Origin of the sequence: Marinobacter sediminicola, assembly GCF_031157525.1 — a bacterium.
Taxonomy (GTDB): domain Bacteria; phylum Pseudomonadota; class Gammaproteobacteria; order Pseudomonadales; family Oleiphilaceae; genus Marinobacter; species Marinobacter sediminicola.
In genome coordinates this window covers 230,686-287,321 of the sequence record NZ_JAVIXR010000004.1, presented here as the reverse complement: position 1 = coordinate 287,321, position 56,636 = coordinate 230,686, and the positions used below count along the sequence as shown (strand labels likewise).

Sequence of the window (56,636 nt, the reverse complement as noted above, 5' to 3'; positions counted from 1 at the left end):
TGCAATCATTGTGCGAGGAGGTTCGCAAGCGCTGGCCAGAACTGGAGCTTACACTGCACTTTCATAACACCCGCGGCCTTGGGCTTGCGAACGTGTATGCAGCTCTGGCTGCCGGGGTTGACCAGTTCGATGCGTCGCTCGGCGGGCTCGGCGGCTGCCCGTTCGCCCCTGGAGCGACTGGCAACATTTGCACCGAAGATCTGGTACACATGCTCAGTGAAATGGGGCTGGATACCGGCGTAGATCTCGATGGTTTGTTGCTACAATCGCAACGCCTGGAAGAAATCGTTAACCATGATCTTCCCGGTCAGGTTCGCAAAGCCGGAAAGCGTAGCGACACTCGACCGCTCCCACAGTCCGTAAAAGAATTGATGCAAAACGGCCGCAGCTGATCAGGCCACCCTAAAAAAACCAAAAAACAGCCAACAATAAGGATCTAACCAACATGAAACTAAAGCACCTCCTCTACTCAGGCGTATTGGCCTGCACCCTCGGCGCAGCCATGCCTGCACTTGCAGCAACCACCCTGAAAGTAACGCTGCAACTGCCCCTCAAGCACCACCTGGGTCAAAACCTGGTCGACTTCAAAAACGAAGTTGAAAGCACCAGTAATGGCGATATCAAGATTCAGATTTTCCCGGCCGCACAGCTCTATAAAGACAAAGAAGTTCACAACGCCGTGAGTTCTGGCGCCATTGAAATGGGCGTAATCAGCGTTACCCAGATGGCGGGCACCATCCCTGCAGTCGATGTGTTCTACGTACCCTTCATGTTCCCTACAAACGAGAAAGTCGTTAAAGCTACGGAACCCGGCAGCCCCGTGCGCACCTTGCTAGACGACGAAATCATCAAAACCGGCGCTCGCCCTCTGTGGTGGCAGGCTTATGGTGGCGTTGCACTGCTGTCCAAGAAAAAGCCGATTCAGCAGCCAGACGACATGAAGGGCATGAAAGTACGCGTATTCGGTAAAACTCTTGGTGAATTCGCCAAATCTGTTGGTGCCGCACCTACCGTAATGGCCGGCTCCGAGCAGTTCCTGGCGTACCAGCGCGGTACCGTTGATGCAGGCATGACCGGCGTTACCGCGGTTGGCCCTCGCAAGCTGTATCAGGTTATGGATCACCTCACCCTGACCAACCACGCCAACATTGAGTTCATGACGCTTATTAACGAGGAAACCTGGCAGGGTTTGACGGAGAAAGAACAGACCATTCTGCAAAACGCGGCGACAAAGGTGGAGAAGCAACTGCGCGACAAGATTCAATCACTTGAAGCCGATGCCATTGCAGATGCCCGCAAAGAAATGAACGTGATTGATCTCACTCCGGAAGATATCGCCAAATGGCAGGAGGCAACCCGCCCTGTGCTGAAGAGCTTCATCGAAAACGCAGGCCCATTGGGTGAGCAAGTGATCGAAGCCGCAAACGCGCTCTGATCTAAACACTACCTCCCGTATACGGGCGCTTGCTGTGCAGGCGTCCGTTATTGTTTGTTTTTTCTGTTGTCGGGATTATCCATGTCAACTAACAACGCCACATCAAAAGACCCACAGGCCTGGCGCGCAAGCCATCCCTCGGCCTGGGTGCGTATTAATCATGCAGTGGTTACCCTTTGCGGACGACTCGCTGCCGCTTTATTTGCCGTGATCGCGGCCATGATCACCTATGAGGTCATAGCCCGTTACGTATTCTTGTCCCCAACTATCTGGGTAGAAGATCTCTCGCTACTTTGCCAAATCTGGGCTTCCTGTCTCGGCGCAAGCTGGCTGCTCCAGCACCAGGCGTTGATCCGTATCGACATGTTAATCAGCCGCTTTGGCCCTCGCATGCGAGCAGCCGCAGAACTGTGGTCGTTGCTTATCGTTGCGTTGTTTTCAGGCTGGGTCACCTGGTACGGCGTGTATATCGTCAAAGACGCTGTTGCAATAAATGCCGCATCCGCATCCATGCTCGGCATGCCTATGTGGATCACCAAAAGCGCTATCCCAGTGGGTTTTGGTCTGCTGTTTATTCAATGCCTCACAGAGGCCGCGCTTGTACTAACAGGGCACATTCAGCCTTCTGAAGAGGTTCACGTCTGATGACTGTTGCTCTGATTATATTTGCCCTATTGATGTTGTTGCTGTCTGGCGTGCCGGTTGGATTCGTACTGGGTGGGCTTGGCCTTGGCATGCTGTTGCTGGCCGATATGTCACCTTTGATGGTGCCCATGGCCATGTACTCCTCGTTCGACAGTTTTATTCTGCTGTCTGTTCCTCTCTTCCTCTTGATGTCTAACATTCTGCTGCAAGGCGGTGTAGGTAAAGACTTGTTCAACGCGGTTCAAACCTGGGTTGGGCATTGGCCCGGCGGCTTGGGCATCGCCACCATCGCTTCTTGCACCATCTTTTCGGCAATTTCCGGATCGTCTGTTGCCACTGCTGCAACCATTGGCAGTGTTGCCATCAAAGAGATGACCGATCGCGGATATCATCGCCCCTTTGTGTTGGGCTTGATCGCCGCGGGCGGCACGCTCGGCATTCTTATTCCACCGTCGATCCCAATGATCGTATACGGCGTTATAACTGAGGAATCCATTGTCGACCTGTTCCTGGCGGGCATTATTCCGGGCCTGATTATGGCCGGCAGCTTTATCATCTTCAGCTTTCTGTACGCAACAATTGGCAAAGCCTGCACACCGGTACCCAAGGCGACGAAAAGCGAACGTCGCGCTGCCACCTGGCGAGCACTCCCCATCATCATCCTGGCGGTCATTATCATTGGCGGCATTTACGCTGGCGTTTTCACACCAACAGAATCCGCAGCCATCGGTGTAACACTTTCGCTGATTATTGTTCTCGCACTGAAAACAATGAACTGGGAGCGTTTCAAGCTGGCCTGCATCGCCACAATGAAAACCACGATAACCATATTCATTATCATGGCTGGCGCCAAAGTGTTCGGTAAGGCCATCACCCTGTATCAGATCCCGCAAGACATCTCGATGTTCGTCACCATGCACATTGGCAGTGCTGGCCTGTTCATCCTGGCGGTGTGCCTGGTATTACTGGTGATGGGATTCTTCCTGGAATCCATCTCTATGCTGTTGATCATGATGCCGGTGCTCTACCCTTCATTGGCACCACTTGGCATAGACCCCATCTGGTTCGGCATCATTTTCGTGATCATGATCGAATGCGCTTTGATAACCCCACCCGTAGGGCTAAACCTGTTCGTGATACAGGCCGTCGCCGGGGGCAAAGTGATGGACGTGGTACGGGGCGTGTGGCCATTCATCATTATGATGTTCGGTTGCCTGCTGATTGTTTACTTCTTCCCTATCGTGGCGCTTTACTTGCCTTTCTACCTATAACGAAGGCGGAGCAGGTGACAGGCTGAATTTGAAACCACGTGCGACAGAAGGTCGTACTGCAGGCACAAACATCGTCATCGAGGTATATCATGAAGACAATCAAGTACGCTGTCGCACTCCTTCTGGTGATGGCTTTCGCCCAAGCCCAAGCCGCTGGCCTGATTTCGGTTAAGAGCCCCTACAGCGCTGAAGAAACCATGAACAAGTTCGAAGACGTTGTGAAAGGCAAAGGCTTGAACGTTTTCGCGCGCATAGATCATGCAGCAGGAGCTGAAAAAGCAGGTATGGCGCTCAGGCCTACTGAGTTGCTGATTTTTGGCAATGCACAGGGCGGAACCCCGTTCATGAAGTGCGCACAAACTGTCGGCATAGACCTGCCACTCAAGGCCTTGGTTTGGGAAGACGAATCAGGACAAGTATGGCTGGGTTACAACGACCCGACGTATTTGGCCAAGCGCCATGAGGTTCCCGAATGCGCGGTAGCTGAGAAGCTTGGCGGTGCACTGGCAAGTTTTGTAAAGGCGGCATTGGCGCCATAGTAAGGCCTAACCCGTAAGTGGCTGGGAGTGAACTTTAACTTCCAGCCACTCGAATATCTCAGCCCGAACCTCCGGGAAATATGCCCCACCCACCGTCCAGTGGCAGCAATTTTCTATTTCGATCAAGGAAGCTTGCTTCCCGAAGCGCTTAGCGATGCTGCGCTGAATAGTTATGGGTGTAATTCTATCGGCGGTGCCACCCACTATCAGAACCGGACACTCGATGCCCTGAGTGTTCACGTATGTGGCAGACCTGCGCCCCAGCAAAGAACCAATGCTAATCTGAAAAGTGGCCATACCAGATTCATAAGTGCAGCTTTCGTATATGTCTCTCTGTACAGCCGCACTTTGGGCATTCGCAATGCCGTACTCCACATTGGCCAGCCCGACTTCAGTCACCTTCGTCCACAAGGGGAATCGCAACAGGTTGCGCCCCAAGGTTCGAATTGCCGACCAGCTCAGGCCGTTTATGCCTGCGGGTGGCGCGGAGGATAAGAGAACCAACCGATCACAGGGTACTTGGGCGGCCACCAACTGGGCCAAGAGCGCGCCCATTGAATGCCCTACCAGAATGGGCGGAGCATCCAGGCGTTCCACCTGCTCAACAATATATGCCACATAATCCTGTACACGGGTTTTGGCCAGTTTCGCCCGGCTGGCCTCCGTATGCTCGGCTTTGGGGACATGGTATGGGAGGCACAAAGAATCCGCAGTATACCCTTGAGCAACAAAAGCCTCTTTCACATCGCTCAGAGTGTTCTGATCGCTCCACATCCCGTGAATCAGTAAGACCGTCGGCTTACCGCTGTGCACCTTATCCATACCCTTCCCTCTTTTTATCGTAGGTTGGCCTCAGGCCGTAGCGGCTTGCTGAAGATCTGACTCCCGGGAGGATGCGGAAGCTGCAGCTTCAAACTGCACGTTCCCATCATCCACAGAGTCGTTAACCAGCATTTTTTTATCCTTACCGTAATGCATGGTTATCCTCCAAGGATCGGCCTTACCCTGCCGGGGCATTTTGTCGATTGCTCGCATGATATAGCCAGGTGCAAACCCTTCCAGCACACTCGCATCGGTCGCGTTATTCCCTTTGTCTACTGCTGTGGCGACTCGCATTCCCGCTTTGTCCATGTGAGCGAGCAGTCGACACAAATAGCGCCCACCAATATCGCACTTGAGGGTCCAGGGCGCGTTGGTATAGCCAAAAATCCACCCGTAATTGGGTACGTCCTGAATCAAAATGCCCTTGTAGGCCATTTTTCCGGGCAGGTTCACTTCTTCGTTGTCGATACTGAGCGTGGATCCACCCATCAACTGAATATTCAACCCAGTGGCCGCAACCACAATATCTGCTTCGATATGCTGGCCGGATTTCAACACAATGCCCGTTTCATCAAATTGGTCGATGTGGTCGGTTACCATCTCCGCCTTACCGGAGTTCAAACTTTCGAAAAAGTCGCCATCGGGCGCCGCACACAAGCGCTGGTCCCAGGGCATGTACTCAGGTGTAAGGTGGCGTTTATCTACGTTTGGCGCATGTTTGTACATGTGCGACAAAAACATCTTGCGCATCGCATTGGGCCAACGCTGGCAAGCCAGGTAGATAGCACGTTGAAATAGGATGTTGCGTCGACGGGCCAGTTTGAACACCCAGGCCTTTGGCAAAATCTTGTTCAACACCATGGAGATTTTATCGGTGTTCGGCAAAGACATAATGTAGCTGGGTGAGCGCTGCAGCATGGTAACTTTTGCCGCTTTATCCGCCATGGACGGCACCAGTGTTATTGCCGTAGCTCCACTGCCGATGACCACCACTTTTTTACCACTGTAATCGAAATCCTCAGGCAAGCTCTGGGGATGAACGATGTCCCCGCTAAAGAGTTCTTCCTTGGGGAAGCTTGGGCGGTAGCCCTGATCGAAGTTGTAATACCCGGCACAGTTAACGAGGAAGTTGCAGCTCAACACCTTCTCTTCGCCGGTGGCTTCCTGCACAGAGGTGAGGACCCACTTTTGATCTTTGGTGGACCAATCAGAGTTTTTGAGTTTCAGGCCAAAGTGGATTTTCTCGTACAGCCCAAACTCTTGTGCTGTTTCACGCACATACTCACGAATACCATCACCCTGGGCCAGCACCTTGTCGGAATACCAAGGTTTGAAGTTAAACCCGAAACTCGCCATGTCGGAGTCGGAACGTATGCCGGGATAACGGAACAGATCCCAGGTGCCACCTACATTTTCTCGACGTTCCAATATCGCCATAGATTTTCCGGGGTGTTCCCGGGCTATGTGGCTTGCCGTTCCAATGCCGGAGAGCCCGGCACCGATAATAATGATGTCGTAGTGTTTGGTAGTCATTCGAGTGTCCTTCTTGTTATTAGTCAACCAACGTTAATTTTGATTCTCGCAAACGCCACCTTGACAATATTGACAAAACGAGACAAATTTTTAATAAATCACGACACCTGATCCGCTGGAGCGGTACCCGCATGGCTAACTTGATCAGAGCAACTAACCTGAGGGGCTTCGAAAAGCTTATAGCGCAAAGAGGTGAAAACCCACTGCCCCTGCTGGAAAAATACAACATCCCTTCAGATGAACACCGGGATGACAGCAGCTTTTTGCCGTTCCGAAACCTCGCCGACCTTCTTGAAGACACAGCTAAAACGCTGGACTACCCAGAGCTTGGCTTAAAGCTTGCGGAGTCCCAAGGGCTGGATATTCTCGGGCCAATCAGCGTTATTGCCCGCAATTCGGGCACCGTAGGTGAGGCAATCAACAATATTAGCCGCTACCTTCACCTTCACAGCCCCGCCTTGAGCATAAGAGCAACACACAGCAACTCATCAGGCTCTGAGAACATAAAGTTTGAATTTAACATTGATGATGAGAATGCTGGAGGATATCACCGTCAAAGCTATGAGCTGAGTCTCTCTAACTCAATGCAAGTAATGAAATTGTTGTGTGGCAACCTTTTCAAACCCTCTAGCGTCCATTTTCTCCACGGCCAGGCCGCTGAAACTCACATCTATCGGGAAGTGTTTGGCTGCGAGGTGCACTTTAATCAGAGCTGGTGTGGCATGCGGTGGCCGACGCAAACGTTTCAGCACCCTCTATCAAGTGCAGACCACCAGACGTTTGGACTCGCGGAACAGTACTTATCTTCCCAGCGGCCTCCGAACGCACAGAGCCTCTTTGAGGACGTAACCCGCCTCATCGTTACTCTGCTACCTACAGGGCAATGCAAAAGTGACGTGGTTGCTGACCACTTCCACATAGACAAACGCACACTGCAGCGCCGTTTGGCCAAGGAAGGAACCTCTTTTGCGCAGCTGCTCAATGCCGAAAAAATTAAACTCGCGAAACTGTATTTGACGGAACCAAACCTGAAGCTAACGCAGATTTCCGGATTACTTGGCTATTCTGAGCAATCTGCTTTTAACCGAGCTTGCCGTGACTGGTTTGGCGTGTCGCCGCTGCAGTATCGCAAACAGCTAATTGGTCGCAAATGAACTCAGCACTCTCCCGAACCACCGCCTAACTGCCTTAGTTCAGAGGCTGATCCGGTAATCCCCCCTAATAAATGGGGGGATTACCCCAGCGCCAAGACATGGGGTTTCCCGTGTCAGGGGGCAATCTTATTCTTCAGGGTACGAGTGACCGACACAGGCAAACTCGGTAATGAGCGCAATACCCAAGGCAGGATTTTCCGTTTCAAACCGCTGAGGGACTCCGGAACCATGGCCTCGATCAAGTGAGGGCCTGGCTGTGACAGCGCATATTGAAGGGCGTGATTGAAAGCCTCGGCAGTGTCTACCCGAACGCCATGAACCCCCATGCCCTGGGCCAGCTGGGCGAAGTTCAGCACAGGGCCATTCAGATCCAACTGGGATTTCGCTTTCTCTCCCACCTCTTCCGCGCCTACACGTTCCAGCTCAATATTGAGCACCGAGTAAGACGCGTTATTGAAAATGATGGTAGTCACATTTAACTGCTCACGTGCCATGGTCCAGAGTGCTTGGATGGTGTACATAGCCGTGCCGTCGCCAATGAGCGCAATCACGGGCCGTTCGGGACAAGCAATCGCGGCGCCCACAGCGTTGGGCAAGCCCTGGCCAATGGCACCTCCGGTGAGGGCAATCATGTCGTGGCGAGGTGAGCCAGCGGTCAGGGCGTTCAGCATGAGGCCTGAGGTGATGGCCTCGTCGATAATAATGGCGTTCTCTGGCAGGTAATGGCCAACGGCTTTACAGACTTTGGGTGCGGAGAGGCGGCCACGGGGTGCCGACGGGCGCTGCAGCTGCTGAATCTCGGGCTGGGCATTGTTGGCTCCCAGTGCCTCAGCCAGTTTTTCAAGACTGGCCCGGGCATCCTGCTCCGGGCTGGACAAGGTGTGAACAGCGCAACTGTCTGGCACCAGATAACTCTTTTTTCCGGGGTAGCCAAAGAAGGAAACGGGAGCCTTGCTGTCTACCAGAATAAGGTGCTCAATGTCGACCAATTGAACGCCCGCCAGTTCTGCTAAATAAGCCACGCGTTCAACCGGGGGCAAGCCTTCGCCGCGTTCAATACGTGTCGGGAAGGTTTCTGCCAGCAATTTCACACCGTTGGCGGCGGCAATTTTAGCGGCGGCCATCAATGCCGGTTCCCGCAGAGCTCTGCCACCCAGCAACAGTGCTGTTTTCTTCCCGGAGCGAATGGCGTCAACCGCACCTTGAATGGCACCGGCATCGGCCACTGGAGACTCTTCCTGGTTCGGCAAGGCACAGGGGCTACCACCCTCTCCCCACGAGACATCAGCGGGCAGAATCAGGGTAGCTACCTGGCCGGGCAGGCCGCGTGCGGTGGTGATGGCGTCCACGGCATCCTTGCACAGTTCGGCCGTGGTTTGAGATGTTCGGACAAAACCCGGTGACACATTACGGGCGACGGTTTCGATATCGGACTGCAGCTGGGCATCGTATTTCACGTGGTCAATGGCGTGATCACCAACGATGTTTACAACCGGCACTTTACCCTTGCGGGCATTGTGCAAATTGGCCAGGCCATTGCCGAGGCCGCAGCCCAGGTGCAGCAACGTTGCGGCGGGTTTGTCGGCCATCCTGGCGTAGCCATCGGCCGCACCCGTTGCCACGCCTTCAAACAGTGCCAGCACAGCGCGCATATTTGGTTCATCATCGAGCGCCGCTACAAAGTGCATTTCGCTGGTACCCGGGTTGCTGAAACAGACTTCAATACCAGCGTCCACCAGGGTTTTCATCAGGGCTTGGGCACCGTTCATCGCTATTCTCCTTGTTATTTTTTATCAACATCCAGCTAGCTGCTTTGGCTGAATCATGAGCCCGACAAGATCGACCGTGCTGCTGCACGTGCAGTCAAAATACAACCGGGCAAAAACGTGCCTTCCAGTGACCGTTTGCCGTTACACCCGCCACCACCGAAACCGGCTGCTTCACCCACACAGTAGAGCCCTGGTATCGGCTGGTTATCGCCCCCAAGCGCGCGAGACATAAGATCAGTGCGCAACCCACCAAGGCTTTTACGGGTAATCAATTGCATGCGCACGGCAATGAAAGGACCGGCGCCTTTCTTTTGAAGTGGCGCAGGCTTGCAGGTGCGTAGTTTATCCGGCCCCCACTCTCGGGCCTGCAAAATTCGACGAATCTGCTCATCATTTTCAATCTTGTTGCCCGCGGCGAAGTTTGCATCGAACGCATCAGCGGTAGCCTGCAGAGTGGCCGGATCAACATCGTGGGACTGGGTAAGCGTATTCATTTTATCGGCCAGTTCAGCGAGTGTGTCTGCAACGAGAAATTCATCGCTCTCACGGGCCATTTGTTTGACGAGATTGTGATTGCCGGTGAGCGTCTCGAACACAAAGCGAACCAACTGTTTGTCGCGTATACGCTGGTTGTGCTCGGCTCCGGATATGGCGAATTCCTTTGCCGCGATGCGCCAGTTCAACAAATGCCAGGTCCAGGGCTGTTCCTGTTCGGCAACACGCTGGCAAAGCCAATGGGTGTCGAAACCGGTGACCAGTGGCTCCGGGCCAATCCGCTTGCCGGTGTGATCAAGCCACAGGGCAGATTTGCACGGGATGGTCGACAAACCGTGGCCTTTAAAATGAGGATAGGGATGATGAAAGCCGGCGGCGTAGTTCCACATTTCGCCTGGGTTGACGATTACACCGCCCAGCTTGTTAGCCACTTCGTGATGCAGTTTTCCATCGGCGTGAGGGTGCGCCCCATTCAGCATTGTTTTCGGCATGGGGCGATCTTGCGGCCAGTTGGCGCGGGCCTCTTGATGACTGCCGTTGATTCCACCGGTGGCCACCACCACTCGGTTTGCAGTAAAGCTGACGCGCTCACCGGTTTCATCATTCGTGGCGCTGGCACCTGTAACACGGCCACTACTGTAGTCCAGGGCGTCAACGCTGTGCCGATGGAGAATGGTGAGTCGATTCTCCTTGCCAGCATCGCGCATGGCGGAAATTAACGTGCAAGTGAGCTCACGGGAGGTGCCGTACACTATGTGATAGCGCGGCACACTGTTTCCCTCACCTGACCGGCCTCGTTCAACCCAGTTCACCGCAGGCAAAAACTTGATTCCCTCCGCTTTCAGCCAATCGTGCACTTCGCTGCAGGAGTTCTGCGCATAATAACGAGCCCAAGCCAGGGAATGCTCATCGCCGGTATCCAACTCACCGAAGCTGATCCAGTCTTTCAGAGCCCGCTCGGGATTATCCGAAATACCCCGTTTGCGTTGCAACGGTGTGCCAACCAGAGCCATCCCGCCAAACGCCCAAAGTGCCAGCCCGCCCAAACGCTCCGGCGTATCCTTGTCTACCAGCGTAACGGTTTTACCCGCCCGAAGGAGTTCCAGTGCGGTGACGATACCGGCAATTCCGCCGCCAATAACAAGAGTGTCTGAGGCAATTTGGTTGCCCATTAAGGAACCCCTTCAGGCTAAATGTGTGAACCCCGAATTCAACGGGCGGGAATAAACGAACCGTAGCCCGACTCGCGACCAAACTCCGGCAAGAACTGCTCTTTATCCACCGCCAGTTTTCCATTAATCATAACGGTTTTCACTATGCCCGGGTTGCGGTTGACCAGTCTTTGAAGGTCAAAGTTTTCCATTTCGCCCCAGGAAACCTCTTCGAGGTTCTGTGCAAACCCTGCTGGGTCCAATACCACCAGATCGGCTCGATCACCCACCCGGATCTTGCCGGCTTCGATGCCAAACCAATCGGCTTGATCGCCCGTCAAGCGGTGAACGGCCTGCTCCATGGTCATCACCGCATCACCCTCGTCGATGGATTCCTGAACCAGTTTCAACATGCGAAGCGGCAAGTTGTAGAAGGCCATATTGCGGATGTGGGCGCCAGCATCGCTGAAGGTAATGAGTGTGGTGGGGTCTTTTACCAGCCGCTTGAGAACCTGTTTTCGGTGGTTTCCGACCGTGGTGTACCAGCGTATTTTTTTACCGAACTCCACAACCAGATCGAGAAACAAGTCCACAACATGGATACCCCTTGCGCTGGCCACTTCTTCAAAGTTCTTACCGATCAGTGATTCATCGGGGCAGTCGATGATCATGGCGTCACCGAAATCCCTTTGCCAAACCCGAGGGCTCAGTTTCTCACCATAGAATTTGCGGAAGTTACGGCGGTATTCTTCACTTTGCAGGAGGTCGTTTCGCTCCACCGCGTCTTTCAAGTCCAGAGCCATTTCCCCTGCCCCAAACTCTTCAAAGAACACAACATCAATCCCGTCTGCGTATACCGTGAAAGGTGTCGGCAGCACCTGCCAGCGAAAGTCTCCCCGCAGGGCATTGGTAAACATTGAAGTTAGTCTGGTGAGGGTTGTGAGCGCGGCGCTGCCTTTCAAGTCCATTTGGCTGATCAAGGTGGTTTTTAACGGCCGCCGCAACAAGCCCACACACTCCCGCACGTATTGCAGAATCTGCAAGGGCGTAGCGGCATTCGGCGCGCCTTGGTGTACCCGGTTATACTGGCGCACCAACTTGTTCAAACGTGCGACCTCGCCCCACTTGGCGTAAGTGCTGGGCAAGCTCTTGGACCACTCCCGATCACCATCCACCTTGTCCCACTTCAGGCACATCGTCGACAGGCCGAGAAACCCTTCATCAAGCGCCTCTTTCAGCAAACCTTCCATGATCTGCATTTCTTCTTCGGTGGGCTGGACGGCCAAATCTGTGGCTCGGCTTAATCCCATCACCCCAACTCGCATGTCGCTGTGGCCCAGCAAGCTGACAACATTCGGGCCAAGGGGCATCTGCTTGATGTGCTCTACCCACTGTTTTGGGGTCGACCAGGTTTTGTGCTCCTTCAAGATGGGCAGTACCCGCTCCCTCGGTACAGTTTCAACGCGGGTGAAAATGTCTGAGGCATCCTCATAGTCACTGCAGATCATGCTTAGCGAGCAACTACCCACCAGCACCGTCGTTACGCCATGACGAACCGATTCGGAAAGGCTCGGGCTCACCAGCAATTCGGCATCGTAATGGGTGTGAGTATCCAGAAATCCCGGTGTAACCCATTTGCCAGCGGCGTCGATTACTCGGTCGGCCTGATCATGGGGAATGGTGTCTGCAGTAACTGTCGCAATGCGGCCGTCTTTGACCGCCAGATTGCGAATGGAAGATGGTGCGCCAGAGCCGTCGAAGTACCGGCCGCCTTCGATGATGAAATCGTACGGGGTCATCGCGTTATCTCTTTTTGGATCTTGTTATTGTAGGTATTCGATCTTATCAGGATAACTGAGAGTTTTACTCGGTAACTCCTTCAAACATTCTCCGTCGAGCATTCTCCAAGTGTTGGCGCATGCTCTCCCCTGCCTTATGTTCATCCTTTTCGGCAATGGCATTTACTATAGCCAGATGTTCGTCCTGGACTATTCTCAAACGCTTCTCTGGCGCAAGCAACGACAGGCCTCGCGTTATATTCATGCCTTCCTTGATACTTTCGTGGAGGGACTTGAGAACAGTAGCGTAATAGTGATTGCTTGATGCCTCAGTAATCGCCAGATGAAGCTCGAAGTCTTCGTTCGTTGCCAGGTCATGCTTGCTATTTGCCTGATTGATCGCTTCGTACTTTTCCCATATGCGCTTTAGCTGCTCATCCGTTCTTCTAATTGCAGCCAGGGAGGCCGCGCTGGACTCTACATTGGTACGAAATTCAAAACACCGCTGGATATCTGCAATGCTGGCTATGCGCGCAAACTCTAACACTGCACTATCTGGACGATTAATTACAAAGCTGCCTGACCCACGACGGGAGATAACCAGGTTATCCTCACGCAAGCGTGCAAGCGCCTCTCTCAGTATGGGGCGAGAAACGTTATAGGCTTCACACAAATCGGCTTCTGTCGGTAACTTCTGATTAACCGGATACTCACCGTCGATAATGGAAGACAAGATCCTCTCATACACAACCGATGATAAAGAATGCTTTTCAGTTTTTACTCTCATTCGCTATGAGCCTTAATTGCGCACTCTCTAATCCATGAGTGCACTTATGAAAATACGCTAAAAATAACGGTGCTCTAAATGACGGTACTCTAATGGCTACGAATATTGGCCTCAAACCTAGGAGTCTGCCATACACGTTTCTCCACACTTAACGGTTTTAGATTCACGAAGAGGCCGTGACAACTGCCTGTCAGGTATTTTGGTATAGGCGAGCATAACGATTCCGCTAACCACAATAAAGCTGCCTACAACCTGAATCCCGCCTAAAACCTGATCAAGAATCAGCCAACCAAATATCAGCCCGGCCACAGGCTCGACGTTCATTACCGGTGCGTTGCGAGCAATGTCCAGCCGCGTAACGAGGGTGAATAATACTGAGAAAGCCGCTCCATACAAAATGGCCAGGCTGCCTAATGCAACCCAGCCCATGGAAGCACTAGGCAGGCTCATCCCATCTGGAACCAGCCCAGCAGCGCCTGCGATAGCGGTCGACGCAAACACCACCATAATAGTAAGCATACTGCGCACCAACCCCGGCATACTCCCCAGCCGATGATCTGTAATCCATAGAGCACAAGCAAAGACTGCCGCGGCCGTGATGCCGAACAGCAAACCTTCCACAAACCTGATATCTATTTCGCCGGAATCCGAAAAACGAGAGGGCAAATCCAGCGCCAGTGCCAGCCCAAACAAAATGAAAAGCATCAGCAGGCTAGCCGTGCGTGATGGGCGTGCACCACCCAACGCCCAAGTGAGCAATGCAAGCATGATCGGCGCAAGATTAACCACCAGGAGCGCCAGCGCAATCGGGATTCGCGCCACGGCGGAATAAATGCTGAAGCTTTGAATGGCGATAAGCAGCCCCATCACCAGCTGCCAACCCCAGGCTTGTGGCTTGAATCGCAGCGATTCACGGCGCCAAACTACCAATAATATAAGGCCGACCATGGCCACCCCTGAGCGGAAGAGTATCGCTACCAACAACCCGGCGTCGTGATCGAATGCAATACGGGCGGCAACATGGTTGCCAGCGAATGAACAAGCCAGTATTACAAGAATCAAAACCGCAAATTGGCGGGGTAATTGAGCAGTCGACGTCATGGCAGCAGCTTCCACTTCAGATAGGTTTACTCGTCAACAACAGAATGGCCTATGTCCGGAATTACTGTGCGGTAGGCCACCCGATGCAGGTGACCTACCGTTCAGATCAGCACATACCCAGGCCTTGTTAACGACTTTCCATGTAACGCTTGTATTCAGCCTGAGCGTCTTCGCTGGGAGGGTATAGTCCGATGACGGGGGTTCCCGTACGGACTTTCTCAAGTACGTAGTCTTCAAATGCCTCCATTTTTACAGCTTCTTCAGCCACCTCATCTGCCAGCTCCAACGGAATGACGATGATTCCGTCGTCATCACCTACCAATACGTCGCCCGGGAAAACAGCTACCCCGCCGCAACCAATGGGTACCTGAATATCAACCCCGTGATGCTTGGTCAGGTTCGTTGGTGCGCTGGCCTTGGCGCAGAAGATCGGCATATTCATGGCTGCCGCATCTTTAGAATCACGAATACCTGCGTCGGATACAAATCCCGCGCAATTACGGTATTCCAGGCGATTCAGCAAAATGCTTCCTGCGCTTGCGGCGGAGGCATCCTGACGACAATCGGAAACCAGCACCATACCTTCCGGAACAGATTCTACGGCAACCCGCTGCGGGTGCTTTGGATCCCTGAATGCGGCAACTGTATCTATATCTTCCCGTGCGGGAATGTAGCGCAGAGTGAAGGCTTGGCCGACCATTTTCACCGAACCACTATTTATTTTGCCGACGCCTTGAATGTACGTATTACGGAGGCCTCGCTTAAACAGAATCGTGTGTAGCGATGCGGTAGAGGCCCGCATCAGCCCTGCTTTAGCCGTGCTGGATAGGGTTTGCTTTGGAGCGCCTTCAGAAATGCCCATGTCATATTCTCTTTTTGGTATGTAGTGGATAGAGCGCCCGCTGGTTTTGAATCGCGGTGCGCCTTGCTTACAAATTGACGGCCTTACTCCCGCGCGCCATCGACCAAACGTGAAACCGCCAAGGGGTTTCCGTCTCTAAGCGCATCAGGTAGTAGTGCTTGCGGTATCCCTTGATAACAAACCGGGCGCAGGAAGCGCTGAATGGCCGCGGTGCCAACAGACGTGCTCCGGCTATCAGAAGTGGCCGGCCATGGGCCACCGTGAACCATTGCCTCACACACTTCGACACCGGTGGGCCAAGCATTTGCGAGAATTCTTCCGGCTTTACGCTCCAGGGTCGGCAGCAGCGCCTCAACCATGGAGTAATCGGCCTCGGCCAAGTGAACCGTGGCCGTCAACTGGCCTTCCAAATGCTCCAGTACCTCTTGAAGTTGAGCCATATCGGAGCATTCGATAATCAACGAGCAGGAGCCAAACACTTCGGCGTGCAAACGCTCATCCTTGATGAAGTCAGCCGCACTCGCTGCGAACAAAGTGCTGTGGCATGGACTGTGTGAATCACTATCAAGCTTGCTTGTGGCGACCTCTTTAGCCTTGCCAGTCTCCCGCAACTGCATCAGCCCGGCGCTATAGGCTGAATGTATACCCGGTGTCAGCATGGTCTGCGGCGCACTTTTAATCACTTCCTCTGCCGCAGCGTGCTTGAAGCGATCCAGCCCCGCACCCTTCACAGCGAGGATCAACCCAGGGTTAGTGCAAAACTGCCCTGCCCCCATGTTGAGTGACGCTACAAAAGCTTGCCCCAGGGTTTCGGGCGCTTCTTCCAGAGCGGCCGGCATGAGTACCACAGGGTTAATACTGCTCATTTCAGCATATACGGGTATCGGCTGCGGGCGGTTGTTTGCAGCTTTCATCAGTGCCGTTCCGCCACTCCGTGAGCCAGTGAAACCAACTGCCTGAATACGGGGGTCGGTAACCAGTGCCTGGCCCAACTCTTTGCCAGCACCATAAAGCAATGAAAACACACCGGATGGAAGCTCACAGATAGCCACTGCTTTTTGCACGGCACGCCCGACCAGCTCAGATGTCCCTGGGTGAGCAGAGTGCGCTTTGACGATAACCGGGCAGCCCGCCGCCAATGCAGATGCGGTATCACCGCCGGCAACCGAAAAAGCCAAAGGAAAGTTACTGGCACCGAATACCGCTACCGGGCCAATGCCGATACGCCGCTGCCGCAAATCGGTGCGCGGCAGAGGGCTGCGATCAGGCAATGCAGGATCGACCCGCACATCGAGCCACTCGCCTGCACGAATGACTTTCGAAAAAAGCCGCAACTGGCCGCAAGTTCGACCGCGCTCACCTTCCAGCCTGGCACGAGGCAAGCCGGTTTCCTGCATGGCACGCTCAATCAACACATCCCCAACTGCTTCAATTTGATCAGCAATTGTTTCGAGAAATTCCGCTCTGCGTGTCAACGATGTCTCGCGATACAGGTCAAATACTGACCATGCCAACCGGGTTGCTTGCTCGACCTCTTCCTGGCCGCAACTGCCGTAGCCGGGTTCAATACGTTGGCCGCTAGCCGGATTGATTGCGTAGATCGGCTTGCCCGTCGCTGCAATGGATTCTTGCCCGATGAGCTGGTGTCCTTTGAGGTGCATAAAAGAATACCCTGAGATAGATATGAAGTGGGCGCCCCGCTGAGTTAACTGGGCGCTATAACATGCACAGCTGTTACCGGATGAGCGCCATTACGGGCACATCTGGCCTCCGTTAACGTCAATTACCTGCCCGGTGATGTAGCCACTTGCCTGGTGTGAGGCCAGGAACAAATAGGCGGGAGCGCACTCCTCCGATGTACCGAAGCGGCCCATGGGGATTGAATTGCGGATTTTCTCTTTCAGTTCAGGGCTTTTGTCATCGTGAAAAGCGGTATCGATTGTGCCCGGCGCCACAACGTTGAACCGAATATTGCTGGCAGTCAGTTCCTTTACCCAGGTTCTGTGTAAGTTGTGAATAACTGATTTGGAACCGCCATAAAGGCTCGCGCCAGGACCGCCACCCTCACGCCCAGCTATGGAGCCTGTGCTGATAACAGCTGCTGTGGTGCCAGTTTTGGCCGCAGACTCTTTAAGGTGGGGCACTGCGTATTTTGTTGTCATGACAACAGAACGAATATTCAGATCAAAAACCAGGTCATAAGCCGCGTCATCCAGGTTTTCAAGGCGCTCTCTTACACCCAGGCCGCCCGCATTGTTAACCAATACATCCAACCCACCGAATTTTTCGACAAACTCATTAATAAGTGCCGCGCACTCTTCGCTACGGCTCAGGTCGTGCTGAAAATAGGCAAAGTTGGCACCGATAGCTTCAAATTGTGCAATTGCCTCCTCTGCTGCAGCGTCCACAACGTGGCTGTTAATTCCCACAGCTGCGCCTTGCTTGGCAAATTCCAATGCCGCCGCAAGCCCAATTCCTTTGGTTGAACCAGTAACCAGAACTTTTTTATTTTTCAGATCATTAAACATGTCAGTTCCTTGAGTCTCTTGAATAAGCTTTAGGTGGTGCGAACGGGATTAGCGATACCCCATCGCAACTGCCAGACGTTCTCAATATAGCCGAGACTCTAACGCCAATCAAACAAATTTTTACAACTTTCTCGTTATTACATTATCCAGTCAGCTGATAGCCTTGGGGCGCTCCTCTAGATCAACCCATGGCAATACCCAATTCACGAAAATACAATATTTCACTATAAAACAATGATCTACGCATATCTTTCGGATATTATATAGGCCACCAACCTACCCGAAGAGGTACCCGCTCGCCCACAGATGTGGGCTAAAGCACCCGAAAAACCGTAAAATATCTCTACTAAGAAATAATTGTTGTAAATACTTGCAAATTTTTTACCCCACAATGATACTCCCTCAAGCAAACGGACTCCTGGGAGCTCCTGTCTGCCATTGGCTTCAAATGGGCACAGCAGCACACATACTCTTTTTGTCGTGCACGCACCCCGCCAATCATTAAACCATCTAAAAATAATGAGGTTTGTAATGAGCACGCTACCCAAAATTCTATACGCCACCGCACTCACTCTCGCAGCAAGCACCGCGTTCGCTGCCACCCCGTATCCCGTAAAGCCGATTACGCTGATTGTTCCCTGGTCTGCTGGAGGCGGATCAGACGCTGTTGGTCGCCAATTGGCAATGGGGCTACAAGAAGAGCTTGGACAACCGGTAAACGTTGTAAACAAAACAGGTGGAGCGGGCGTGATTGGGCACATGACCATGAAAATGGCAAGGCCAGACGGTTACACCTTGGGGCTCGGCACGGCTGAAATTGCAACGTACAAGCACATTGGCACGGCAGACATTTCGTACACAGACTTCACACCCATCTCACTACTCAACGTTGATTACGCGACATTTACCGTTAATGCCGATTCGCCCTGGAAAAACCTGGGTGACGCATTGAGCGACCTAAAAAACAATCCGAACACATTCACTGTTTCAGGCTCAGCTCCAGGTGCCGCTTACCACTTGTCATTTGCGGGCTTTATCGACCAGCAGGGCATTGACCCCCAGACGATCAACCTGGTTCCAAGCGAAGGCGCTGCTCCGGGGTTACAGGAACTGGCAGCTAACGGCGTGCATATTGTTTTCAATTCACTCCCGGAAACCGAGCCGATGAACAAGTCTGGCCGCACTCGCACACTGGCCGTGCTGTCGAACGACCGCCTGGAGAGATTTCCCGATGTGCCCTCTGCCAAAGAGGTGACTGGCGACGAGTGGACTCAAGGTTCATGGCGCGGCTTGGTTGGCCCGGCAAACCTGCCTGAAGATGTCACGAAGCGCTTGGCTGTAGCAGCAAAGAAGGTGTTCAACTCTGAGTCATTTCAGACATTTATGGCGGGGCGTGGATTTGGCGCGGTATGGGCTGACGCTGCAGGGTTCAAAGCCTACATGAAGGAACAAGACGAAAAGAATGCCGTAACAATTGAAAAGCTTGGCCTGGCCAACTAAGCCGACACCACCCAGAGGACAGCCATATGCGCAGTAATGACAAGATCACAGGGCTGGTGACAGTAACATTCGGGGTTTTGGTAATAACCAACTCCAGAGGGCTGGCAAACCTACCGCAGCAGGATTATGGGGCGGGAACCTTCCCCATCGTTATTGGAGGGCTTTTGATCGCGTTTGGAGGACTTTTGACCCTGAGGGGATTGAGCAGCAGCGCTCCCCTGATGGTCTGGGTTAACGACGTCCCGATCAAACGCTTCTACCTGACCTTGCTGGCAATTATCGCAGCAATAGTCGCGTACATATTGCTGGTACCGGTTGTTGGATTTCCTATTGTCTCTACTGTTCTGTTGAGCCTTCTACTGTATGGCTTTTATCGTCAAAACTGGATGCTAGCGGCCGGTACAGCAGTAGCTTCAACGGCTGTCATCTGGGTTGTTTTCGGCCGCCTTCTCCAGGTGCCGCTCGAACTGGGTATTCTGGAAAAGGTGGTCTACTAATGGATAGCTTTCTGGCAGCGACTACGCTCGTGTTCACCTGGGATGTGATGCTTATCGTTATTTCGGCATCCGTTTTCGGATTATTTATGGGTGCGATTCCTGGGCTTACGGCGACAATGGCAACAGCGCTATTAGTGCCGGTCACTTTTTTTATGGAACCGCTACCTGCCATTGCAGCAATTGTTTCAGCGACAGCCATGGCTATCGTCGCTGGCGATCTGCCCGGCGCCCTGCTGCGCATGCCCGGCACACCGGCATCTGCGGTATACACCGATGAAGCCTACCTCATGGGCAAGCAAGGCAAGATTGGTGTCGCGCTTGGCCTCAACATTGTTTGCTCAATGCTTGGCGGCATCATTGGCGTAGTATGCTTGGCGATGCTTGCACCACTTATTGCTGATTTTGCAATCAAGTTTACAAGCGATGAGTACTTCTGGCTCGCACTGCTGGGGTTATCCTGCGCTATTTTGGTTTCAGGCGGGGACCGGCTCAAAGGCGTGATCTCGATGCTTGCCGGCTTGGCTATCTCAATGGTTGGCATGGACAGCGTCTCTGGCCAAGCTCGCTTCACTATGGGTAGCTATGACCTGCTTGCCGGCATCTCCATTTTGCCAGTGCTGATCGGCTTGTTCGCGATCTCAGAGCTCATTCGCCGCATGCCCGAAAGTCATAACCTGCAACAAGAGGTGCAAACACGGGTCAAAAAACCCTTTGCAGGTGTCGGCGGACTACTTTGGAAATATAAGTTCGGCGTAGCTCGAGGCGGCGTGCTGGGAACCTTGATAGGCGCTCTTCCTGGAGCAGGTGCAGATATCGCCTCGTGGATTAGCTATGCCATCGCCCGCAAATTTTCGCGTTCGCCCGAGAAATTCGGCACGGGCCACCCGGAAGGGCTGATCTCTGCGAGCTCGGCCAACAACGCATCACTATCCGGGGCGTATATCCCTGCGCTGGTATTCGGCATCCCCGGCGACGCTATCACCGCGATCATCATCGGCGTTTTAATGACGAAAGGCATTACACCAGGGCCAGATGTTTTTGTTAGCGAAGCCCCGCTGGTGAACGCGATTCTGCTGGTTTTTATTATCGCCAACTTGCTCTTGCTTCCCCTTGGATTCCTGGCCATCAAAGGGGCACGACACATACTCTCAATACCCTCCGGGGTGCTCTTTCCCCTAATTCTCATATTCTGCATGGTGGGCGCTTTCGCTGCGAACAACACGATGTTCGACGTTTGGATTATGCTGGCCTTCGGACTACTTGGTTATGTAATGGCCGAAAATGATTTCCCGGTCGGGCCCTTAATACTGGCCGTGATCCTTGGCCCCATCATTGAGAGTAACTTCATGCGCTCAATCATTAAGGCCAACGGGGACCTAACAGCTTTCGTTGATCGGCCGATTGCAATAACGCTAGCGGTTGCTGCTGCATTGATCTGGGGAATGATTGTGGCTAACGGTATTGCCTCTAGCCGAACGAAAAGCAGGTTGTCCTTCAATTAATAAGCAGGCCCACTCTGAACCACGCGGGGTTTGTGTAGGTGTACCCCCCCATTTTTAGTGGGGGGGGGTTACCGGGCAACCTAAAGAGCTGGTCGCCTCAAAAGTATTTATCAAGATTAGAGCGCACACGCTCCCCCCGATCGGTGATTGCCCCTTCGGGGAACACAGAAAACGAAGGACGGATGTTCGCTTCCTCAAGCGGCTCGCCACTGAGCAGCCTGTCAACTTCCTTCTTGCAGATTTCTCTACTGCGGTTATTTATATCGCTGTTCTCGTAGTATTTCGTTTGCAAACGCTGATCGTTGTGAAATATATAGCAAAGCACATTATGCTCAAACACTACATAGTCTTTCTTCTGAATCGCGTAATCGGAATAACTAACAAGCTCAGAAACGATACTAACCTTAAGGCCATCATCGGAGAAAAAGCTCTTTAACTGCTCGGCTTCATTCGGTGGAAATTTATAGGCAACCCCGGAGGCATTTACTGATAGCTTTGAAAGAAACCTGTCAGAAGACCGATAGGTCGTATGGTTCAAGAGAACCATATCCCTTACCGGTTCAATTATGGGTGGCGTCGACGCGCCCTGGAAAAACGTTCTATACCGACGCAGGGACCCATCATTATCACGGTAGGTTGAATAAGTAAGCGCATCGGTGTTTGGCACTCGAACTTCTTCAAGGCTATAACTCTCGCTTTCGAAATCGTAATCACTGAACTCTGCGAATCCCTCGATAACGAATACGGCATTATCTAACAATGACTCCCGGGATTTACGTTTTTCTTTAAGATCTTCAATTATAGCGCTTCTTACTGCTATTCCTTCAAATTCATTGATATTTACCCATCGCTTTTCATCAACTGATACGTCAATAAAAACATCGGCCAAAATATCGGGCCGAAATTCTGAGTCGCCGTCTTTAATCAAATAAAGCTGATGCCAAAAAGAATCGCTGTGAGCCAGGAAAGCGATATTCTCCAAGTCATATATTTTTGTTGCTCCATCCTCATTTTCAACAACGCCCGGGTGAACCCCCAAAATTGATTTTGTGCTCGCGCAACCAGCCAGCAACAAACACATTGAAAGTAAAAAAAACGTTCTCACTCATCCACTCCTCTTTGCTTGTGTTTTCACTTGAAGGTTATATTTCAGCCAGGATGCTAACTGTGGCCTCCGGGATCCGATGCCGCATGATTCATATGGCTAATTATGAGCACGATCATGCGCCAGATTAACTCGAGGAAAAAGGGAGACTCTGTAAAAGTTTGTTATTTAACTGGTTGTTTTTTATAAACTTGCTTCTTTCAACCTGCCTTAACTGACCTCGAACGGGATGGCGGGGACATGCACTATATAGATCGGTTTTAAGGTTTTCGATCATTACGCCCACTCTCTCTGAAATTTACAGGAATTTTCATTTTCAGAATTGACCCAACGGAGAAATCAAAGCAGACCACTGTATATAAAAACAGTAATTAGGTGTAATATGCCCGTCACAGTTCTTGGCGACCATAAGTCGCTCGCTCAAGCGTGGAGGAAACCTATGACGATGTCCCACCCCATCTCTTTTGTTACGGTTCGACGCCAGTTCGATTTCCGAAGCATAGAGGTCGGTCGCTGGGTGACGCCTTCAGAGCGGGATCGAGCTGCTGATCGGTTTTACCGGGCTCTGTGTGATCTTATGGCAATTCTGCAGGGGCCCGAGAGCCTGATATCCCTTCGTGGATCTCTTGGCATGCAATACGGCATTGGTGGTCGGCCCGGGGTATCCGCTCACTACATTCCAGCAACCCGTCAAATGGCACTCGCAAAGAACGCCGGCGCCGGCAGCCTTGCGCATGAGTGGTTCCATGCGTTTGATCATTACATGGGGAATAGAGCCTTTCACGGTTTAGGTAAGCTTGCGTTTGCCTCCAGCGGCTGGCTCGGTAGCGCCAAGCAGAAAAAACACCCTCTAAACAGCCTGCTCAGCACCTGCTTTAAAACAATTCTGCTGACTGAAGACGGAACAGCACCTAGCTCCCTGTTTCAGGCATCCAAGGAAGCCGACAAACAACTAAGGGTGCTGTACTACGCAAAACCAGAAGAGCTTTGCGCCCGGGCGTTTGAGGCGTTCATCGAAGACAGCACACCCAACAACTCTTTCCTGGTGCGGGGTACTGTGTACTCCGATGAAGCTAGTGCAGGCCTTTATCCAAATGACGTGCATCGCCAGCGTATCAACGACGCATTTCAAGACTATTTTTCTGCCCTGGGTGCGGCCTTGTATCGGGAACGGGCGAAAGCGGGATAGTCCTTACGCGCCTCGGAGCGTCGGAAACTGTCAAAAGACTCAATCTCCCATGGGCGCATGGCCATCAACAGGCTCACCCCGAAACGATGCTCCAAGGGCAGCGCAAGATCTTCCTCATGGCAGTGCCTAAACTCCAGAGCCAAACGCTTGAGTTTCTGCTGAACCAGCTCGTTGGACTGAGCAGACAGCATGCCACTCACAAACAGTCGCAATTCACCAGGCTGATTAAACCGGCATTTCAGAAAATCCTGCTGCACTTCAGCCTCGAAAAAGCGCTGTATAGGCCCGCCCGGCTGCCAGGCGAAATCATGACTGAGCAACAACTTGAATCGGTTACCGGGTAGCAACTCCAGTACCCCCATACGATCCAGCTTGGCGAGATAGCCAATCAAATCGGTTTCAGATACATCGTAAACCTGATGGATCTCCTGGAACTGCCACCGGTTCATGGCGCAGACTGCCACCAGTAACAGTCGCACATCCGACACCAGTTCCTGCTCTTGTTCCAGACTCAGTTGCTCGACTTCAAGCTCTGGCGACAGCTTGCGCACAACATCACTGATCTCCATCCCCATCAGCGCGCAAATCTGGTCGAGACGCTTGAGCGAAAACTGCTTCTCGGAAAACAAGCGCTTAACACTCGCCTCTGAGAGATCCAGAGTATCAGCAACGTCCTGATAGGTCAGGCCATGAGACCGTAGCTGTCGTTTAAGCTCACCGACAATGGCACTGGTTTGCGCCATGGTTTCTCCTCCAATTGAGTTCCTATCCCTAAAAGTATCATCATTCAATACTTGAGTTATACACCACCAATACCTTTGGGGAATCACTCGCGGCGTATTCAGCGATAGCGCACAGTTCGGCTGTCCCAACAACAAAGCCAATGAGGAAAACATCATGGATAGCGAACTGAAGAGCAACTCAAACTCCTGGGTATTTTTTGTGAAGGTTTCATTCGCGATTGCGCTGTTTGCCGCCGCCGCGGGCGTGGTGCTTGCACCCGTTGATATCGTGATAAAAGGCTACATGGCGATCAGCGCTCTGTTTCTCGTCAGCACCACCATCACATTGTCTAAAACGCTGCGTGATGAACATGAGCAACACCGAATTGCGAACCGCATTTCCGAGGCTCGAACCCATCAACTGCTGAAAGAATACGGGGAGTAACACCATGAGCATCTGGCGCAAACTGAACACGCTATTCAGAGCATCGGCCCACGAACCGGTTGCAAAGCTGGTGGACGCTAACGACATTCGAATCTTTGAGCAGGAACTGCGGGACGCGGAGCAAGCCATCGCGCGATCAAAGCGCGAGCTGGCGCACCTGATGGCTGAGAAAACTCGACTGGAGCGCGACAACACCGGCCTGCAAGCTGCTATTCACAAACGGGAGCTACAAGCCGGCCAGGCATTAGAGCAAAACGAAGATACCCTGGCTCTGGAGTTGGCCAACCTGATTGCAGAGGATGAAACTGTACTCCAGCGTCAGCAGCAACAGCACGCAAAGCTGCAGCAACAGGAAAGCGAGCTGCGCCGCCAGCTAAGGGATTCCGGCCGTGCGCTGAAACGCTTCTACAGTGAAATGCGTCTGGCGAAAGCCAACCGACACGCCGAACAGGTCACCCGCCAGCTTCGGGGCCACGCAACGGGATTACACAGCCACATGGAAGACCTGAACGTATCAGCCGATCGGATTCGTGCCCGGCAAACCGAAGCCGAAGACGTCGAAGCTGCTTTGACCGAGCTGGATGAGGAACAACAGAACGGTGACCTGGATGCCCGTTTGAAGGCCGCCGGCATCGACAACGGCGCGAGCGACGGTGCGAAAGTACTTGCGCGTATAAAAGCTGCGCAAACTCAGAGTGAGCCGGCTGACAACAGCCAGCCTCAACCATAAGTGAATCGAGTCAGGCTGCCGGGTGGTGGCCTGAGTCTGAGATTAACTCAACGTCTATCTCGGCAGTCAGGAATTTATCTCCATACTTTTTGAATAGAGTACTTGTCTACCTATGTGCAGAGAGTTCACGGCAATATTCGTCAATATTCGGCACCAGGATGGGAAGCCCCTGCGCCAGGTTCAACGCAATCCGTTTCCTTATGGCAACTTCAATCATGTCGTGAGCCATTGAAGACCCGTCACCAATGTGAAACCGCTTCCGAATCAGTGTGATTTGAGCAAGGGCACCCTGAACTTCCTCATCCTCCGGATATTTGGCTTTTAGTTCGTCCAGCGAAAGTCGTAAAAAATCTTTCGCAAGCAAGTGATGATCGGTGCTCTCAAGGCCCATGGCTTAACCTCCTCTCGGAACGTCAATAACCGCATTGTTTAATACACCGTCCTTTCTTTTCCTCGGGCGAACACTAAAGTTGAGCCCCAGGTTTGTTAAACATAGTTAAACCTACGTCGAAGTCAAAGTCTTCATAGTCTCGGCGGGGCCCAGCAACAGTTTAGTCAGCGCATTTTATCGTCTAGCGCCCTACCTTCAACATCATTCCAATTCCACCTCTCACTATGTACCAATTGAAGCAAATGCATACGCCGATTGCGCATGCACTTGAAATTCTCTTCCAATTCTTTGGTGTTCAAAAGTGGCAACTGACAGCCATCACAGTACTTAGGAGAAGGCTCCACCGGAGGCGTCTCCGAGTCCAATTTGCATACCCTACTCTCCACTCGGTAGAGATACTGTTTGATCACCTCTTGCAAGTCGGAAATAGCGTTTAATTGCAACCGCGCGCCTGGCTTCAACCCGAATGCTAGGAGACTCAAAGCCTCATCAAGCTTAGCAACCTGGAGACCCAGTGAGTAACGGCGATGTCTGCAATAAAACAGATCCAGAACCGGATAGGCGAGCCGCTGTTCCGATGACTGAATCAGGTCATTTGCCACAGTCTGGAGGGTACTTTCAAAACTCTGCCTGTTATCTGCATCGGTGGCTCTTTTTACAATATCCAGAGGGGTTTTGCCCAACAGTGAAATTGTGAAAGCAAGCTTGCGGCGATGCACAGCGCCCTGGACGAGTGGGAGCGCATAGGTTATGGCAAGGGTCACTATGACCAAGCCATTAAACGATGCGAATACGGTAAATAAACGGGTAATATCAGACGTGGGTTTATAGTCGCCAACCCCGAGAGTAGACAGCGTAAACCCTACATAGTAAATACGTTCGACGGTGTCAGCAGCGCGCCCCGTTTGCCCCGACACCAATTCACTCGGGAACGCGCTGAACAGAAGAAACCAGCCAAGCCACAGGGCGGCGAGCCATAGAACACCGACGGTAACAATTGTTAGGGGGCCCATGGGCAGCATAACTGCCCTTCCGCCGGAGAGCCGATGTAATCCGTTGGATAACCTTCTTGATCCATCGGTTATCCACGTCGTCAACGGACCACTGCCTTGTGTCGTCAATGTCGTCCACACCACATCAACCATCACAAAACTGAGAACGAGCGCTCCGGATAACATCCATCCCATATAGTCCCCGTAGGTCCCATTCGTTATTTCACGTTGAATAGCGTCAGCTATCTTGCGTTTCTTCGGTCTGCTAGAGGTGGCACGCCTTGTTGGGCGAGTTCCGGAAAATCGTCATGCATCGACAGAGGGGCGCAGTTTTTTCTGGCAGCGAGAAATTCCGGTCGTGCTTGCTTTGCTGCATAGGGCTCACGGAGTGTGTTCTCAACGCTGTTGTAAACGAAAAAAAGATTTGAACGTGGCCAAGGTGACATATTTTTATTGGATGCGTGCAGCGTATTGCACTCGAACAAAAGTAGCGATCCGGCCGGCCCTTTCGGTGCCTCGATACCACCTCGCTCCGCCAGCCAAGCCAGACTATCGCGATCCGGAGTGCCTAACCGTTGTGCTTTGAGCGAGTCCTTCCAATTAAGGTCGGGCGTTTCGCCAACACAGGGCACAAAATAATGATGCGAGCCGGGAACCAGCATCAGCGGGCCGTTGAACTCATTATTATCGGTGAGCATAAGGGAGGCACTTACCGCTCGCATGCGCGGCATACCATCCTCCGCATGCCAGGTTTCAAAATCGGAGTGCCAGTCAAATCCACTACCTTCGAACCCATACTTGTCATTGATTCGAGATTGGTGAATATACACCTCACTTCCTAATAGCTGACGCACCATCCCTAATATCCGCGGGTCGCGGGTCAGGCGGCTAAAATGATCTGACAGTTCATGCATTGCAAAAACGGAGCGAATATCGTCCGTGTTAGGATCATGGATAATCTGATCCGAATTTTTGAGCTTTTTATCGTTTGCCATCTCCGTGAGCTCATCGAAGAAGGGCATCATACGCTCCTGGTTGAAAAACCCTTCGAACCAGAGATACCCATCTCGCTCATAGCGGGACAGCGATACTTCATCGAGAGGTCCTTCCCAGCGATGTTGATTGCGCGAATGAACGACAGGATCACATCGTAAGAAAGGTTTCTTTGCGTGTGTTAATCGGGACGGGAAAGGATCTGCATTCTTCACCATGTTGATACCTCCTGTCTATAGTTTTAACATTCACCTAACAGTAGTACCTGCGCCTCTCAACTCATTCAATAAATCCACGCTTTAATAACTGAAACTTAATCGACACGAATTATATATGTAATATTTAATTTTTAACCCACTTATCCGCTTCTTTATGATAACTCTGCTTAACAGCAGCCCACGCTACTTTGTGCGCTGTTTCTTCGCGCCCTGCGTTCCCGCGTCTATCGTCAGGATCTTTATACTCCTCCCAAGCTGAATTAAAGGCACTCCGATAGATCTCCTGGGCATGAATTGGCAAACTGTTTATAACATTTTCTGGTAGCTCTGAATTTCTTGAATAAGGCATAACGCCCTCCCTTTAGAGTTGATTCCAAATCGGTATCACGCCTGTAAGTGTTTATTAGTAACCCGCACAGGGTAAGTCAAGCTCCAAGGGAAACATGTCCACCGCCTTAAATATTGTTCACATGATCTACCAAACCTTCAACTAGGAACTAAACTCCTCTGAGTAACCCGCAATTGATTGCTGACGTAAAGTCTTAATTGAAAGCACTGCACAATATATAGAGGAGCCTGCGAATGTCTGCCCCTAAGAAACCATCATCGCACGCCAAAGGCAAAGGCGGCGAGCTACATCAGCACGCAGATACCACACATGCAACAATGACCACCCAGCAAGGCGCTCCCGTCGCCGATGATCAAAACTCACTGCGTGCAGGAGCGCGAGGGCCAGGACTATTGGAAGATCACGTAATGCGCGAAAAGATCTTCCATTTCGACCACGAGCGAATTCCGGAGCGCGTTGTCCATGCTCGGGGGCTGGGCTTCCACGGCTACTTCGAGAACTACAACAATCAGTCAGAATTGACTGCTGCCGATCTATTCCAGCGACCCGGAGAACAGACACCCGTTTTTGTACGCTTCTCAACGGTCGCTGGTAACAAAGGGTCAGCAGATCTACCCCGCGATGTGCGAGGGTTCGCCACTAAATTTTACACCCGGCAGGGCAACTGGGACTTGGTGGGAAATAATATGCCGGTGTTCTTTATTCAGGACGCCATAAAGTTTCCTGACCTGGTGCACGCTGTAAAAGAAGCACCCGATCGAGGCTTCCCTCAGGCACAGTCTGCACACGATAATTTTTGGGATTTTGTCGGACTAATGCCTGAAAGTATCCACACGGTGATGTGGGCGATGTCCGACCGCGCTATCCCTCGCTCGCCCCGTTTTATGGAAGGTTTTGGTGTGCACAGCTTCCGCTTTGTGAATACCAAAGGAGAGTCACAATTTGTGAAATTCCATTGGAAGCCCAAACACGGCATGCAATCGGTTGTTTGGAACGAAGCCTTGAAAATAAACGGCGCAGACCCGGACTTTCACCGTCGAGATATGTGGGACGCCATCCAGCGCGGCGACTACCCGGAATGGGAATTGGGCGTGCAAGTGTTTGATGAGGCTTTTGCCGAACAATTCGAATTCGACATTCTGGACGCCACCAAACTGATTCCCGAGGAGCAGGTGCCCATTACGCCGTTAGGCAAAATGGTGCTGAACCGCGTGGTCGATAACTTTTTTGCTGAGACCGAACAGGTCGCATTTTGCACTCAAAACATCGTCCGCGGTATCGATCATTCAAACGACCCGCTGCTCCAAGGCCGAAACTTTTCTTATCTGGATACGCAAACCAAACGTCTGGGCGGGCCCAATTTCACCCACATACCCATCAACGCGCCAAAGTGTCCCATGCATCATTTCCAGCAAGACGGTCACATGGCAATGACCAACCCCAGCGGGCGCGCCAATTACGAACCCAACAGCTGGGAAGACAACCCGGGGCCGCGGGAAAACCCAAGCGAAGGATTCCACAGCTATGCCGAAACTGAAGAGGGCACGAAAGTTCGCGAACGCTCACCCAGCTTTGCAGACCATTACAGCCAGGCCTGGCAGTTTTACATCAGCCAGACGGAAACAGAGCAAGGTCATATAGCCGATGCCTTCGTGTTTGAACTTAGCAAGGTCGAGCGCGAGGATATCCGGCTGCGCATGGTCGCGCACCTGAGGAATGTCGACGATAATCTGGCGAAAACTGTGGCGGACGGGCTTGGCATCGATCCGCTGCCAGAAGCGCCAACGCCGGCCTCAAAACCCAGAAAAGACTTACCACCTTCAGACGCACTGAGCATTTTAAAGAACGGCCCGGACAGCTTCTGCGGTCGCAAGCTGGGCGTTTTTGTCAGCGAAGGCACCGACGCAAAAACCTTCGATGCCCTTAAAGCTGCAGCGGAGAGAGAAGGCGCTGTTGTCGCTGTGATTGCGCCTCACATTAGCGGTGTAGTTGATAGCGGTGGTCGCAAGATTCCGGCAAATGAAAAGATTGATGGCGGTCCATCTGTGCTATTCGATGCAGTTGCACTGCTGCCAGGAACGCAGGAACTAGAGCGGTTGGCTAAACACAGTCCGGTACGGGACTTTATCAATGACGCCTTCGCTCACTGTAAATTTATTGGCTTTAATGAAGCGGCCAAAGAGCTTCTGGACTCTGCGGGCATCGAGCAGCCGCTTGACGAAGGTTTCCTACTATTGAGTGCCAATGATCTGGACGATTCCACAACTCAATTTGTCATGAAGTGTCGAAACCTACGTTATTGGCCCCGGGAAGGTGCCGTCAACAAGTTGTAGCTTCCCAAACACAGCCATCATTCTGATTGACGCCACCAGTCAGAATGATGGGACATTATCGATTTGAAAACATGCCCGCCAACGTTGCCCTCATTTCTCATCAGTGCGTTGAGCAACGCCCTACTCTGATTTGCCTACGCGTTGGCGGCTTCTAACAACGAATACTAAGATGTTATAAAAATTTATTTCATTCAGCATTAAAGGAGCACCCGACTATGGACGCACCACTGAATGGTAAGATAGTGGCCTTTCTCGCTACTCACGGTGTTGAGCAAAGCGAACTGACCCGCCCCTGGAAAGACCTGCAAGGTGCCGGAGCCTCTCTACACTTGGTATCTTTAAAACAGGGGGAGATCGATGCGTTTCACCACCTCGACAGAGCTCACAGTTTTTCCGTAGATAAAGTAGTAAGTGAAGTGACCGCCAATGACTACGATGCACTGGTGTTACCTGGTGGTGTTGCCAATCCAGACGCTCTGCGACTGGACAATGACGCTATTTCTTTCGTAAAGCACTTTTTCAACAGCCACAAACCGGTTGCCGCAATTTGCCATGCGCCTTGGCTGCTCATCGAAGCAGATGTAATCAAAGGAAGGACTCTAACCTCATTCCCGAGTTTGAAAACCGACATCCAAAATGCCGGCGCGGCGTGGGTCGATGAAAAAGTGTGCAATGATAACGGGCTGATTACCAGCCGCAACCCACAGGATCTGGACGCATTCTGCGCACGCCTCCTTGAAGTACTTTCCAAAGAATAGTGATAGAAAGCTTGCTCGACTTTGCGCCCGTGAATTCGTGAATGCCGGATTATTCATTGGTAACACCAGTAGCTCAAACCTACACTTAGACTTGGCAAAAACGATAACATGGATTTTAGATTCTTTCGGGAGACTCAAATCGGATGAGATCAGACCAAGAATGCAAAACGGCAACGCCGTCGCGGGATTTTCTCGCAGGCGGGGGCGAGATGGGTCGTTTAATACGCGATCATAATTGGACGGAGAGCGTGTGCGGCTGGCCCCATGAGTGGTCACAATCCTTGCGTACTGTTGTGAGCCTGGTGCTCAGTTCAACACAGCCGATGGCGGTGTTGTGGGGTGAGCATGGCATCTGCATCTACAACGATGCTTTCAGTCAGTCCCTTGGCCCTCGCCAGCACCCGGGCTCTCTGGCACAACCTGCCAGGGAAGTATGGAGGGACATCTGGCACATGATCGGCTCGGAGTTTGAGCAAGTCCTCACCGGCAAAGGCTCAATCAGACAAATCAACCGTGCGATTCCTACTACCCGCCATGGTCAGCAAGAGAGTATCCAGTGGATCTATGATTTCACCCCGGTAGACGACCTGAGTGCTCCCTACGGTTTGGGCGGGGTACTGGTAACCTGTAATGAAGTGTCGGACCTCGCCAACGCCAATCAAATGCTCGACGTAAAGTGTGAGCAATTGACCCAGATGTTCAACAAAGCTTCAACGTTTATGGCGTTAATGAGCGGTCCAAATCACCGGTTTGAACTTTCCAACCCGAGTCACGACCAGGTAGTGGGCCATCGGCCAATTTTGGGCCGATTTGTATCTGAAGCACTGCCTGATGCGAAGGAGCAAGGCTTTGTGCGTATTCTGGATCGCGTCTTTGCTACAGGAGAGCCTTACACCGCAGACCGAGCCAGGTACAGAATACAAGCAGATCCGGATAGGCCAGCTAAAGAACGCATTCTTAACTTTGTGTATCGGCCGGTATTTGGTGCAGATGACCAAGTCAGCGCGATCTTTGCTGAAGGTATCGATGTAACCGAGCAGGTGCAGACTCAGGAGGAACTCGAGCGAGTCAACAACGAGCTGGCAGACACCTTGCGTAGGCTCAAGGCGATCGAACAACGTAAAAGTTTCCGGTTGAAACTGACCGACCGGTTACGCACCCTCGTGGATCCGAATGAGATCGCGGCTGCGGCAACGGAACTACTTGGCCGGTTTCTGGGCGTTACTCGCGTGTTTTACGGCGATTTCACAAAGGCGGGCGACGCCGTAATTATACGGCCCGGCTGGACAACGGAAGGCGCAGATTCAATGGCTGGTGCAGAAATCCGGCTGGAGGATTTTGGACCCGAGGTTGCGTCTCAGGTTAAGAGTGGAAACCCTTTTGTTCTTGGTGACGCAACCACGGACAACCGATCTGCCGGCTACGCCCAGGCATATCTGGACAGGGACATTAAGGCCGTACTCGCAGTGCCGGTCTTGAAAGCCGGTTCGTTGCAAGTATTGCTGGGGCTCCACGACTCCAAAGTCCATCACTGGTCAGCACAAGAGATTGCGTTGGCCGAAGACGTAGTGGACCGCACCTGGGCCGCTATCGAATCTGCTCGTGCCCAGGCGGAGCTTCGACGCGAGCGCGATTACAGCGAATACATTCTGAACAGCATGACGGAAGGTTTCGCTTCAATATCTGCCGACTGGATCACGACCCATTTTAACGCAGAAGCGTCGCGCATCTCTCAACTCAGTAGTTTTGATGTCGTTGGAAGGAACCATTGGGAGGTCTGGCCAGAACTCAAAGGCACTGCAGTGGAAGAATTGTATCTTCGAGTCATGCAAACCCGAAAGTCGAGTACAGCCGAGGTGCCCCATTTAACTCCTAATGGCACTCAAGTCTGGCTGGAAATAAGAGCCTACCCTGCTATTAATGGCGGGCTTGCGGTATTTTTCCGGGACATCACCGAGCGTAAACGGGTCGACGAGGAAATACGTCATGCATCATTGCACGATCCCTTAACGGGCTTGCCGAATCGCGCGATGCTGTTCGAATACGCTGCGCACTTGCTGCCCCATAACCAGCGAGCCGCTCGTGGTACACAGGCCCAAGGCTTCCTATTTTGCAAACCCATTTCCGGCGAGGAGTTTGAGCGTTGGTATCGAGCCAAAGCAAACTCGCAACAGAACGTTGGCACATAACAAGCCTGCGCCATACAAAGAGTGAAAGGCGACGCAATGAACGACGCGAGCTCAGATACTTACCGGGGACGGGACCGCTTTAAAAGTCTGACTAAACGCCTGGTATACTCACGCCACGCGTTCTGGGGGCTAGGAATTGCGTCCTTTCTCGAATCCATCATCATTCCCATCCCGCTGGAAGCCATCCTCATTCCCCTGATGCAGGCTCGCCGCAGCCAGATATTTATTCTCAGCACGATTGCCCTGCTCGGCTGCCTGGCCGGCGCGACGGTAGGCTATTTCGTTGGTTACTTCGTGTTTGATGCCGTTGGACAGCAACTCGTAGAGCTGGTCTCCACACCCGAGCAATTCGAGCACGTGCGTATGCGAATGGAGGAGGACGGGTTCTGGTTTATCCTGAGCGTAGGCGTTATTCCGATTCCGTTTCAGATCGCCATGCTGGCAGCTGGCGCAACGAGCTACTCTTTCTTCTTGTTTATTTTAGCGTCTGCCTTGTCACGGGCACTGAGATACTATGGTTTGGGGCTGCTGGTTTTCATTGCGGGCAACAAAGCCCAGGCTATTTTCGAACGCCACAAAGTATCGGCAGCCATCGCCGTTACCGTAGTGGTACTTGTGATCTGGGGCGGGACTTTATTGAACGGGTGAATAAACACACAGGGTTAACTCGAGTAAAACCGAGCCAGATTCGTGTAGTGCACAACTAGGCTGAAAGGTGGAGCAACTGAAAACTATGGAGAAATAATGGAGGCGCGGGTCGGAATCGAACCGGCGTACGCGGAGTTGCAGTCCGCTGCATGACCACTCTGCCACCGCGCCTAAAAAGATCGAAGGAATCGAGTCTTTGTGCTCTCAGGTTGGCATTGAGAGACTTGAAGAAATTGGAGCGGGAAACGAGATTCGAACTCGCGACCTCAACCTTGGCAAGGTTGCGCTCTACCAACTGAGCTATTCCCGCTTCAAGCGTATCGAAGCAATGCCCCGACAACGGATGCGTATTCTACGGATTACGGCCCTTTCGTCAATACCTTTTTTTAAGTTTTTGTTTTAACGGATGTTTTTGAGCGTTTTTTAACCAGAAACACTCTGAATCTTCAGTGCTTCGAGGTCTCTTGGCTCAACGCCCAGATCCCGCCATTTTTCCGGATGACAGGTAAACAACAGTATCTGGTGGCGTGTGGCTGCGTCAAACAGGATGCGCTTCATGCCGTCCAGGCGCCCTGCGTCGCTGTGCACAAGGGTATCATCCAGAATGATCAGCGTGGGTCGCCCTGCTTCCTGCAACAGGTCTGCATAGGCCAGGCGGCTGATCAGTCCCATCTGTTCTCTGGCACCAAAGCTAAGCTCGGCCATTTGCCCCAGCTCGCTGCCTCGGCTGAATTTGCCGGGCATCAGGTTTTCGTCTACTTCCAGGCTGGCTTCGGGGAACAGAACAGTCAGGTAATGATCGAGATGTTTCTGCAGCGGGGCCTGCAACCGCCGAGTGAGTGCCTGTCGCTTCTCAATTAACAGGTTCAGAAGCAAGTCCAACGCTTTTGCTCGTCTATCGAGTTCCAGATATCGGCGGTTGGCGTGCTCCAACTCGGCAACCAGTTCGTTATGTTTCTCTTCAAGCCCCTCTGCACCCCAGGCTTCAAGCCTTGCACGAATTTCGCTCAGTTCCAGGGCCCGCTTCTGTTGGGCAGCTTCCTGGTGCTCAGCAGTAGCGCGGTAACGCGTTATGTCTTGCTTCAAAAGCTCTGGACGAGCTTCACGAATCAAGGTTTCACGGTCTTTCAAAGAAGCTGCGAGTTCTGCGTTCTGCTTTTTGGCAGTAGCAATATCGCGAGCTATCCCTTCTATCTGTGATTGGCGCTCAGGGCTGTTCAGCTCATCCTGCAATCGTTGCCATTCCCGTAACGCTGTTTCGCTAACGTAGCGGGCTTTATGTAGCAGGCCTTCCTGATTCCTCTGTCCGGTCTCCGCTTCCGTCAATCGCACTTCCGCTTGCTTTAGCTCCGCCTCAGCTTGGCTGAGCGGCTTGGCATCACCACCCGTCGCCTCAACTTGTGGCAGGGCTTCAAGCTCAGTTGTACGGGCGAGCAGTTCGGACTCCACCGCAGATCTCTCGGAGCCAAGCTGGTCGACGCCTTTGGGCGCCAGGGATCTCAGAAGGTCATCAAAGCGCTGTATCTGTGATTCAGCATCTTGCAGTCGCGTCAGCTTCAATTCCGCCGCCTCAACAGACTCAACTGCCAGATCTGCGAGCTGCTGCGTCACAGATCGCGCCAACCGCTCGAGCTGTCGTCGGAGGCTGGCAAGATCGGCGCCACCTGGCTGAATGCCAAGGTCACCGATACCTGGGATCGCGAGCACGCTTTGCTCCAGCAGAAGCTTCTCACCCTGCCCCTCAACACTCTGCTCATCCAGATCCAGCGATGCACCTGGCTTCAGGTTCCAGGTAACACGGGTGGCTACGGTCTGGATTCGAATATTCGCATCGTCAAGTTCACGTTGATTCTTCTTTAGTTCTCGTAATGCCCCGATATCTATGAGGTTTAGCTTTTTAACACCCCGTGCCGAATCCAGCGAAACCTGAATACCTTTGGCCTCTTCCTGGCGTTGTTTCAGTTGCGCCAGATCCGCTGTCAGTCTGGCGCAGTCTTTCTCCAGCCGCTCCCGTTTATCTCTGAGATGGGCCTGCTGAACGGTTTGATTGGCAAGTTGATACTGACTGCGAGCTGCCTCAACCTGCTTAGCCAACTCGGGGCTGGCGAGCTCTTCCTGCTCCAGTTGTTGCTTTGCCTTCAGGTAGCTCTGATGGCGTAACTCAAGTTGTTCATTTTGGTTGCGCCAGTGAGTCTGGCTTTGCTGAAGCAAGGAGAGGTTTTGTTGAATCTGCTTTTGCGACTCGATTCCCCGAGCTTGTTGCTCCTGCAGCGCCTCAACTTCACGGTATTTTGTTTCTGCAAGCTGCATCTCGCGCCGAGCCTCTTCCCAAGGCCGTTCGCGACTGGCTTGTTCATGTTCAGCGGCCAGAGTTCCCAATCTATCCACTTGAGCCTGGTACTGCTCAACCCGTGACTTCAGATCCGTCACCTGCTGTTGCAGTGTTTCCCGAGCATTCGCGAGCTCAAGATAGTCGCCTCTTGGTCTCCCAGTTGATGTCAGTAGTTCTTTGCGCTGCTGCTCCACGGCCTGGATAATTTCATCACCGCCACTGCTGGCGACTTCACCTACCAGGTTGTTCAATGCGGATTTCAGGTGTCCACCGGCATGCAATACCGCGTTCTCAATGTTTTGCCCGGTTCCCTGTTCAACCCAAAGCAATCCCGGGATGCCCCAGTGCTCCTCTTTACTGGCGCCTTTTTTGGGGAACTGATAGCCCAGCAACTCGGCCAGCTTTTCTTCGGCTTCTTCGCCGCTGAAGGTTTCGTCATCTACCTTCAGATCACAGCGATGACGCTTAAGGAAACGCTTGTCCAGTTGCCAGTGCTTGCCCCCGTGCTCAAATATCAGTTCAACTGTTGGCGCGGCAGAAGAATCGCCCCACGGGGCCAGTTCCTCAGCGGATTTGGACCGGTAACGATCAAAGAAGGCGGCGCGAATGGCGCGAACCAGCGTGCTTTTACCGGATTCATTAGGGCCGTGAATCAGGTTAATGCCGGGCTGCAGGCTGTTCAGCTCCAGGCCTTGTCTGAATTGGCGAAACTGCTCAACACGTAAACGCTGGAGTTTCATTGGGCCACCTCCGCGTCTTTTGGTTTGAGCAGGCCTGCAAGAATGCCGAGCGCGTCCCGTGCTACGGCAGCCTCCTCATCTTCTTCAGTCGTCTGCTGGCTCTCCCTCAGTTCTTGAACCACTTCCCCGAGGTATCCGTCTGCACGCAACTCGGCAATGTCGTCTTCGGTGGGCTCCAACTGCAAGCCACTTCGATCACAGGTAACACTGCGGTAGCGGGCTTCTGCGACAGACAGTGCTTCGGTCAGTTTTTGGTCGCCGGCCAGTGTGAGTGTGCCGGTAAGTTTCAGGTCCAGAACCGAAGCCTCGGGCAATTGGCCTATGCGAATCAGCAGTTCGTTCAGATCGGAGGGCACAGATAGAGTCTCCCGCCACTGGTGCCATTGATAGCGGGCGGTTTCATGGCGGCTCACTTGAGGTGTGGCACCGGGGTTTTCGATATCAACAATCAACACGTACCCGGCATCGTTATTGCGAAAACGCTCAGGTTCCGGCGTACCGCTGTACCAGGTTCGTTCGTTTATTTGCTTAACGCCGTGCCAGTCGCCCAAGGCTAGGTAATCCAAATTAGCTGTGGTGGTTCTGTCGGGGGCGATGGGGTTGGTGGAATCAATTTCATCCGGCAGCAAGCCTTGAACGCTGCCGTGGGCCAAACCTATGCGAAGCAAATCGGGAGGGGTTCCCATTTCAGCAAATGGCTGGGTCAGGTCGCCATAGGTGTGTCGCTGGGTTAGAGGCGCAGACAACACTGCAATGCCCTGCTCCGGCAAGCATGTCACACCCGACTCAAGTGCCAGGTGAACGTTCGAAGGAATGGCGCCAAGGCGCTTTGCGCGAGTCCACACACTCTCGGCAAGTGCTGCATCGTGGTTGCCTGGCAGCATTACCCAAGGGCCAGCGAAACCTCTGGTGGCATTAAACACGCGTCTGATGGTGCGATCAGACACTGTTTGGGCATCGAACACATCGCCTGCAACCAATATCGCAGCGCACTGGTGTTCAGTGGCCAGCGCCGCCAGCCGCTCGATGGCTTCATATCGTGCTTCAACCAATGCCGCGCCATCTTCGGCGTCAAACCGGCTGTAGGTTCGGCCCATCTGCCAGTCTGCTGTATGTAAAAACTTTGGCACCTGCGTTCTCCTTGCCTCTTACCATTGCCAACCGCCAGCATGGTACACTTTATTCAACTCAACGGGGTGCCGGGCAAATGCCGGGCTGAGACCATACCCGCGGAACCTGATCCGGATTATGCCGGCGAAGGGATTGAGCACTCACCACCCTCGGTGGGGCCCGCGACATGGCTGCCAATTATGGCCACCCTTAACTTGTTGCGGAGGTTATACCACCATGCTCATCCGAGCGTTTGCACTGTTTCTGCTTGCTTTGGCCTTTGCGCCCGCACACGCCCAAAAGGCAGCCATCCTTACTGTGTATACCCACCCCTCTTTCGCCGCAGAATGGGGCCCGGGGCCAGCCGTTAAGGAAGCCTTTGAGCAAACCTGCAACTGCCAGATCAACTATGTGGTACTGGACAGCGGTGGTGACATTCTCCAACGCCTGCGCCTTGAGGGCAAAAGCACTCAGGCCGATGTGGTGCTGGGTCTGGACACCGCCACCATGGAAACAACCCGGCAAACAGGCTTGTTGGCAAACCACGAAACCGATCTTTCAGCCCTGAACCTGCCCATCAACTGGCAAGACCCGGTGTTTGTACCTTACGACTGGGGCTACTTTGCGTTCGTTTACGATACCGAACAACTGCCTAATCCACCAAAAAGTCTGGAAGCACTGATCGCTGCCCCTGACGACCTGAAGATCATCATCCAGGACCCTAGAACCAGCACCCCCGGCCTTGGATTGCTGCTCTGGATGCGCCATGTATACGGCGACCAGGCGGCCGAAAAATGGGCACAACTCAACGGCAAGATTCTCACCACAACCAAAAGCTGGAGCGACGGCTATTTCTCGCTGTTCATGAATGGCGAAGCGCCGATGATTCTTTCCTACAGCACCTCCCCGGCTTACCACATGGCCGTAGATAAAACAGATCGTTACCAGGCCGCTCAGTTCGAAGAGGGTCACTATCTGCAAGTTGAAGTGGCTGCCTTGGTTGATTCATCCGATCAGAAAAAACTCGGGCGTGAATTTCTCGACTTTATGCTGAGCGCGGATTTTCAAAGGCACATTCCACTTAAAAACGTGATGTACCCGGCTACCGATTTGGGCGATGAATTGCCGTCTGTTTTCGACAAGCTGATCCAGCCAGAGGAAGCGTTGTATTTTGACCCGAAAACGGTCAGCGATAACCGCCGCCAATGGATGAACGAATGGCTGGATGCCATGACACGCTAATCACAGACCATGAACAACCTCGCTAAGCGCCAGCAACACGGGTTACCTATGCCCTCGACACCCGGGCGGCCCGCACCTTTCAGTCGCCCCGGCTGGCAGCTCTGGCCCGGGCTTACGATCGCCAGTGCGCTGGTGCTGCTTTCGGTGGCGGGGCTGGGCGCGCTTATCTGGGAGGCTTCACTACCGGATATCAGCCAACTCTGGCAAAGCCGCTATTTGCGAACCGTGGTTACCTTTACGATTTGGCAGGCGTTTCTTTCTGTTTTACTCAGTCTTCTTGTGGCTATTCCGATTGCCAGAATCCTCGCCAGACAACCTGCGTTTCCGGGGCGTGCTGTTCTGCTTCGGTTGATGGAGCTGAGCCTGGTGCTCCCTTCGATTGTTGCGGTGTCTGGATTAGTTAGCGTGTACGGGCGCCAGGGTTGGCTCACTGGCTTTTCCAGCGACTGGCTTGGCGTTTCCTGGAACCTCTACGGCATCAACGGCATTGTGCTGGCCCATGTGTTTTTCAACGCGCCGTTGGCCGCACGGATTCTGTTGCAGGCCATTGAAGGCGCGCCGCCATCACAACTCAGGGTTGCCGCCCAGCTCGGGCTTGGCCGTTGGTGGTATTGGCGAGCGGTGGAGTGGCCTGCCATCAAGCCTGTCTTGCCTGGTGTTGCGGCGTTGGTATTCACATTGTGCTTTACCAGCTTTGCCATAGTGATGACCTTGGGCGGCGGCCCAGCGGCAACCACCATTGAAGTTGCCATCTATCAGTCTTTGCGATTCGAATTCGATTCCGGCCAGGCAGCACTTCTTGCCATGGTTCAACTTATTATTTGCGGGTTCCTCTGGTGGCTGGCAGCCCGCCGCGGGCTTACGGCTTCTCTACTGCCAGACAGGCGCGTTGCGTCGCACCGAACCAAAGCAGGCAGCTCCCTCCAAGCGCGCTTGGCAGATGGCACCGTCCTCGGATTGTTTGTGCTCTTTCTGGTAATGCCGCTTTTGGCCATTTTGACTAGAGGGCTACCCGGCATGGGCAGTGCTTTCTTCCCGCAAGGCAGCTTCTCGGTCAATCCAGCCTTACTTGACGCCACAGTGAGAAGCCTGGCAATCGCCCTGCCCGCCGGGTTGATGTCTGTATGCGCAGCCCTGCTGATTCTGGCTTCCGGAACAACGTCGAAGAGACCCGCTATCACCCGATTAACTGATGTAGCTGCGTATTTACCCCTAATTATTCCACCGCTGGTTCTCGGCACAGGCCTGTTTCTACTTTTCCGCCCTAGCCTTGGCAGCTCAAGTGAAGGGTTGGTGCTGGTTACGCTAATCAACGCGATGATGGCTCTGCCCTTTGTATTGCAGATGCTCAAAGGCCCACTGGGGAGCCTCGACTCCGCCAGCCGCCAGCAAGCAGATCAGCTTGGCGTGCTGGGCTGGTATCGCTGGCGATGGCTGCACTGGCCAAGAATGCGCAAGCCATTGGCTTTAGCCATGGCCTACGGCACAGGCTTATCGCTGGGCGACTTCGGGGTTATTGCGCTGTTCGGCACCCCGGGCCAACCTACCCTGCCAGTGTTGCTGTATCAGCAGCTTGGCAGTTACAGAATGGATGCCGCAGCCGCCACCGGGCTCTGGCTTGTGTTGCTTTTGCTCGTGCTGTTTAGCGTTTTTAACAGGTTGGGATCACCGTTACACAAAACCGGTTTGGCGACTACATCACCCAGACGTGTTCCGGAGCCTGAACATGCTTGAAGTAAGAAATCTGGTATTTGCATACCCGGATCAGGAATCTCCATGGAATTTTCATTTCACCGTGGAGCCAGGGCAGTGCATTGCGATTCACGGCGCCAGCGGATCGGGCAAGTCCACACTGATGAACCTGCTGGCAGGTTTTCTTGAACCACAATCCGGCGACATCCTTTGGCAGGACGAAAGCCTGCGCCAACGCGCACCCTGGCAACGACCAATCACTAGCGTGTTCCAGGAGCACAACCTGTTTGAACACCTCAATGTTGAGACGAATATTGGCCTTGGCATCCACCCGGGGCTAAAACTCACATCCGAGGATCAGCAGGCTATCGAACAGGGACTGGACAGCGTTGGTCTTGAAGGTTTTGGCAAGCGCTTACCCGGAGACCTTTCTGGAGGCCAGCGGCAGCGTGTAGCCTTATTACGGGCGTTGCTGCGCCAAAAGCCGATACTGCTTCTTGATGAACCACTTACGGGGTTGGACAGCGATGCGCGGCATCTTCTTCGACAATTGCTGCTAGAAGAGAAAGCTCGGGGTACACTCATTGTGCTGGCCAGCCATGATAAGGAAGACCGTAAGCTACTGGCAGATAGCGTTCACAGACTCTAAGCTAGTAAGCTAATAAACCAACCTTTGGAATTCTGACACCCGTGCCCAACAGTGCCAGTTCCCCGGAACATGAAAAGCCCTCATCGCATCACGGTCGGCCAGGATCTCTGGCGAGTGAGAATGGCTACCTGCTTGTTCAGGGCGATTGGACTCTGGCTGACTATAAAGCACTCAAGAAGCATATTGAGGCCAGTTCAGGCCAACAGTGGGCCGCAGAACGAATCGACCTGAAAGGTCTGGGGCAAGTTGATACAGCCGGTGCATCGCTTCTGGCCACCCTGCTGGGGCCGAACACTCTCATTGCGCTGACAAAACGGGATGACCACACCCCGACAACCCTGCCCCGGGAGCAACGTGCACTTCTGTATGCAGTGGCAGATGCAATGCGAGAAGAGCCACCCCCTGAGCCTGAAGGTCTTACGCCGGTTGTTGAGTTTCTCACCGAGACTGGCAAGAGAGTTGCGGCCGTTTGGCACCTGGCTTACTTGTTGTCCGGATTTGTTGGGCAGATTATCGCAACGCTGGTGGTTATTCTGCCGCGACCCAGTCGCTGGCGTGTCACACCGTTCGTCGCGGCGATTCAGAATACCGGGCTCAACGCACTTCCAATTGTTGCTCTGCTTACGTTTCTGGTTGGCGCCGTAGTCGCCTTCCTGGGCGCCACGGTTCTCAAAGATTTTGGCGCTACAATCTACACCGTCAATCTCGTCGCCTTCTCATTTTTCCGCGAGTTTGGCGTTTTACTTGCGGCCATTTTGCTTGCAGGCCGAACAGCCAGCGCCTTCACTGCCCAAATAGGCGCCATGAAGGTAAACGAAGAGTTGGATGCTATCCGCACCTTGGGGCTGGATCCGGTTGAATTACTCGTTATTCCACGAATTCTGGCCATGATGGTCAGCCTGCCTATTCTGACGTTTGTGGGCGTTATCGCCGGCTTGGTCGGCGGTGGCATGGTCTGCGCGCTTGCTCTCGATATTTCTCCCACTCAATTCATGGCGATTGTAGAACGTGACATTGCACTCAAGCACTTCCTTGTAGGCATGTCGAAAGCGCCAATTTTTGCTTTTTTGATCGCGGCCATTGGCTGCCTGGAAGGGTTCAAGGTTGGCGGCAGCGCTCAATCCGTTGGTATTCACACCACCTCCGCCGTGGTGCAGTCGATTTTTATGGTTATTCTTCTCGATGCGGTAGCTGCACTCTTCTTCATGGAAATGGGCTGGTAAACCATGGCAGAGCCAATCATTCACGAAACCAAAAGTCGCCCTGCGCCGGTTATTGAAGTGCGAGGGCTTGATAACCGGTTTGGCAGCCATGTTGTCCACAAAAACCTGGATCTGGATCTCGTCAAAGGCGAAATTCTGGGCGTTGTAGGCGGCTCAGGAACGGGTAAATCGGTACTCCTGAGAAGCATCGTAGGTTTACTTAAGCCTTCGGCTGGCCGTATACGGGTTTTTGGGAAAGATCTCGGTGAGCTCAGCGCAGTAGAACGTTCGAAAACCGAGCAACGGTTTGGCGTTTTGTTCCAAAGAGGCGCGCTGTTCACCTCGTTGAATCTCCTTCAGAATATTTCCTTGCCATTGATTGAGCACTGCGACCTGTCCCGCCCGGATGCAGAAGAGCTTGCCCGCATGAAGCTCGCCTTAACGGGCCTTCCGGCGAATTCTGCCCTTAAGTACCCATCGGAACTCTCTGGAGGCATGGTCAAGCGCGCTGCCTTGGCTCGGGCGCTGGCGATGGATCCGGAAGTTTTGTTCCTGGATGAACCAACTGCAGGGCTCGACCCTATTGGCGCGGCCGCGTTTGATAAGCTGATCGTTACCCTCCGGGATGCGTTAGGGCTGACTGTGTTTTTGGTCACCCACGATCTGGATACGCTGTATACAACCTGCGATCGAGTGGCGGTGCTGTCACAAAAGAAGGTTCTGGTGGCAGACACCATCGAAAACGTTGCCGCTACAGACGATGCATGGATTCAGGACTATTTTCAGGGCCCCCGCGGGCGGGCCGCCAGTTACGCATTTCGTGCTCTAGATACGAGCCGGTTACCGGAGTAAGAGGCTATGGAACCAAAAGCACACCATCTGATAATCGGGCTATTTACGCTCACCGCGGTGGTCGCGGCATTGTTGTTCGCATTGTGGCTGGCAAAATCCTCTGCAGATCGCGAGTGGTCGTACTACGAAATTGTATTCGATCAAGCGGTGGGTGGTCTCTCCAAGGGTAACCCGGTTCTTTATAGTGGCGTTGCCGTGGGCGATGTACTGGAGCTAAAACTGGATCTGGACAACCCTGGCCATGTGCGGGTTCTGGTTCGCGTCGAACAGACAGTTCCTGTACGGGAAAATACCCGCGCGGGTTTGGTGCTGGCCAACATTGCGGGCAGTATGAGCGTGCAGTTCAGCGGGGGCAGCAAAGATAGCCCGGTGCTGATTGGCACCCGAACCAATCCGGCGCAGATTACCGCCGAACCTTCAGCGTTTAAAAGCTTACTGACCAATGGTGAAGCAATACTGACCAAGGCGGAACAACTGCTTACCAGCGCAAACACGCTGCTTTCGAACGAAAACACCGAGAACCTGACAGCGATTTTCCGCAACACCCGCGAAGCCAGTGAATCCTTGTTAGGCAGCCGTGAACAGTTGGTGGCCCTGCTAGCACGGATGGATGATGCAAGTCAGCGTGCTGCTGAAGCCGCACTGAAGGTGTCCAGGGTGTCGGATAACGCCAACGCTCTGTTGCAGAATGAAGCAAAATCGGTGCTAACCAGTATGAACTCAGCCATGACCCGAGTTCAGGAAGCGGTTGTGCGTATCGACGATTTAACCAAAAAGAACGAAGGCGCTCTGGATTCAGGGCTCCAGGGAATGGGCGAACTAGCGCCTGCACTTAGAGAACTTCGTGGCACCTTGAGAAACCTGAACCAATTTACCCGCCGTCTGGAAGAAGACCCCAGGGGTACTCTCTTAGGTGCCCCAACAATCAAGGAGGTGTCCCGGTGAGCCGTTCAGTTATACAGAAGTTTAAGGCTGCGGGTATCGCGTTGGCGATTTCAGGCTCAATGGCCGCTTGTACGGTATTTCCTGTACCAGAAGCGCCGAGGGTTATGGTCTTTCCCACCCCTCATACACTCAACGGCAACACCGCCAGCAGGTCTGAAAGCCTGCGAATTGATACCCCGATGGCATCCGACCCATACAACAGCTCGCGGATTCTGGCAAAACCTCTTCCGTGGGAGTTCAGGGTGTATGGGGGAGTGCGATGGCGAGATACGGTACCGATCTTAGTGAGGGACATGCTGGCAGGTGCATTCAGGGCCAGCGCAAGCTTTCAGCATGTGGTCATGGACCCTGCTCCAGGCAGTGCAGATTTAAGCCTCTCAACAGAAATCAACGCCTTCCATGCGATCAATCAGGGTGACAGCGCTCGGGTAACCCTATCGGTATATGGGCAGTTGGTTGATAACCGGTCACAGGCAATTCTGTGCTCAAACAGCTTCACTGTATCTACACCGGCTGAAGACACGAGCATTGAGGCAGTGGTACTAGCCTTTGGTAACGCGGGAGAGCAGCTTGCAAATGAGCTAATTGCCTGGGCAACAAACTGCAACGCCAACCCGAGCTAGTCGTTCTCAGGGAACAGATCTGGCCACGCAGCTTTGATATACAGCCCCATAGACCAGAGGGTTAATATGGCGGCGATATACAACAGCCCCACGGCAATATCTGAGAGCAGCTGGCCAGGGGGGAATGCCAGCAAGCCAACAATCGACGCCATCTGCGCAGTGGTTTTAATCTTGCCGATATAAGACACAGCAACACTTGCCCGGCTGCCGATTTCAGCCATCCATTCCCGCAAGGCGGAAATCACAATTTCACGGCAAATAATCACCGTGGCTGGAATGGTCAGCAAAATTGCCGAGTATTCCTGAATCAACATCGCCAATGCCACTGCTACCATCAATTTATCAGCAACCGGGTCGAGAAACGCGCCGAACGGCGTGCTCTGGTTAAGCTTGCGGGCAAGATAACCATCCAACCAGTCCGTTGCCGCAGCCAGCGCAAAAATTGCTGCACTGACCATATAGCTCCAATGCATGGGAAGATAAAACACCGCCACAAAGACCGGAATCATGATGATGCGGGAGAGTGTGAGCAGGTTCGGTAAATTCATACGGTTATTACTCGTCATGCAATGCTGCGTATATGTTTTCAGCCAATGATTTGCTGATGCCCTGAACCTTGGTCATCTCATCAACACTGGCTTTGCGTAGTTCCTGTATACCACCAAAATACCGAATCAGCTCCCGGCGCCTTTTGGGGCCAACTCCTTCAATACCTTCCAGGGTAGACTGGCGGCGCTTCTTGTCGCGCCCTTTACGGTGCCCGGTAATCGCAAAACGGTGGGATTCATCCCGTATGTGCTGGATCAGGTGCAGCGCCGGAGAATCGGCAGGTACACGGAACACATCACCGGTCATCGCATCGATCAACTGCTCCATACCTGCGCGCCGGGTTACGCCCTTGGCCACACCGATAAGGGGGATGTCAGAAACCCCAAGCTCATCAAATACTTCCCGGGCAATGCCTAACTGCCCCTTGCCACCATCAATAAACACGAGATCCGGGCGCTTGCCCTCACCTGCCACCATGCGGCGATACCGACGGGTCAACACCTGGCGCATGGCATCGTAATCATCTCCTGCCTTCACGCCTTCAATATTATACAGCCGATAGTCGCTTTTTAGGGGGCCATTCTCATCGAAAACAACACAGGATGCGACTGTGTGTTCGCCGTGGCTGTGGCTGATATCAAAACATTCCATTCGCGACGGCGTTTCCGCCAGTTCCAGCATGTCTCGTAGTGCCAGCAAACGACGGTAAACGGTTTCCTTGCTGGCGATATGGGTAAGCAGTGTTTGCCGGGCATTGGTCATTGCCAGTTCCAGCCATCGCCGGCGCTCTCCGCGAACATTACCACGAATGCGGGTCTCCCGATTGGCTGCATCGGAAAGCGCTTGAGCCAGCAATTCCTGTCCATCAACTTCCACCGGAACCAACACGTCTTTGGGGATTTCCCGGCGCGTGTTGCCCCCGAAATAATACTGGCCGAGGAATGCGCTTAACAGCTCGCCTTCTGACTGCTCGAGAGAATAGCGGGGAAAGTAATCCTTGGTACCCAAAACCCGGCCGCCACGGACGATAATGACCACAACACACACAACGCCAGCATCCTGCGCAATGGCAACCACATCCGCGTCTCCGCCTTCGCCATCCACCGATTGCTGTTCCTGTACATGGCGCAGATGATTGATCTGGTCACGGTAGGCTGCAGCCTTTTCGAACTCGAGGCCTTTGGCAGCCGATTCCATGGCGTCCATCAAATCACGAATAATGACCGGGTTCTTGCCTTCGAGAAACATGGTGGCATGACGGATGTCCTGCAGATAGTCCTCTGGCGAAATATACCCCACACACGGCGCCGTACACCGGTTGATCTGATACTGAAGGCAGGGGCGCGATCTGTTCTGAAAATAGCTTTCACTACATGACCTTATACGGAAAACCTTTTGTAATACATTAAGGCTCTCCTTGACCGCGCCGGAGCTGGGAAATGGCCCGTACCAGGTGCCACCACCCTTTTTTGTGCGCCCGCGCCGAAAAGTCAGCGAGGGGTAATCACTGTGGGCAGACACATAGATATAAGGGTAAGACTTATCATCCCGCAGCAGGATGTTGTAAGGCGGGCGCAGAGACTTGATAAGGTTCTGCTCTAATAACAGAGCCTCTGTTTCGCTGCCGGTAATAGTGACTTCTATGGAGGCGATCTTCGCGACCAAGGCTTCCGTTTTGGGCGCCAGGCCGGTTTTTCTGAAATAGCTGCTAACGCGCTTTTTCAGATTACCGGCTTTGCCGACATACAGAACAGCGCCGGCATCGTCATACATTCGATAGACGCCGGGCCGTTCGGTTAGCTGTTTCAGGAAGTGCTTGCTATCAAACCCTTCGCTGTTCTCACCGGAGGGGTCAGACCTTGTGGGCATCGAGCAACCCAAGCCTTACTGCCATCAGGGCCAACTCAACGTCGCTGGAGATCTCCAGCTTTTCAAAAATCCGATAACGGTAGCTGTTAACGGTTTTCGGGCTAAGGCAGAGTTTGTCTGAAATATCCTGCACCTTCTGGCAGTCCACGACCATCATGGCTATCTGCATCTCGCGCTCAGACAGACGATCAAACAGCGATAGTTCGCCCTCTTCTTCCTTGTCGCCACCTAATTGCTTCAGGGCCATTTTCTGGGCGATTTCGGGGCTGATATAGCGCTGACCAGAATGAGCCATACGAATAGCGCGAACCATTTCCCGAATATCCGCACCTTTGGTGATGTAGGCGGAGGCACCGCTTTGCATTACGCGGGCTGGATAGGGATCGTCTGCGCAGGCAGTTACCACGATCACTCGGATAGTGTCGTCGATTCTCAGAATGCGTCGGGTAGCTTCCAAGCCTCCAATGCCTGGCATCCGAATGTCCATTAATACGATATCCGGGCGTTCTTTACGCACGAAGTCGATGGCGTCTTCTCCGGATGGGGACTGGCCAATAACATCTATATCGGGATCGTCCGCGAGCATCCGGGTTATCCCGGAACGAACCAGCTCATGGTCATCTACAACCAATACCCTGATCAAATTTCACCTCGCAAACCGCTTCAAAGAACTGCGCGATTGTACCGGTTACGGTCGCCCCCGGGTAGGTGCAAACCGAAATACTCTTTGAGGCTGAGTGCTCATTCCGGTACGCCAAGCCCGGCAGTGTTCTCTACCGGATCAAACCACACCACCAGATCACCCTCCTTGATAGCAGCCTGTACGCGGCTCAGTTCTGCCATGGGGTTTTCGTTATCGTTTAGACCATGGTAGCGAGTACAGTACTCTTCTGCCAAGCCAAGCAATTGATCCTCCGTTAACAACTCATTGTCTACAATGAACTTTTCCTCACGGGGATCGGATTGTGGCTGGTGCCCGGCTTCATGATTCATAGTATCTCCTGTTGAGGCCACTATACCCACTTTCAAAATTCGGATCGATTCTCTATCATCCTTCACTTTCAGAACGTTTGGATGCTAATGAACTCTCTGGTTTTTCGCCTAACACTGCCCATTCTTTTTGGCTACCTCCCGCTTGGCATGGCTTTCGGGGTACTGTTCACAACCCAGCTGGACTATGCATGGTGGGCAGCACCACTGATGGGCGTAGTCATCTACGCTGGTGCCGGCCAGATTCTTGCAGTCAGCCTTTTAGCGGCCAGCGCCGGTTTGCTGGAAGTATTCATCGCGATGTTTGTACTCAATGCCCGCCATCTTTTCTATGGCCTGTCTCTGCTCGGGCAGTTCCGACGGGCAGGCTGGCGCAAGCTCTATCTGATTTTTGGTCTGACCGATGAGACCTACTCACTACTTACAAGCCGCCCGCGCTCACAGGACACACTAAAGGAACTGGACATTGATTTCCGAATAACGGCATTCAATCAGGTTTACTGGGTCATTGGCTGCATTCTTGGCGCTCTTCTGGGCCGAAACGTGGCGTTTGACAGCACAGGTATCGAATTTGCCCTTGTTGCACTGTTCATTGTGCTCACAATTGAACAGCTCAAGGCACTGGGGGATGCGTTCCCGGTATGGGTTGGCGCAGCGGCGGCAGGGGTAGCCATGATAGTACTGCCACCTGCACACCAACTCATTGGCGCCATTGCGATAGTGACCGCGGTACTTTTACTCCAGTATCGCAACCTGCGTGCCAAGCCTGCTGCGGAAGGCCACAGCCATGTCTGATACCGTTTATCTCACAGCCTTCATTGCGGTTGCTGCCGCTGCGACCTTCGCAACGAGAATCATCCCGTTTCTGTTTTTCGAACGCCATACCGAGCACCCTCTCGTAAAGCACCTTGGGCGCTTCCTGCCTGCGGCAGTTATGGCGTTGTTGGCTACGGTATTTTTACAGCGTTCGGCTGATTGGGATGCTGCTTTACCCGGATTTGATGCAATTCTTGCGGGAACTCTAGTAGTAATCGTTCATCTGTGGCGACGCAATGCCCTGCTCTCTATTGCTGCAGGCACAGCAACCTATATGGTGATACGCCAGTCGGGGCTATTGGAATCCGGGGTTATTGGCTGAGGCTTTGCTTCAGCGCGGGCCTTCCACATTGGCAACCAGCCTTGAATCTTTCAAAGCTGCGGTGCGGTGTTTGACCACGCCTTTGTATTCAGAGCTCTGAATCATTGCCATGAACGCATCGATTGACGGATAACGCACAAGCAACACTTGATCCCAAGACTCATCGGGCGGAGCAATAAGAGAACCAACACTACGACCAGACCAGATAACCTCAGCGCCCACGGCGCTCACGCAAGCGGCCGCTTCTTTCATATACTGTTGATACGCTTCGCGCCCACTGCACTCGCCAGAATCATCGGAGTAATCTGCTTTATCGCGAAACCGTAGCAAGTTGAGCATTACGACAGGCTGGTCTTTTGGAGTGTCTGCCAAAACTTTCTGCAGCTGTTCCGGCGCGGGATTAACGACGTTCATGCCTGAGCCCTTTGTATTATAGGTTTTGCCATACTATAGCCCACCCGTTAGAGGCTTCGGCAAGCGATTTCATTAACGTTCCTTCAGATCTATCATGGAACCTTCACTCTCCAGCTTACTGGCCGCTCTACAATGGACCTGATCAACCTGTTTCAGCAAACTCTTGCAACCACTCTCCCGGTTTTCGCTATGGTTTTTATCGGGCTTGGGTTGCGCCGCATCGGCTGGATAGACGACGTCTTTGTGCACACTGCATCAGCACTGGTTTTCAAAGCCACGCTACCAACGCTTGTGTTTCTCAGCATCATAAAGGCAGATCTAAGCACCTCCCTTAACCTTGGCCTTCTCGTTTTCTACCTGTTTGCAACACTTACCAGTTTCACACTTGCATGGCTTTGGGCACGCTGGCGCGTACCCCATGCTGATCGGGGCGTATACGTGCAGGGTGCTTTCAGGGGTAACTGCGGCATCGTCGGGCTTGCATTGGCGGCAAACCTTTACGGAGACTTCGGGCTCTCTGCTGGTAGTATTTTGCTGGGCGTAGTGATCCTTTCTTACAATGCACTTTCGGTGATTGTGCTTACTGCATACCAGGCAGGAGAGTCTCCGGAGTGGCGCCGCATCCTCAAGGACATACTTCGCAATCCTCTTATACTTTCCGTATTTGCAGCTGTTCCTGTGGCCTGGCTTAATCTTCAATTGCCGGAATGGATTCTTACCAGTGGCGACTATTTTGCATCGCTTACCCTTCCACTGGCCTTGTTGTGCATCGGCGCAACGGTATCCTTCAGCGCCCTTCGCAATGACAGCTCAACGGCATTTAGTTCATCCCTGATGAAGATGGTGTTCTTGCCAGCCCTGTGTACCGGCGCAGCCTGGGCATCAGGTTTCTCCGGGCCTGAGCTGGGGCTGCTATTTCTGTTCTTTGCCAGTCCGACAGCAGCTGCAAGCTTTGTGATGGCCAAGGCGCTTGGCGGCAATGACCGATTGGCGGCGAACATCATTGCAATAACCACACTGATGGCAAGCGTCACCGTAACCTTGGGGGTATTTGTCCTGAAGGGCGCTGGCCTGATATAAACATCTGTCTACGCTCGAACCTCCAATAACCAATCAGAGCCTCCAATGACTGACGGAAAGCCGTATTCCCAAGCCTGCGAGAACAACAAACAAGTTATTCTCGAAAAGATTGCCACTGTGTTCAACGAGCCTGGAACCCTATTGGAGATTGGCACAGGTACCGGGCAACATGCGGTTCATTTTGCCCAGCACCTTCCGCACCTTCTATGGCAGCCCAGCGACCACCCAAGTAACGCTCAGCTGTGTATGCCTTGGCTGGAAGATGCGAACCTGCCCAACATCAACACCCCCTTGCCTCTGGATGTCAGCGCGCCTGACTGGCGACTCCCGCCAATCAATGGTGTTTTCTCTGCCAACACAGCACACATCATGCCCTGGCCTGAGGTTGAAGCAATGTTCCGGGGCGTGGCTGCCATTCTCGATGCGGGCGAAGCCTTCTGCCTGTACGGGCCTTTCAACTACGGAGGCCAATTCACAAGCCCCAGCAACCGGCAGTTTGATACTCATCTGAAACAGCGAAACCCTGAAATGGGTATTCGGGATATGGATGACCTCAAACGAACCGGCAATGCGATCGGGCTGGTTCTGGAATCCGACTTCGAAATGCCGGCCAACAACCGGTTGCTGGTCTGGAGGCGATGCTAGCATCGGGGCCGGCCTCAGTAAGCACCCTCGCTGTATATCAGCTCATAGCTGTGGCTATAAATCTCCACAATGTTACCAAACGGGTCTTCCATATAGATCATGCGGTAAGGCTTTTCGCCGGGGTAGTAGTACCGCGGCTTTTCCATTCGCTTCTTGCCACCCGCCGCAACAATTCGATCAGCCAATTCTTCAAGATTCGGATCCTGCACACAGAAATGGAAAATGCCGGTTTTCCAATATTCAAAGTTATCTTCCGGGTTAGTCTGATTTCTGAATTGGAACACCTCTACCCCAATCCTGTCACCGGTCGACATATGAGCAATTCGAAAACTCCCCCAACCTTTCCCGAACACTTCTGTGCACATTTCACCAATGGGGCTGTCATCCTCGACGATTTCAGTCGGTTCCATGATCAGATACCAACCCATCACCTCGGTATAAAATTTGACCGCTTCTTCCAGGTTGGGGACTGAAAGCCCAATGTGTGAAAAGTTTCTTGGATATACGTTATTCATGCTCTGCTCTCCTGTTTAAACCTCGCATTAGATTACAAACGCAGAGTGATTACGTAAAATTATCATCTGCCATCATGATGAGTACAAACTATAATGATCAACACGACATGGCTAAGAAGTTTCTGCAGCTTGGTTGAAACAGGCCACTTCACTCGCACCGCTGAGCGCCTCCACATGACCCAATCTGGCGTCAGTCAGCATATACGGAAGCTGGAGGATCAATTAGGAGTGGCGCTACTTCTACGGGAAGGTAAGCAGTTTTCACTCACAGATGCAGGTGAACGCCTTTACGCTGAAGGGCGAACACTCATTCAGGCGCTGTCGAGCCTTGATCAAAGAATAGCGGAGGACCCCCCATACAAAGGGCTGGTCAGGGTGATGTCGCCTGGAAGCGTAGGCCTAAAGCTTTACCCGCACCTTCTTGGGTTGCAGAGCCAGCATTCTGAACTGGTCATTGATTACCGGTTTGCCCCCAACAAAGATGTTGAAAAGACTATTGCGGACTATAAATCCGATATTGGATTCATGACCAGCGCGCCAACCCTTGAAAAAGTAAGCTGCCAAGCAATTGCACATGAATCCTTGCTGCTGGTCACGCCTGCAAATGTTGTTGACCCAAGCTGGGAAGCATTAACACAGCTAGGCTTTATCGATCACCCTGATGGCGCTCATCATGCCAGCATGCTACTTAGCGCGAACTTCCCCCAGTTTCAACACAGCAACCTGTTCAAAAAGAAAGGCTTCTCGAACCAGATTGGCTTGATCCTGGAACCAGTGAGCTTGGGATTAGGATTTACCGTATTGCCTGCGCATGCTGTTGAGGCCTTCAATCGGCCAAATTCCATCAAAAGCCATCAATTGCCGCAACCAGTCAGTGAGACTCTGTACCTTGTAGTTCGGCGCGAGCAGTCTTTGCCGAATAGAATGAATACAGTGATTGCAGAGGCAAGAAAGTGGCTTTGAGACGCCCAAAAAAAAACCCAGCACTTCTGCTGGGGTTCAGTATTGGCGGAGAGAGAGGGATTCGAACCCTCGATACGCTATTAACGTATACACACTTTCCAGGCGTGCGCCTTCAGCCACTCGGCCACCTCTCCAATAACCTGTTTCAAATCAGCAATATCGTCGCTCATTTGAGGGCGCAAACTTTAATGGTTTTAGGGGCGCTTGGCAACTCCCTTACGATAAATCCCGGCAAAATTTCCAGTTTGCACCAATAATAGGCAGTAACGTGCTCACTATTCACGTTAGGAGTATCATGGCATTTCCAATCTGTTCATTATGTTAACCAAGCTTGGGGGCTATCCATGCTAATGAAACCCGACCAATCCATTCTTCTGCTGGTAGATATTCAGGAGAAGCTGATGCCAGCCATTGCCTACGGCCAGGATGTAGTAGACAGGTGCACAACCCTTGCAACCGTTGCAGGGCTTTTGAACATACCCGTTGTAGGTACCGAACAGCTGCCGGAAAAGCTGGGGCCTAACGTGGAAGCCATCAAAGAACTTTGCCACCATACTCTTGCAAAGTACCACTTTGACGCCTGCCCCGACGGATTAGTGGAAAGCCTACCCGAAGGCCGGCAGCATATTATTATTGCTGGCTGCGAAACCCATGTGTGCATGATGCAAACGGCTCTCAGCCTGATTGATGCCGGATACAAGGTATGGGTTGTTGCTGACGCAACGGGCTCGCGGAATGAATTTGATCGGGACGTGGCGCTTGATCGGCTCAGTGCGAGCGGTGCTCGTATTGTCACGGTCGAGATGGTCGCGTTTGAATGGATGGGGCACTGCAAGCACCCCGCCTTCCGTGATATTCAAGCGTTAATCAAATAGCCGCAAACCCGCCCATCCACCCGTAGTTTTGCGTCGTAATGAACGTCTCGACTTTTATTAAAGAGGCACAAAATGCTGAATATGGATTTTGGCCGCAAGGTTGTCATCCGCACTGGTGAACAAGAGTGGTCTCCCAGCCCCGCAGGGGGCGTGGTCAGAAAGCCGCTTGCCCGAGAGGAGGCAGAAAGAGGCCACGCAACCAGTATTGTACGCTACGACCCGGGCGCTTCATTCAGCCGGCACGAGCATCCTCTCGGTGAAGAAATACTGGTCCTGGAAGGCATATTTTCCGACGAAAACGGTGACTACCCTGCCGGCACATACCTACGTAACCCACCCGGAAGTGGACACGCGCCATTCAGTCAGTTGGGCTGCACGCTGCTGGTAAAGCTGCACCAGTTTAATGAACGGGATCTTAAAACAGTGCAGATTGATACAAAAAATACCGACTGGCTACCAGGAATCGGCGGCCTTGAAGTAATGCCACTGCATGAATTTGAGCACGAGCATGTGGCACTTGTTAAGTGGCCAGCCAATGAGAAGTTTCAGCCCCACAGACATTTCGGAGGCGAAGAGATATTCGTTATTTCTGGTGAGTTTTGTGATGACCATGGGCGCTATCCACAGGGTACATGGATGCGAAGCCCTCACATGAGCCAGCACCACCCTTTTGTGGAGCATGAAACAATTATCTGGGTAAAGACCGGCCACCTGCCCATTGATTGAGTGTGATCCAACAGTGCTGTGCACTACTCGGTTTCGGTGACTCTGGCATCCCCTCGACTTAACCAGAACACCATCAGCAACCCGTGGATTACCAGGAACGGTACAGCAACCATCACAAGCGCAGACCAGCCAACCCATGAAAGTATGACACCGGCCGATAGAGCCGCAGTGGCCTGGGAGCCGAACACGAACACATCATTCAGACCTTGAACCCTGAACCGTTCGGCATCTGTATAGCCCCTCGGCAACAGTGTAGTGCCACCCACAAACAGAAAGTTCCAGCCAATACCCAATAGCACCAACGCCGAAAGGTAGTGGTGAAACTCAATGCCGCTGGCGGCCAGAACAATACACCCAAGATAGGCAAGAAGCCCTGCTGCCATCATAAGCGGTATACCGACAACCCGCGTGAGCCAACCACTGATGAGCGATGGTAAATACATGGCCATGATGTGCAACTGAATTACACGCTTGGCATCGTCCAGATCATGCCCCGCCATTTCCGTCATGCTGAGTGGCGTTGCCGTCATGATAAAACTCATCACGGCATAGCCAATCGCCGCACCGCTGATCGCTACCCAAACCAAAGGGTTGGCGAGAATGTCTTTCATTGGGCGGCCGCCGCCGTTGGCATGAACAGGCCTTACCAGTTCACTCTTCGCACGATAACCCAGGCTCAGTATTACAAGCGCTGCAAACTGGACACCCGCCAGCGCGAGCCAGCTTGTGAAAAAAGGATGATCCGTTCCGCCCTCACTGCCTAGTGCCGCAATCTCAGGCCCAAGCCAGGCTGCAATAAGCCCGCCAAGCAAAACCCGTGAAGCAGCTGACCCAGCCATGCTGGCAGGCACTGATTCCATCGCAGCGAAGCGATACTGGTGCACCACTGCCAGCCCCGTCCCACCAACCACGGCCGCCAGACAAAGCAACGGGAACAGGGCCAGCCAAGATGCCAGAGCACCCAGGATGCCCGCCAGCATCCCCATGGACGTTCCAAGCAGCATTACGCGCTTGCGCCCCAGGCGCTCCATCAACCAGGTGGCTGGTTTGATGG

The 56,636-nt window shown here is 53.0% G+C and carries 55 protein-coding genes, 3 tRNA genes and 1 riboswitch (2 of these 59 only partly in view); of the genes, 30 read left to right on the top strand and 28 right to left on the bottom strand.

Annotated features, from left to right (window positions below):
• From RG807_RS08180 to RG807_RS08160, 5 genes are all read left to right on the top strand, one after another.
• Positions 1 to 392, top strand: the end of a protein-coding gene (locus RG807_RS08180; RefSeq protein ID WP_309044577.1) for a hydroxymethylglutaryl-CoA lyase. The gene continues 556 nt to the left of window position 1, outside the view; only the last 392 of its 948 coding nucleotides appear in the window; the start codon falls outside the window, past its left edge; the stop codon is at positions 390 to 392.
• Between the two features lie 53 nt (positions 393 to 445).
• Complete coding sequence (locus tag RG807_RS08175; RefSeq protein ID WP_309044451.1) at positions 446 to 1,435, top strand: TRAP transporter substrate-binding protein; 990 nt, start codon at positions 446 to 448, stop codon at positions 1,433 to 1,435.
• An 81-nt stretch (positions 1,436 to 1,516) separates the two neighbouring features.
• A complete protein-coding gene (locus RG807_RS08170) occupies positions 1,517 to 2,080 on the top strand; it encodes a TRAP transporter small permease (protein WP_309044449.1) in 564 nt (187 codons plus the stop codon).
• Positions 2,080 to 3,351: a TRAP transporter large permease gene (locus RG807_RS08165; protein ID WP_309044448.1), complete on the top strand. Its 1,272-nt coding sequence runs from the start codon at positions 2,080 to 2,082 to the stop codon at positions 3,349 to 3,351. Before RG807_RS08170 ends, RG807_RS08165 begins: the two co-directional genes overlap by 1 nt.
• Before the next feature lie 89 nt (positions 3,352 to 3,440).
• Entirely contained in the window at positions 3,441 to 3,890 is a 450-nt protein-coding gene (locus RG807_RS08160; protein ID WP_309044447.1) for a DUF302 domain-containing protein, read from the top strand.
• A 6-nt stretch (positions 3,891 to 3,896) separates the two neighbouring features.
• Here RG807_RS08160 and RG807_RS08155 read toward each other — a convergent pair whose 3' ends face one another.
• Together RG807_RS08155 and RG807_RS08150 are read right to left on the bottom strand one after the other, a co-directional pair.
• Positions 3,897 to 4,712 (bottom strand): alpha/beta hydrolase, encoded by an 816-nt coding sequence (locus RG807_RS08155; protein ID WP_309044446.1) that lies wholly within the window; start codon positions 4,710 to 4,712, stop codon positions 3,897 to 3,899.
• A 30-nt stretch (positions 4,713 to 4,742) separates the two neighbouring features.
• Positions 4,743 to 6,245, bottom strand: a complete 1,503-nt coding sequence (locus tag RG807_RS08150; RefSeq protein ID WP_309044445.1) for a flavin-containing monooxygenase — start codon at positions 6,243 to 6,245, stop codon at positions 4,743 to 4,745.
• Positions 6,246 to 6,376: 131 nt separating this feature from the next.
• Between RG807_RS08150 and RG807_RS08145 the strand changes: the two genes are divergently transcribed.
• Positions 6,377 to 7,399, top strand: coding sequence for an AraC family transcriptional regulator (locus tag RG807_RS08145; RefSeq protein WP_309044444.1), 1,023 nt, complete (start codon positions 6,377 to 6,379; stop codon positions 7,397 to 7,399).
• 113 nt (positions 7,400 to 7,512) lie between these two features.
• On the opposite strand, the gene RG807_RS08140 is transcribed toward RG807_RS08145, so the two are convergent.
• The 8 genes from RG807_RS08140 to RG807_RS08105 form a co-directional block, all read right to left on the bottom strand.
• A complete protein-coding gene (locus tag RG807_RS08140) occupies positions 7,513 to 9,168 on the bottom strand; it encodes an acetolactate synthase large subunit (RefSeq protein WP_309044443.1) in 1,656 nt (551 codons plus the stop codon).
• 53 nt (positions 9,169 to 9,221) lie between these two features.
• Positions 9,222 to 10,835, bottom strand: a complete 1,614-nt coding sequence (locus RG807_RS08135) for an FAD-dependent oxidoreductase (protein WP_309044442.1) — start codon at positions 10,833 to 10,835, stop codon at positions 9,222 to 9,224.
• A 38-nt stretch (positions 10,836 to 10,873) separates the two neighbouring features.
• Positions 10,874 to 12,613 carry an N-acyl-D-amino-acid deacylase family protein gene (locus tag RG807_RS08130; RefSeq protein WP_309044441.1) on the bottom strand — a complete coding sequence of 580 codons (1,740 nt, stop codon included), beginning with the start codon at positions 12,611 to 12,613 and terminating at the stop codon, positions 10,874 to 10,876.
• A 64-nt stretch (positions 12,614 to 12,677) separates the two neighbouring features.
• Positions 12,678 to 13,379 (bottom strand): FadR/GntR family transcriptional regulator, encoded by a 702-nt coding sequence (locus RG807_RS08125; protein ID WP_309044440.1) that lies wholly within the window; start codon positions 13,377 to 13,379, stop codon positions 12,678 to 12,680.
• 117 nt (positions 13,380 to 13,496) lie between these two features.
• Positions 13,497 to 14,480 carry an EamA family transporter gene (locus RG807_RS08120; protein ID WP_309044439.1) on the bottom strand — a complete coding sequence of 328 codons (984 nt, stop codon included), beginning with the start codon at positions 14,478 to 14,480 and terminating at the stop codon, positions 13,497 to 13,499.
• 127 nt (positions 14,481 to 14,607) lie between these two features.
• A complete protein-coding gene (locus tag RG807_RS08115; protein WP_247116062.1) occupies positions 14,608 to 15,342 on the bottom strand; it encodes a ribonuclease activity regulator RraA in 735 nt (244 codons plus the stop codon).
• 83 nt (positions 15,343 to 15,425) lie between these two features.
• A complete protein-coding gene (locus RG807_RS08110) occupies positions 15,426 to 17,003 on the bottom strand; it encodes an aldehyde dehydrogenase (NADP(+)) (protein ID WP_309044438.1) in 1,578 nt (525 codons plus the stop codon).
• Positions 17,004 to 17,093: 90 nt separating this feature from the next.
• A complete protein-coding gene (locus tag RG807_RS08105; RefSeq protein WP_309044437.1) occupies positions 17,094 to 17,870 on the bottom strand; it encodes an SDR family NAD(P)-dependent oxidoreductase in 777 nt (258 codons plus the stop codon).
• A 531-nt stretch (positions 17,871 to 18,401) separates the two neighbouring features.
• Between RG807_RS08105 and RG807_RS08100 the strand changes: the two genes are divergently transcribed.
• Genes RG807_RS08100 through RG807_RS08090 form a run of 3 tightly spaced genes read left to right on the top strand, consistent with a single transcriptional unit; the run spans position 18,402 to position 21,369 of the window.
• Positions 18,402 to 19,370 (top strand): Bug family tripartite tricarboxylate transporter substrate binding protein, encoded by a 969-nt coding sequence (locus tag RG807_RS08100; protein WP_309044436.1) that lies wholly within the window; start codon positions 18,402 to 18,404, stop codon positions 19,368 to 19,370.
• Positions 19,371 to 19,396: 26 nt separating this feature from the next.
• Positions 19,397 to 19,867 (top strand): tripartite tricarboxylate transporter TctB family protein, encoded by a 471-nt coding sequence (locus RG807_RS08095; protein WP_309044435.1) that lies wholly within the window; start codon positions 19,397 to 19,399, stop codon positions 19,865 to 19,867.
• On the top strand, positions 19,867 to 21,369 hold the full coding sequence (locus RG807_RS08090; protein ID WP_309044434.1) for a tripartite tricarboxylate transporter permease: 1,503 nt from the start codon (positions 19,867 to 19,869) through the stop codon (positions 21,367 to 21,369). Before RG807_RS08095 ends, RG807_RS08090 begins: the two co-directional genes overlap by 1 nt.
• A gap of 97 nt (positions 21,370 to 21,466) precedes the next feature.
• On the opposite strand, the gene RG807_RS08085 is transcribed toward RG807_RS08090, so the two are convergent.
• Positions 21,467 to 22,474 carry a hypothetical protein gene (locus tag RG807_RS08085; RefSeq protein WP_309044433.1) on the bottom strand — a complete coding sequence of 336 codons (1,008 nt, stop codon included), beginning with the start codon at positions 22,472 to 22,474 and terminating at the stop codon, positions 21,467 to 21,469.
• 439 nt (positions 22,475 to 22,913) lie between these two features.
• Between RG807_RS08085 and RG807_RS08080 the strand changes: the two genes are divergently transcribed.
• Positions 22,914 to 23,663, top strand: coding sequence for a CLCA_X family protein (locus RG807_RS08080; protein ID WP_309044432.1), 750 nt, complete (start codon positions 22,914 to 22,916; stop codon positions 23,661 to 23,663).
• Here RG807_RS08080 and RG807_RS08075 read toward each other — a convergent pair.
• A complete protein-coding gene (locus tag RG807_RS08075) occupies positions 23,609 to 24,406 on the bottom strand; it encodes a helix-turn-helix domain-containing protein (protein WP_309044431.1) in 798 nt (265 codons plus the stop codon). The genes RG807_RS08080 and RG807_RS08075 overlap by 55 nt on opposite strands.
• A gap of 154 nt (positions 24,407 to 24,560) precedes the next feature.
• On the opposite strand from RG807_RS08075, the gene RG807_RS08070 reads away from it, so the two are divergent.
• Together RG807_RS08070 and RG807_RS08065 are read left to right on the top strand one after the other, a co-directional pair.
• Positions 24,561 to 24,830: a YiaA/YiaB family inner membrane protein gene (locus RG807_RS08070; RefSeq protein WP_200204705.1), complete on the top strand. Its 270-nt coding sequence runs from the start codon at positions 24,561 to 24,563 to the stop codon at positions 24,828 to 24,830.
• Positions 24,831 to 24,834: 4 nt separating this feature from the next.
• Positions 24,835 to 25,560: a PspA/IM30 family protein gene (locus tag RG807_RS08065; RefSeq protein ID WP_309044430.1), complete on the top strand. Its 726-nt coding sequence runs from the start codon at positions 24,835 to 24,837 to the stop codon at positions 25,558 to 25,560.
• 106 nt (positions 25,561 to 25,666) lie between these two features.
• Here RG807_RS08065 and RG807_RS08060 read toward each other — a convergent pair whose 3' ends face one another.
• The 4 genes from RG807_RS08060 to RG807_RS08045 all read right to left on the bottom strand — a co-directional run bounded on the left by RG807_RS08060 (position 25,667) and on the right by RG807_RS08045 (position 28,503).
• Positions 25,667 to 25,951 carry a hypothetical protein gene (locus RG807_RS08060; RefSeq protein ID WP_298447015.1) on the bottom strand — a complete coding sequence of 95 codons (285 nt, stop codon included), beginning with the start codon at positions 25,949 to 25,951 and terminating at the stop codon, positions 25,667 to 25,669.
• A gap of 164 nt (positions 25,952 to 26,115) precedes the next feature.
• Positions 26,116 to 27,138, bottom strand: a complete 1,023-nt coding sequence (locus RG807_RS08055) for a potassium channel family protein (protein WP_309044429.1) — start codon at positions 27,136 to 27,138, stop codon at positions 26,116 to 26,118.
• A gap of 47 nt (positions 27,139 to 27,185) precedes the next feature.
• Entirely contained in the window at positions 27,186 to 28,154 is a 969-nt protein-coding gene (gene thpD / locus RG807_RS08050; protein WP_309044428.1) for an ectoine hydroxylase, read from the bottom strand.
• Between the two features lie 124 nt (positions 28,155 to 28,278).
• A complete protein-coding gene (locus tag RG807_RS08045) occupies positions 28,279 to 28,503 on the bottom strand; it encodes a ChaB family protein (RefSeq protein WP_309044427.1) in 225 nt (74 codons plus the stop codon).
• A gap of 233 nt (positions 28,504 to 28,736) precedes the next feature.
• Here RG807_RS08045 and RG807_RS08040 point away from each other — a divergent pair, with 233 nt between their 5' ends.
• The 4 genes from RG807_RS08040 (at position 28,737) to RG807_RS08025 (ending at position 34,431) form a co-directional block, all read left to right on the top strand.
• Positions 28,737 to 30,836, top strand: coding sequence for a catalase (locus RG807_RS08040; RefSeq protein ID WP_309044426.1), 2,100 nt, complete (start codon positions 28,737 to 28,739; stop codon positions 30,834 to 30,836).
• Between the two features lie 215 nt (positions 30,837 to 31,051).
• Complete coding sequence (locus tag RG807_RS08035) at positions 31,052 to 31,594, top strand: type 1 glutamine amidotransferase domain-containing protein (protein ID WP_309044425.1); 543 nt, start codon at positions 31,052 to 31,054, stop codon at positions 31,592 to 31,594.
• A 143-nt stretch (positions 31,595 to 31,737) separates the two neighbouring features.
• Positions 31,738 to 33,783 carry a PAS domain-containing protein gene (locus tag RG807_RS08030; protein ID WP_309044424.1) on the top strand — a complete coding sequence of 682 codons (2,046 nt, stop codon included), beginning with the start codon at positions 31,738 to 31,740 and terminating at the stop codon, positions 33,781 to 33,783.
• Positions 33,784 to 33,819: 36 nt separating this feature from the next.
• Positions 33,820 to 34,431, top strand: a complete 612-nt coding sequence (locus RG807_RS08025) for a YqaA family protein (RefSeq protein WP_309044423.1) — start codon at positions 33,820 to 33,822, stop codon at positions 34,429 to 34,431.
• 97 nt (positions 34,432 to 34,528) lie between these two features.
• Here the strand turns inward: RG807_RS08025 and RG807_RS08020 are convergent.
• The 4 genes from RG807_RS08020 to RG807_RS08005 all read right to left on the bottom strand — a co-directional run bounded on the left by RG807_RS08020 (position 34,529) and on the right by RG807_RS08005 (position 38,633).
• Positions 34,529 to 34,602: transfer RNA gene (locus RG807_RS08020), tRNA-Cys, on the bottom strand.
• Positions 34,603 to 34,665: 63 nt separating this feature from the next.
• Positions 34,666 to 34,741: transfer RNA gene (locus RG807_RS08015), tRNA-Gly, on the bottom strand.
• A gap of 113 nt (positions 34,742 to 34,854) precedes the next feature.
• Positions 34,855 to 37,503 (bottom strand): AAA family ATPase, encoded by a 2,649-nt coding sequence (locus RG807_RS08010; RefSeq protein WP_309044422.1) that lies wholly within the window; start codon positions 37,501 to 37,503, stop codon positions 34,855 to 34,857.
• Positions 37,500 to 38,633, bottom strand: coding sequence for a metallophosphoesterase family protein (locus RG807_RS08005; protein WP_309044421.1), 1,134 nt, complete (start codon positions 38,631 to 38,633; stop codon positions 37,500 to 37,502). Before RG807_RS08005 ends, RG807_RS08010 begins: the two co-directional genes overlap by 4 nt.
• A 52-nt stretch (positions 38,634 to 38,685) precedes the next feature.
• A riboswitch (TPP riboswitch) is annotated at positions 38,686 to 38,783 on the top strand.
• Positions 38,784 to 38,850: 67 nt separating this feature from the next.
• Between RG807_RS08005 and thiB the strand changes: the two genes are divergently transcribed.
• From thiB to RG807_RS07970, 7 genes are read left to right on the top strand one after another with little or no spacing between them, the layout of a single operon-like run.
• Positions 38,851 to 39,855: a thiamine ABC transporter substrate binding subunit gene (thiB, locus tag RG807_RS08000; protein WP_200371280.1), complete on the top strand. Its 1,005-nt coding sequence runs from the start codon at positions 38,851 to 38,853 to the stop codon at positions 39,853 to 39,855.
• A 48-nt stretch (positions 39,856 to 39,903) separates the two neighbouring features.
• Positions 39,904 to 41,589 (top strand): thiamine/thiamine pyrophosphate ABC transporter permease, encoded by a 1,686-nt coding sequence (thiP, locus tag RG807_RS07995; RefSeq protein WP_309044420.1) that lies wholly within the window; start codon positions 39,904 to 39,906, stop codon positions 41,587 to 41,589.
• Positions 41,582 to 42,196, top strand: a complete 615-nt coding sequence (locus RG807_RS07990) for a thiamine ABC transporter ATP-binding protein (protein ID WP_309044419.1) — start codon at positions 41,582 to 41,584, stop codon at positions 42,194 to 42,196. Before thiP ends, RG807_RS07990 begins: the two co-directional genes overlap by 8 nt.
• A gap of 41 nt (positions 42,197 to 42,237) precedes the next feature.
• Complete coding sequence (locus tag RG807_RS07985; protein WP_309044418.1) at positions 42,238 to 43,419, top strand: ABC transporter permease; 1,182 nt, start codon at positions 42,238 to 42,240, stop codon at positions 43,417 to 43,419.
• Between the two features lie 3 nt (positions 43,420 to 43,422).
• The gene (locus tag RG807_RS07980; RefSeq protein ID WP_309044417.1) at positions 43,423 to 44,250 is read left to right on the top strand and encodes an ABC transporter ATP-binding protein; all 828 of its coding nucleotides are present in this window, start codon (positions 43,423 to 43,425) and stop codon (positions 44,248 to 44,250) included.
• Between the two features lie 6 nt (positions 44,251 to 44,256).
• The gene (locus RG807_RS07975) at positions 44,257 to 45,195 is read left to right on the top strand and encodes an MlaD family protein (RefSeq protein ID WP_309044416.1); all 939 of its coding nucleotides are present in this window, start codon (positions 44,257 to 44,259) and stop codon (positions 45,193 to 45,195) included.
• Entirely contained in the window at positions 45,192 to 45,818 is a 627-nt protein-coding gene (locus tag RG807_RS07970; RefSeq protein ID WP_309044415.1) for an ABC-type transport auxiliary lipoprotein family protein, read from the top strand. Before RG807_RS07975 ends, RG807_RS07970 begins: the two co-directional genes overlap by 4 nt.
• Here RG807_RS07970 and pgsA read toward each other — a convergent pair.
• The 4 genes from pgsA to RG807_RS07950 form a co-directional block, all read right to left on the bottom strand.
• A complete protein-coding gene (gene pgsA / locus RG807_RS07965; RefSeq protein WP_298449479.1) occupies positions 45,815 to 46,366 on the bottom strand; it encodes a CDP-diacylglycerol--glycerol-3-phosphate 3-phosphatidyltransferase in 552 nt (183 codons plus the stop codon). The genes RG807_RS07970 and pgsA overlap by 4 nt on opposite strands.
• Positions 46,367 to 46,373: 7 nt before the next feature.
• Entirely contained in the window at positions 46,374 to 48,236 is a 1,863-nt protein-coding gene (gene uvrC, locus RG807_RS07960) for an excinuclease ABC subunit UvrC (protein ID WP_309044414.1), read from the bottom strand.
• Complete coding sequence (gene uvrY / locus RG807_RS07955; RefSeq protein ID WP_309044413.1) at positions 48,220 to 48,879, bottom strand: UvrY/SirA/GacA family response regulator transcription factor; 660 nt, start codon at positions 48,877 to 48,879, stop codon at positions 48,220 to 48,222. The genes uvrC and uvrY overlap by 17 nt, the downstream gene beginning before the upstream one ends.
• 98 nt (positions 48,880 to 48,977) lie before the next feature.
• Positions 48,978 to 49,229 carry a hypothetical protein gene (locus tag RG807_RS07950; protein ID WP_309044412.1) on the bottom strand — a complete coding sequence of 84 codons (252 nt, stop codon included), beginning with the start codon at positions 49,227 to 49,229 and terminating at the stop codon, positions 48,978 to 48,980.
• 87 nt (positions 49,230 to 49,316) lie between these two features.
• On the opposite strand from RG807_RS07950, the gene RG807_RS07945 reads away from it, so the two are divergent.
• Positions 49,317 to 50,021, top strand: coding sequence for an AzlC family ABC transporter permease (locus RG807_RS07945; RefSeq protein WP_309044411.1), 705 nt, complete (start codon positions 49,317 to 49,319; stop codon positions 50,019 to 50,021).
• Complete coding sequence (locus tag RG807_RS07940; protein WP_309044410.1) at positions 50,014 to 50,364, top strand: branched-chain amino acid transporter permease; 351 nt, start codon at positions 50,014 to 50,016, stop codon at positions 50,362 to 50,364. The genes RG807_RS07945 and RG807_RS07940 overlap by 8 nt, the downstream gene beginning before the upstream one ends.
• 9 nt (positions 50,365 to 50,373) lie before the next feature.
• On the opposite strand, the gene RG807_RS07935 is transcribed toward RG807_RS07940, so the two are convergent.
• On the bottom strand, positions 50,374 to 50,778 hold the full coding sequence (locus RG807_RS07935) for a DUF1330 domain-containing protein (RefSeq protein ID WP_309044409.1): 405 nt from the start codon (positions 50,776 to 50,778) through the stop codon (positions 50,374 to 50,376).
• A gap of 132 nt (positions 50,779 to 50,910) precedes the next feature.
• On the opposite strand from RG807_RS07935, the gene RG807_RS07930 reads away from it, so the two are divergent.
• Complete coding sequence (locus RG807_RS07930; protein WP_309044408.1) at positions 50,911 to 51,858, top strand: AEC family transporter; 948 nt, start codon at positions 50,911 to 50,913, stop codon at positions 51,856 to 51,858.
• Between the two features lie 45 nt (positions 51,859 to 51,903).
• Positions 51,904 to 52,503: a DUF938 domain-containing protein gene (locus RG807_RS07925; RefSeq protein ID WP_309044407.1), complete on the top strand. Its 600-nt coding sequence runs from the start codon at positions 51,904 to 51,906 to the stop codon at positions 52,501 to 52,503.
• Between the two features lie 14 nt (positions 52,504 to 52,517).
• Here the strand turns inward: RG807_RS07925 and RG807_RS07920 are convergent, their stop codons facing one another.
• Complete coding sequence (locus tag RG807_RS07920) at positions 52,518 to 53,018, bottom strand: lactoylglutathione lyase family protein (protein WP_309044406.1); 501 nt, start codon at positions 53,016 to 53,018, stop codon at positions 52,518 to 52,520.
• A 93-nt stretch (positions 53,019 to 53,111) separates the two neighbouring features.
• On the opposite strand from RG807_RS07920, the gene RG807_RS07915 reads away from it, so the two are divergent.
• A complete protein-coding gene (locus RG807_RS07915) occupies positions 53,112 to 53,981 on the top strand; it encodes a LysR family transcriptional regulator (RefSeq protein WP_309044405.1) in 870 nt (289 codons plus the stop codon).
• Positions 53,982 to 54,024: 43 nt separating this feature from the next.
• Here RG807_RS07915 and RG807_RS07910 read toward each other — a convergent pair.
• Positions 54,025 to 54,115 (bottom strand) — tRNA-Ser (locus RG807_RS07910).
• Between the two features lie 210 nt (positions 54,116 to 54,325).
• On the opposite strand from RG807_RS07910, the gene RG807_RS07905 reads away from it, so the two are divergent.
• Together RG807_RS07905 and RG807_RS07900 are read left to right on the top strand one after the other, a co-directional pair.
• Positions 54,326 to 54,856 (top strand): hydrolase, encoded by a 531-nt coding sequence (locus RG807_RS07905; protein ID WP_309044404.1) that lies wholly within the window; start codon positions 54,326 to 54,328, stop codon positions 54,854 to 54,856.
• A gap of 72 nt (positions 54,857 to 54,928) precedes the next feature.
• Positions 54,929 to 55,582, top strand: a complete 654-nt coding sequence (locus RG807_RS07900; RefSeq protein WP_309044403.1) for a cupin domain-containing protein — start codon at positions 54,929 to 54,931, stop codon at positions 55,580 to 55,582.
• Positions 55,583 to 55,605: 23 nt separating this feature from the next.
• Here RG807_RS07900 and RG807_RS07895 read toward each other — a convergent pair whose 3' ends face one another.
• Positions 55,606 to 56,636, bottom strand: the 3' portion of a protein-coding gene (locus tag RG807_RS07895) for an MFS transporter (protein WP_309044402.1). 160 nt of this gene lie beyond the right edge of the window; only the last 1,031 of its 1,191 coding nucleotides appear in the window; its start codon lies off the right edge, out of view; it ends in the stop codon at positions 55,606 to 55,608.

Excerpts from the sequence above, each read along its gene's own strand:
- RG807_RS08095 (WP_309044435.1), top strand. The coding sequence starts at position 19,397 with ATGCGCAGTAATGACAAGATCACAGGGCTGGTGACAGTAACATTCGGG.
- pgsA (WP_298449479.1), bottom strand. The coding sequence starts at position 46,366 with ATGAATTTACCGAACCTGCTCACACTCTCCCGCATCATCATGATTCCG.
- RG807_RS07920 (WP_309044406.1), bottom strand. The coding sequence starts at position 53,018 with ATGAATAACGTATATCCAAGAAACTTTTCACACATTGGGCTTTCAGTC.
- RG807_RS08070 (WP_200204705.1), top strand. The coding sequence starts at position 24,561 with ATGGATAGCGAACTGAAGAGCAACTCAAACTCCTGGGTATTTTTTGTG.
- RG807_RS08075 (WP_309044431.1), bottom strand. The coding sequence starts at position 24,406 with ATGGCGCAAACCAGTGCCATTGTCGGTGAGCTTAAACGACAGCTACGG.
- RG807_RS08040 (WP_309044426.1), top strand. The coding sequence starts at position 28,737 with ATGTCTGCCCCTAAGAAACCATCATCGCACGCCAAAGGCAAAGGCGGC.
- RG807_RS07905 (WP_309044404.1), top strand. The coding sequence starts at position 54,326 with ATGCTAATGAAACCCGACCAATCCATTCTTCTGCTGGTAGATATTCAG.
- RG807_RS07975 (WP_309044416.1), top strand. The coding sequence starts at position 44,257 with ATGGAACCAAAAGCACACCATCTGATAATCGGGCTATTTACGCTCACC.
- RG807_RS08030 (WP_309044424.1), top strand. The coding sequence starts at position 31,738 with ATGAGATCAGACCAAGAATGCAAAACGGCAACGCCGTCGCGGGATTTT.
- RG807_RS07980 (WP_309044417.1), top strand. The coding sequence starts at position 43,423 with ATGGCAGAGCCAATCATTCACGAAACCAAAAGTCGCCCTGCGCCGGTT.
- RG807_RS08135 (WP_309044442.1), bottom strand. The coding sequence starts at position 10,835 with ATGGGCAACCAAATTGCCTCAGACACTCTTGTTATTGGCGGCGGAATT.
- RG807_RS07925 (WP_309044407.1), top strand. The coding sequence starts at position 51,904 with ATGACTGACGGAAAGCCGTATTCCCAAGCCTGCGAGAACAACAAACAA.
- RG807_RS08080 (WP_309044432.1), top strand. The coding sequence starts at position 22,914 with ATGACGATGTCCCACCCCATCTCTTTTGTTACGGTTCGACGCCAGTTC.
- RG807_RS08160 (WP_309044447.1), top strand. The coding sequence starts at position 3,441 with ATGAAGACAATCAAGTACGCTGTCGCACTCCTTCTGGTGATGGCTTTC.
- RG807_RS08130 (WP_309044441.1), bottom strand. The coding sequence starts at position 12,613 with ATGACCCCGTACGATTTCATCATCGAAGGCGGCCGGTACTTCGACGGC.
- RG807_RS08175 (WP_309044451.1), top strand. The coding sequence starts at position 446 with ATGAAACTAAAGCACCTCCTCTACTCAGGCGTATTGGCCTGCACCCTC.
- RG807_RS07900 (WP_309044403.1), top strand. The coding sequence starts at position 54,929 with ATGCTGAATATGGATTTTGGCCGCAAGGTTGTCATCCGCACTGGTGAA.
- RG807_RS07935 (WP_309044409.1), bottom strand. The coding sequence starts at position 50,778 with ATGAACGTCGTTAATCCCGCGCCGGAACAGCTGCAGAAAGTTTTGGCA.
- RG807_RS08060 (WP_298447015.1), bottom strand. The coding sequence starts at position 25,951 with ATGGGCCTTGAGAGCACCGATCATCACTTGCTTGCGAAAGATTTTTTA.
- RG807_RS08155 (WP_309044446.1), bottom strand. The coding sequence starts at position 4,712 with ATGGATAAGGTGCACAGCGGTAAGCCGACGGTCTTACTGATTCACGGG.
- RG807_RS08105 (WP_309044437.1), bottom strand. The coding sequence starts at position 17,870 with ATGTTTAATGATCTGAAAAATAAAAAAGTTCTGGTTACTGGTTCAACC.
- thiB (WP_200371280.1), top strand. The coding sequence starts at position 38,851 with ATGCTCATCCGAGCGTTTGCACTGTTTCTGCTTGCTTTGGCCTTTGCG.
- RG807_RS08110 (WP_309044438.1), bottom strand. The coding sequence starts at position 17,003 with ATGCACCTCAAAGGACACCAGCTCATCGGGCAAGAATCCATTGCAGCG.
- RG807_RS07945 (WP_309044411.1), top strand. The coding sequence starts at position 49,317 with ATGAACTCTCTGGTTTTTCGCCTAACACTGCCCATTCTTTTTGGCTAC.
- RG807_RS08150 (WP_309044445.1), bottom strand. The coding sequence starts at position 6,245 with ATGACTACCAAACACTACGACATCATTATTATCGGTGCCGGGCTCTCC.
- RG807_RS08025 (WP_309044423.1), top strand. The coding sequence starts at position 33,820 with ATGAACGACGCGAGCTCAGATACTTACCGGGGACGGGACCGCTTTAAA.
- RG807_RS07990 (WP_309044419.1), top strand. The coding sequence starts at position 41,582 with ATGCTTGAAGTAAGAAATCTGGTATTTGCATACCCGGATCAGGAATCT.
- RG807_RS08140 (WP_309044443.1), bottom strand. The coding sequence starts at position 9,168 with ATGAACGGTGCCCAAGCCCTGATGAAAACCCTGGTGGACGCTGGTATT.
- RG807_RS08165 (WP_309044448.1), top strand. The coding sequence starts at position 2,080 with ATGACTGTTGCTCTGATTATATTTGCCCTATTGATGTTGTTGCTGTCT.
- RG807_RS08010 (WP_309044422.1), bottom strand. The coding sequence starts at position 37,503 with ATGAAACTCCAGCGTTTACGTGTTGAGCAGTTTCGCCAATTCAGACAA.
- RG807_RS08145 (WP_309044444.1), top strand. The coding sequence starts at position 6,377 with ATGGCTAACTTGATCAGAGCAACTAACCTGAGGGGCTTCGAAAAGCTT.
- RG807_RS07950 (WP_309044412.1), bottom strand. The coding sequence starts at position 49,229 with ATGAATCATGAAGCCGGGCACCAGCCACAATCCGATCCCCGTGAGGAA.
- RG807_RS07930 (WP_309044408.1), top strand. The coding sequence starts at position 50,911 with ATGGACCTGATCAACCTGTTTCAGCAAACTCTTGCAACCACTCTCCCG.
- RG807_RS08055 (WP_309044429.1), bottom strand. The coding sequence starts at position 27,138 with ATGGGATGGATGTTATCCGGAGCGCTCGTTCTCAGTTTTGTGATGGTT.
- RG807_RS08170 (WP_309044449.1), top strand. The coding sequence starts at position 1,517 with ATGTCAACTAACAACGCCACATCAAAAGACCCACAGGCCTGGCGCGCA.
- RG807_RS07915 (WP_309044405.1), top strand. The coding sequence starts at position 53,112 with ATGATCAACACGACATGGCTAAGAAGTTTCTGCAGCTTGGTTGAAACA.
- RG807_RS08090 (WP_309044434.1), top strand. The coding sequence starts at position 19,867 with ATGGATAGCTTTCTGGCAGCGACTACGCTCGTGTTCACCTGGGATGTG.
- thpD (WP_309044428.1), bottom strand. The coding sequence starts at position 28,154 with ATGGTGAAGAATGCAGATCCTTTCCCGTCCCGATTAACACACGCAAAG.
- RG807_RS08125 (WP_309044440.1), bottom strand. The coding sequence starts at position 13,379 with ATGAGAGTAAAAACTGAAAAGCATTCTTTATCATCGGTTGTGTATGAG.
- RG807_RS08035 (WP_309044425.1), top strand. The coding sequence starts at position 31,052 with ATGGACGCACCACTGAATGGTAAGATAGTGGCCTTTCTCGCTACTCAC.
- thiP (WP_309044420.1), top strand. The coding sequence starts at position 39,904 with ATGCCCTCGACACCCGGGCGGCCCGCACCTTTCAGTCGCCCCGGCTGG.
- RG807_RS08115 (WP_247116062.1), bottom strand. The coding sequence starts at position 15,342 with ATGGGCATTTCTGAAGGCGCTCCAAAGCAAACCCTATCCAGCACGGCT.
- RG807_RS08065 (WP_309044430.1), top strand. The coding sequence starts at position 24,835 with ATGAGCATCTGGCGCAAACTGAACACGCTATTCAGAGCATCGGCCCAC.
- RG807_RS08045 (WP_309044427.1), bottom strand. The coding sequence starts at position 28,503 with ATGCCTTATTCAAGAAATTCAGAGCTACCAGAAAATGTTATAAACAGT.
- RG807_RS08100 (WP_309044436.1), top strand. The coding sequence starts at position 18,402 with ATGAGCACGCTACCCAAAATTCTATACGCCACCGCACTCACTCTCGCA.
- uvrC (WP_309044414.1), bottom strand. The coding sequence starts at position 48,236 with ATGCCCACAAGGTCTGACCCCTCCGGTGAGAACAGCGAAGGGTTTGAT.
- RG807_RS07940 (WP_309044410.1), top strand. The coding sequence starts at position 50,014 with ATGTCTGATACCGTTTATCTCACAGCCTTCATTGCGGTTGCTGCCGCT.
- RG807_RS08120 (WP_309044439.1), bottom strand. The coding sequence starts at position 14,480 with ATGACGTCGACTGCTCAATTACCCCGCCAATTTGCGGTTTTGATTCTT.